Source organism: Vibrio clamense, from assembly GCF_050337905.1.
Lineage (GTDB): Bacteria > Pseudomonadota > Gammaproteobacteria > Enterobacterales > Vibrionaceae > Vibrio > Vibrio cortegadensis.
On the sequence record NZ_JAKJTJ010000032.1, the window covers coordinates 1 to 57,671 of the forward strand.

Below are 57,671 nucleotides of genomic sequence, written 5' to 3' on the forward strand. Positions count from 1 at the left end.
ATATCTCTGGCTGTGTACCGTCGGAGGTGTGCACCATGAAATGCTCGGTCACGGTGTCTGCACTGGTCAGCTTTTGCGAGGTAAGCAGGTAATCCCATGATCCATCGGGTGATAAATTAAAGGTGCCGTATTGCCCCTGAGCACTTTGTTGTGCAACAAAGTGGGTGTGGTCTTGTGCATCCACATCATGGGCAACGAGTTTACCATTGGCCTGTACATATTGGTCTTCAGTGACGGTGCCGGTAGACGTTCCGGTTATCGTCGACTGGTCATCTGCTCCATTAATGGTCACGGTTACTTGTTTTTGTGTGCCGTCTGCTGATGTAACGTTGATGACTTCGGTTGTTTGTTGTCCCGCTGAAAGTGCTTGTACTTTTGGATTGGTATTATCTAGGTCGTAAGTCCAAGAGCCCGATTCAGTTAGATGTAGGGTGCCTAAGTTACCCGCAATATCCGTATTTGAGAAATGCGCTTCGCCTGTGTCGACATCCGTAACGGTCAGAGTTCCCGAGACTTTTAATTGAGATTCTTCAGTCACCGTGCCTGAGTTTGTGCCACCAATAATAGCGGCATCATTAGTGCCATTTACTGTGATAGTCACTTGATGCGGCGTGCCATCAGCAGAATGAACGGTGATGGTATCAGTAGCTGTCGAGCCTTTACCTAATGCTTGAACGGTCGGGTTAGTGTTATCAAGATCGTACGTCCAAGAACCAGTATCGGTCAGATGAAGCGTACCAAACGAGCCTGCAATATCGGTACTTCCTGTGGATGAAGTAGCGAAGTGCGCTTCACCGGTATCCACATCCGTAACAGTCAGTATGCCCGAGGTCTGAAGTTGGGACTCTTCGGTTACCACGCCGGCACTGGTTCCGCTTATCACGGCTTTATCATTGGTGCCGTTAACGGTAATTGCAATTTGATGAGGAGTGCCGTCGGCGGAGTGGATGGTTATGATGTCTGTTGTCGCAGAGCCTTGACCAAGAGCCTGAACTTGTGGATTTTTATTATCTAGATCGTAGGTCCAATCGCCATTGTCTTTAAGGTGTAAAGTACCCAGTGTCCCCTTGAGGTCGGAATTAGAAAAATGCGCCTCTTTCGAGTCGATATCGGTGATGTTGAGTTGGCCTGAAACCGTTAGGTCTTTATCTTCAGTAACTTGGCTTGAGCCATTACTTGTCCCGATAGCGAAAAACGAACTTGGTGAATTTGCTGTACTACTCGTGATTACTGCATGGTCGTTGGTGCCATTGATCGTAACCATAACTTGATGCGCTGTACCATCAGCTGAGTGAACAGTGACGATGTCTGTCGCAGTTGAACCTTGGCCAAGTCTTTGAACTACTGGGTTATTGTTGTCTAAACTGTATGTCCACGCACCGTCTTTGGTGATGCTTAGCGTACCGAAATTGCTAGTTACTTGTGATGCCTGAAAATGATCTTCTCCAAGATCTGAATCTGTTACCGAAAGCTGCCCTTGAACTTGTGTCGTTAAATCTTCAGTTAACGTGCCAGCATCCACACCTGTGATAACGGCGTTGTCGTCGTTCCCACCAATCGTCATATCGATGGTTTGCGGTGTGCCGTCTTTGGTGTGAATAGTGAAGCTTTCGTGCAATGAAGTGGCTGCGGTTAAAGCTTGAACATTAGAGAGCGAGTTATCAACTTGATACTGCCAATGCCCATCTGCGTCGATGGTTAATGAACCATATTTACCTGAGATAACTTCCGGCTTCACCGAACTTTCATTTTGGTCAGGGTCTATGACATCGATTTTGCCGTTCGCATGCAACAAGCCTTGTGAATCAATATTGTGATCTTCTGTTACGACACCTGTTAAGTCTCCAGAAATACTTGGCGTGTCTTGCTTACCTGTTACCGGTATCTGGACAATGATGCTCGAGCCATTAGATAGATGTAACGCAAAATGGTCAGTACCTGGTTGGTGCTGATTTAACAGGATGTATTGAGGAGAATTTGGATTCAATACAAATGTGTATTGACCATTTGCATCAACATGAAGCTCTCCGTACGTACCTTTTATGATTTCTGGTATGAAGGTTACGGGTAAAGCGGGTGCCGTAGGCGCATTTGAATGAGTCGGCTGGCCGTTACTTCCTGAGGAGATAGTCGGAATCGATACCGAAGGAATGTAATGGACTTGCGGGTGAGAAAGCGTCGACAAATGATGAGAAGGAACCAAGTGAAAACTCGAACCATGGGGGGCATGACTTGCATGGTTCGAGTTTACGTCACTTTTACTAGTTTGAGCCTCTTGATGAGTAACCGCTGATGAGTCCGTTTGTGTATGGTCATCGGTGACGTCTTTTTTTGTAACGCTATTTGCGGTTACTTGATCTGCAGCACCGCTGGAATTGTCTATACTCTCGGCAGCAGCGTGTTTAGCCAGTGATGGCAAGATCATCATGAGTGATTGAAAAAGTGGGATATTAACCTTTAGGTGCGAATGTAGTCTGAGCTTCTTTTTTTGTGTCGTTTTCTTTTGTTCTAACTCGTTATTTTTCTTATTTTTGGTTTCTGTATCTTTTTTGTTTGTTTCGACGTTTTTTTTGTTAGCCATTTTTCTCATCCGTGAGTCTTGGTTGCACTCTTTTAAGTAAAATACATAGAACGATGTTTTGCTAGCTAATTTTATAATTTATAAAGAAAAATTCAGGAAATCTGTTAGTGAATCCACATTATGCACATAGTTGGTTACTAAGGCTTGGAAAGTAAACGGTGAACGAAACTGACATACCGATAGAATCAAATGCCACTATTCTCATTGTAACTCTAAAAAATAAGCCTTAACGTAGATGAATAATGTACACAGAACATTCTCTATTCATGTCCATATTGCCACGGTCATTATTTTGCTCGTTGTTATGGTTTCTGGCGTTCAAATTTGGCTAGGAAATAGATGACTAACAGACGCATTTTTTGAAACTAATAAGAATGTTTTTCAAAGGATCGCAGATCAAACGCGCAGCCAAATGACCGTACACTATGGTGCGACTTTTATCGCGATTGGCACCTTCCAAAAGGGAAAAATGGTTCAATCGAAAACGATAGAAAAAGAAATAGTTAGTAGAGCTTTTGCCAACGCCATGAAAATAAGATAATGCTTTTGTTATTCATCGTGAGCACTTCGGTACCAGCCATGGTCATTTTTAACCCAACTCTTTACGTAGGTATGTTTAATTTGCGTGCAATTTTATTACATAACTTCTATGTCACATGTGACATAGAAGTTTATTGTTGTGAGTATTAGCGTAAGTGCTTCCATAGAGTGCTACGAGAGCTTTGTCTCTAGCTATAAAGCTTCAAGCTAGCATGTAACGTTTCAACTATTTTGTTACGCAATGATATTGGGGAGACCACAGCCACGATATTGGCATTTTTCATCAACCACCATTCAAAGGTCAAACTATCCCGCACTTCAGCCTCAATCGTGGTGTATTGTTTATCTTGAGTGAGTATTTTCTGGTTTGGTGACAAACGCGTTTCTTCAATCAGATGTAATCCGCTGAGATTTTCAATCTTCAATATTACTTTCTGCATCTCACCTCCAGAAAAATGACGTGCATTCTGCTCTACATACTCTTTGACGTTGAATTTGTTTAAGGTTTGGATGCTAGTAAAACCAATCTTTAATGTATGTACTCGGTGAAGAGCGTATGTACGGATGCTATCGGTGTCATTCGGCACCATGCCTACTAGGTAAAAACTATTGCCGTGAAGGAAAAGACCAAGAGGGGTTAACACATAGCACTTTGGTTTAGTTGCACCACGCTTCTGGTAGGTAAATTCAATGTCTTTTTTCTCGAGTAATGCTTGTTCAATCTGTTTAAAAAATGCGTTGCCTACCTCAGGTGCTTCCAATGGCAATTCTCTTTGAAAATAACAAAAGCGTTCACTCCATAATTTTGTCTGTTTAGTGTCTTCTTGTTTGAGTGAAGAAAAAATATTGTCCACACCAGAGCGCAATGTCGGTGGCAACATAGACTTAATTTCTTTCTCAATGACTTGCAATGAAACCACAGAAGACATGCCATCTGGCTTGATAGGGTGACGGTGTCCTTGAGCAATGCGATAGCGATACGGTCGTCGTTCATTATCAATCTCAATGCTGTTGTTATCTTCAATCACATTATTAATGCAGCGTTGAACAGTGCGTAGTTGGCTTTTCTCATCCGCATTGGTGCTGAGTAGTTCAGCCGAGAGTAATTTGTCTCGTAACTCTAATGTAGAGATTGAATCTGGATGGCAGGGGATGGACTCCAACACTTTCTGATATCGCTGTATTTGCTTGCTCATTGAATTCTACCGATAAATAAAACTTTAAAGCGACATAAAATGTCGCCAGTGAGATTAGTATAGCGTTCATAGACATGAATTAGGAGCGTTGAAATGCAACTTCAGGCAGACTTTGAGAATAACAACCACGATAATTTTGCTTTTCTGAAAGAGGGCTTGGGGGAGCTATATAAACAAGCCACTTTAGCTGAGCGCTACTATTTCACCGACCCTCAATCGAGCATGGCGAAGGTACGTCTATTTGTTGATCTCACTTGTCATGAATTAGGTAAGCATTTCAAACTTCGCCCTCCCGTTCATGGTGAATTATCTAATAAGATTAAGATGCTGCAAACATCAGGCTGTATTGAAGAATGGGTTATTGACGAGATGAATGCCTTGCGCCATGACGGTAATCGCTCCGTTCATATGACAGAAGTCAATGGTGCCTATGTCGCTGAAATGAAAGTGTCTCGCGCTCGTATGCAGAAGCACATGAACAGCCTTTATGAAATCGCTCAATATGTAGGTGAAACCATTCTTGGTATCGAAAACCTGTGCACTAACACGTGGCAGGAGCCTGCCTCATGTGAACTGTCATTATTCGTGACTGATGCCCTGAAAGGTTCTAAAGACGCGACTTATTACCTTGCGAACAAGTTTTACAACGAGTTGCTTGAAATGAGTGAACAAACGGGTAAATCTCGTTGGTGGGAGAAGGAACAATACCTAGATAAGCAGGCAGACCTGAGTTATTGGCTTGAGAAAACTCACCGTCAAGGGCACCCTCAAAGTTGGTTGTTATATGCTAAATGCTACTCAAACAAGCTACTGCAAGAGAGCGTTGCTCGTGATGCGAAACTGTGCTTTAAGCAGGCATTAACAATAGATGAGGAAGGTGATGCTGCCTTTGAATTTGGTTCTCATCTTCTCCGTTGTGGAGAACACAAACTTGGTGGAAGTTATATTCGCCAAGCGGCGGAGAAGGGCAACCATGATGCGCTTTTATTCCAACTTAATATCGCTTATAAAGCAGGCTCGGATACCGAGCATTGGTTACAGTGTGCTATTGAGCATCGTTTGCCTGAAGCGTTCACAGTCGATGCTTATAACAAACTTGAAAAGCATGAAACTGAGCAAACCGATGAGTCACTAAAAGCACTGCGTTCAGCCTTGGTGTCGGGGCAGGCTCGCCGAGCGCCTGGTATTGCTTTCTTTAAATCTTATGTTGATGCCACTGTGTATGAAACCGAGCAAATTAAACAAACTGTGGCGACGATGGTCGATAGCTATAAATGTTTACCTGAATACTTAGCGGTAGAGTTTCGCTTATTTAAGCAGATTGCAGATGATGCAGAGCACTATGACTTAATGATTGATATTTATCACGAGGCTTTAAAACAATCGAGCAATGAATTGGAAGAAGCGGATATTAAATATTCTATCGTCACACAAGCCCTTACGAAGGCGGCAACGAAATTTAAAATGCGTGATGGTGTTAAAACGCCAAAACCTATCCCTGCATTACTTCAAGAAGCAGCAGATGCAGGCCATCCTGAAGCCCGAACTTTTGTAAACAGTGCCGAAGGTAAGGCAGTACTTAAGAAAGAGGGCTTTACAAGCCAAGGCAAGATGCAGAAAAACGCAGCTGAAAAGAAGAAGAGCAAGCAGAAACGTAAGTTGGTTAAGAAAGCGAAGCGTAAGTGATTTCGCTTTCAGTGAAGCAGATAAGTTGACAATACCTTTCCTTCCTCCCTTTTTTTACTAAGATGCCTCTCATCACTGAATCGATGAGAGGCCTTTTGTACTTTTAGTCTTTAACCAAAGTTAAGTTTTAATGATTCTCCATACTTAACTCAGCGTCCAAAACTATTGGTACGGATCAGTACTCTCGTTAGCTGTCCTCCTTAACAATTCCAATGCTTGACCCTACTGAGTATTCTGTTTATATTATCGCCGCCCAACGGGCACATCCTAAAATACACATTCGCTATCCTGCCATCATTCGTGTATTTATATTGGTGTTTAATACTTCCATGCAAACTAAACTTCCCTCATTTACTCGAGAATCGGGTGCTTTAATGCATCTCTCGATCCCTATCATTTTTACTCAAATTGCAACCCAAGCTATGGGGTTTGTTGATACAACCATGGCAGGTCAAGTTAGCCCTGCCGATCTTGCGGCCATTGCTCTAGGTACAAGTCTTTGGCTTCCAGTATTGCTGTTGCTTCGCGGTATTATCATGGCTTTAACACCCGTCGTGGCATATCATCGTGGTTCACGAAATTTTGAACGTGCCTCTGTAGAATTTTTCCAAATGATATGGTTGGCATTATTGGCGAGCGTGCTATTGATCGCCTACTTGAGCAATGCAAAGCCAATTTTGGAATGGATTGGTGTCGCCTCAGAAATTACCCCAATTGCGAGCGATTATACATTTGCGCTGGCGTTTGGTGTGCCGGGTATTGCGCTGTTTTACACATTAAATGGCTTTTGTGAAGGTATGAACAACACCAAAGCACCGATGATCATTTCCGTTATTGGTTTACTTGTGAATATCCCAGTGAACTACATTCTTATTTACGGTAAATTTGGATTTCCTGAAATGGGAGCGGTTGGCTGTGGTTGGGCGACAAGCTTAGTTTATTGGGTCATGTCTATAATCTTGTATTCCTATATCAAAAGTCACCACCACTATAAAACCATTATTCGTTTTTCAGATGCAAAGCCAAAAGCAAAAGAGATGTTGCACCTGTTGAAGTTGGGTTTCCCCATCGGCATGAATATCGCGGTGTGCGGCAGCATTTTTGCAGTCATCGCGCTGATGATCGCTCGTATCGGTGCTGAAAACGTCGCAGCAGCGCAAATCGCGTTAAACATTTCGAGCATGACTTACGTGATCCCAATGAGCATCTCATTTGGCATTACTATTCGAGTTGGTCATGCATTAGGTGAGAAAGATGAGTTGGGCGCTATCGTGCGAAGCAAAATTGGGATTATTGTGGCAGGCTTAGTGTCTCTCATTTCTGTCGTGATTTTTCTACTGTTCCCTGAATGGATCATTCGTCTTTACACCGCAGATCCAGAGATCAGCGCCAAAGCCGCAACATTGATCGTCTTTACTGCAATGTATCAATTCAGCGATGCGATACAAACCTCTGCAAATGGTGCACTGCGTGGCTATAAAGATACTAAGATTCCGATGCTTCTTGCCATTGTATCTTACTGGGGGTTAGCTCTACCACTTGGTGTTATATTAGGGTTAACGGATTACATTATTCCTGCGATGGGTGAAGCGGGTTTTTGGGTTGGGATCCTTACAGGATTAACCATCGCAGCCATTCTTATGTTATTTAGGCTGCAACATGTAATTAAGAGTCGCGATACACAGGTAACAAGTACCGCACCCGCAAACTAATTAATACGTAATGACATTCCCCTCACACCTTTAGATGTAGGGGAATGCATAAATATTAAAATGGAACAAGCTTATGGTTTAGATAGGCTTACTTAACTTGCGCTGCAGCTGCTTCTAGTTGCTTAAGCTTGCCTTGAAGATTGTAAGTGTTTTGGTTGAAGTTACCAGGGTTCAATACTTGGCTGCTCTGCATTGGGTAGTCAGGTAGCGTGTTCATGAACTCTTGTACTTTGCCGCCTACTGGTACGAATAGCCACATGTTGTCTGCCATCCAACGTAGGTACATGCCAGATTCGTGAGGTGCTTTTTCGAATGGGTCAGCACGTAGGTGAACAACTTGAGGCCAGTTCGGTTGGAAACGAACAGCATCAACAATGTTACCTTCCATTACAGCGAATGAAATCTTGAAGTCATTCCAACGTACAGCGTTTAACTCAGCGTTTGCAGAGAAGTAAAGCATGCTATCACGAGGGCCTTTCTCTTCTTTACCTTCGAAATAAGGTAGGAAGTTGTAACCATCTAAGTGTACACGCCAGTTCTTACCGTTGTAAGTTGCACCTTTATCTGAAGCCAGTTTCTCAACAACTTTATCATCACCAGCAGCAGCTAGTAGTGTTGGGATCCAGTCTTGGTGACCCATAATGTCGTTGATCTTAGTTCCCGGCTTAATAGTACCAGGCCAGCGAACTAGCTGAGGAACACGCATACCACCTTCGTAAGTTGTACCTTTCTCACCGTGGAAGTAAGTTGCGCCACCATCAGGCCAAGATACTGTTTCTGCACCGTTATCGGTAGAGTAGATTACGATTGTGTTGTCTGCGATTTTCAACTCATCAAGCTTGTCTAGAAGGATACCTACCTGGTCATCGTGCTCCAGCATGCCATCTGCGTAGATGCTGATACCTGATTTGCCTTGGTACTTCTCTTGCAAACGAGTCCACACGTGCATACGAGTAGTGTTGTGCCAGATGAAGAAAGGTTTGTCCTCTTTTACTGCTTTTTCCATGAATGCTAGAGATTCTTCTAGGAACTCTTCATCCGCATGTTCCATACGCTTACGCGTCATAGGTCCTGTATCTTCAATCTTACCGTCAGCAGTAGACTTGATTACACCACGAGGACCAAAGTTCTTATGGAATTCAGGATCTTTAGGGTAGTAGTAAGTCTCCGGCTCTTCTTCTGCGTTCAAGTGGTATAGGTTACCGAAGAACTGGTCAAAACCGTGGTTCGTTGGAAGGTGTTTGTCTTGGTCACCCATGTGGTTTTTACCGAACTGAGCTGTCATGTAGCCCTGTTCTTTTAAAAGGTCAGCAATCGTTGGAGCCCAGTCAGGGATACCGTGGTCTGAACCTGGCATACCGATCGTTAGCAGACCAGTACGGAAAGGTTCTTGACCTGTTAGGAATGCAGCACGACCAGCTGTACACGACTGTTGGCCATAGTGGTCAGTAAATAGTGCGCCTTCATTAGCAATACGGTCGATGTTAGGTGTTTCGTAACCCATCATACCGTTGTTGTATGCACTGATGTTGAATACACCAATGTCATCACCCCAGATAGCAAGAATGTTTGGCTTTTCTGCTGCTGTCGCCGCTGAAGAAGCTGCTAATAAGCCAACACCTAATGCTAGTTTATTAATTTTAGTACCCATAAAGGACTCCAATTTGCTTTTAAGATTAATGTGTTAAAACAACACATCGATGAGCAAACATTAATCTCAAAAACCGGTTGTGTCTTTTTATAGTGGTTATAACTAATTGTTATGGAGGTTGGTTAAGTTGTTGATTGTATTTCGTTATATCTATTTCTTGGAAGTGCCTATTAACTGTTATGTGTGATCCGAATCATGTTTGTATACGTAATCTCTATCGTCCACGGCGCATCTTGTTGAAAATAAAAATGACAAAAAGATTAATAGGTTAGCGAATGTCGCGATAGTTTAAAAAATGAACTATACGTTGTAGTGCAGGATGCAAATAACTAACGAAGAGGTTTCTATGACAGTGAAATATGGCGTCAAACGACGATTAGCGATTTTGGGTACTGCGATGATGGCGGCTTCCACCGCCACATTCGCAGCAGAAAAACCGAATATTCTCGTCATTTGGGGGGATGACATTGGTCAATCTAATGTCAGTGCATACACCTTTGGCTTAATGGGGTATCAAACTCCGAATATTGATAGCATCGCCAAAGAAGGCATGATGTTTACCGATTATTACGCTGAGCAGTCTTGTACCGCAGGCCGCTCTACGTTCATCACGGGCCAAAGTGTACTGAGAACAGGTTTGAGTAAAGTTGGCTTACCGGGGGCAGATATTGGTCTTCAAGCAGAAGATGCAACGATTGCTGAAATGCTTAAACCAATGGGGTATATGACTGGTCAATTTGGTAAAAACCACCTTGGCGATAAAGATGAATTCCTTCCAACAGCGCACGGGTTTGACGAATTTTTTGGCAACCTTTATCACCTGAATGCTGAGGAAGAACCAGAAAATGAAGATTACCCAACCGACCCAGAGTTTCGTAAGAAATTTGGCCCGCGTGGTGTAATCAAATCATTTGCTGATGGCAAGATTGAAGATACTGGCCCACTAACGCGTAAGCGTATGGAAACTGTTGATGAAGAAACACTCGATGCGGCACTCGATTTCATGGATCGAGCAGTGAAAGCCGACAAGCCATTTTTTGTTTGGTGGAACGCAACACGTATGCACTTTAGAACGCACGTGAAAGCCGATAGCAAAGGTGTGACAGGCGTGGGTAACTATGCTGATGGTATGGTTGAGCACGATCGACACGTTGGCCAATTGTTGAAACAAGTGGATGAGCTGGGTATCAAAGACAACACCATCGTTTTCTACTCAACGGATAACGGCCCTCATATGAACTCTTGGCCTGATGCGGGTACAACACCGTTCCGTGGTGAGAAAAACACCAACTGGGAAGGCGCATACCGTGTACCAGCAATGGTTCGTTGGCCTGGTAAAATTGCCCCGGGAACTGTATCTAACGAAATTATGCACCATATGGACTGGATGCCAACCTTCGTTGCGGCTGCTGGTGATGATCAAATTAAAGAGAAACTGCTGAAAGGTCATACTGCCGGAGATAAAACATTTAAGGTTCATCTAGATGGTTATAACTTCCTTCCTTACCTCACTGGTGGAGAAGAGAAAGGCCGTCGTGCTGAAATTTTTTATTTTACCGATGATGGTGATTTAGCAGCGCTTCGCTACAACCAATGGAAAGCGGTGTTCATGGAACAGCGTGCAACAGGCACCATGCAAATTTGGGCTGAACCGTTCGTTACGTTACGTCTTCCTAAGCTGTTTAACCTGCGTATGGACCCATATGAAAATGCTGATATCACATCGAACACATACTACGACTGGTTGTTAGACCATGCTTATATGTTCGTTCCTGCACAAGCGTATGTAGGCAAATTCTTAGAAACATTTGCCGAATACCCACCACGCCAAAAAGCAGCAAGCTTTAGTTTGGAACAGGTTATGGAGAAACTTCAGGAGAACCATAACAAGTAAGCTTTGGTTTATTGAAACTGATAGATTGATGAAACTGATAACACCAAAGAGCTCCTAGGAGCTCTTTTTTATGCGCATATCGATGAGTTAATGCCAGTCGTGAATATGAATCACAACTATCGAGCTAGCTGCCACTGAATAATTGTAAATTCGTCGTTTTTACGTCTACCTTATTAAGCATAAGGATGTATAAACACAAGGAATGTTATGTCTGCATGGTTGTGCTCGCAAGTGAACGGATTGAAACACCAGCGAGTTGCAGTATTATCCGCAATGTTGGCTTTACTTATGCTGTCGATATTCAGTTTCAAGGGCTATGCTGATGAACAAGCGTCGCCAGCGACATATGTCGGATCTGAAGCTTGTATTGACTGTCACAGCGAAGAAGTCGAAGCGTGGCAAGGCTCTCATCATGATATGGCGATGAAACACGCGACTGATGAGTCCGTTTTGGGTGATTTCAACGATCAAACCGTGACTCATAAAGGAAAGCCCAACCGTTTTTTTCGCAAGGGAGGAGAGTTTTGGGTCAACATCGAAGGGCCGGATGGCCAATTAAAAGATTACAAAATCAGCTATACCTTCGCCTTTGAACCTCTGCAACAGTACATGGTTGAGTTTGAAGACGGACGCGTACAGTTGATTCCTTTCGCTTGGGATTCTCGCACCGAGGACGAAGGCGGCCAACGCTGGTTTCACCTATATCCTGATACCACCAACACCGATGAATTCTACTGGACCAACAGCGGTCAAAACTGGAACTTCATGTGTGCAGATTGCCATTCAACGAACCTAGAAAAAAACTACGACAGCGCAAGCAATACTTACAACACTACTTGGTCTGAGATTAATGTTGGTTGTGAGGCGTGTCATGGCCCTGCAAGTGCGCACGTTGAAGAAGCCCAGCTAGCAAACAACAAGTTAGCTGAAACGAAGTCAGCAAAAGCAAATGGTGGGAAGGATGCCCAAGTCTCGGCACATTATGGTTTCGATCGCGACTTGTCGAAGTCGGTGAAAGAGTGGGTCTATCAAGAGGGCAACTCAACCTTTCAACCAAAAGACATCATTCATACCAATCAAGTTCAAACCTGTGCTCAATGCCACAGTCGTCGAACTCAGTTGAATGAAACGGGTGGCCACGTTAACGGTTCATTCTTTGATAAATATCGTCTGAGTCTGATCACCTCTGAGCTTTACCACAACGATGGCCAGATTTACGACGAAGATTACGTTTACGGATCTTTCTTGCAATCAGTGATGGCAGAGAAAGGCGTCACTTGTACTAACTGTCACGATCCCCATACTGCAGAACTGAAAATTGCCGAAGAAGCTGTGTGCAGCCAATGTCACATTGCCTCTGAATACACGCCTGAAAAGCACACGTTCCATGAAGCGAATACCGAAGCTTCACAATGTACCACTTGTCACATGCCTGAAACGACGTACATGGAAGTTGACCCAAGGCGTGACCACAGTTGGCATATCCCGCGTCCTGATATTAGCCAACACATTAAAACGCCGAATGTGTGTACTAGCTGTCATGAAGATCAAACCGACCAGTGGGCAGATAAACAAATTGGCGAATGGTTCCCAGATTCTAAGTATCGTAACCAACAACATTTTGCCGTTGCCTTTTATGCGGACTCAATAGGGCACAGAGGAGCAGAAGATGCATTGGCGTATTCAGCTCAGGATTCAAGCTTAAGCAATATCATTCGTGCTTCGAGCTTAGAACGTTTAGGTGGCAACACGGGTAAGAATACGCTTATCTCATTGGCGAGAGCTGTGAAACACGACGATGAGATGATTCGGTTAGGCGTCGTGCAAGGTTCGTCTGGTTTTCCGTTTACTGATCGTTGGCAGATTCTAGAGCCATTATTGAAAGACTCTGTATTGTCGATTCGTTCAGAAACTGCAGGCGCGCTTGTGCGTTATTGGGGAGAGATGAACCCTCTGCAGAAAGATCAAATCAAGCCTGCATTGGAAGAATACATTGAGATACAGCAATTCAATGCCGATAGAGGGTTTGGCCGCACTAACTTAGGTAACGTTTATCGAGATTTAGGTCAGCACGACAAAGCGATTGAGTTTTATCTAGGCGCTATTGAGATTGAGCCTTATTTCGAGAACAGTTATGCCAACCTTGCGGACTTGTATCGTGCAATGGGCGACGAGCCAAAAGCATTAGCGACACTGAAACAAGGCATTCAAGCTCAACCTAAATCGAGTGTGTTGCCATACAGCGCAGGGTTATCCATGCTGCGAGTGAAAGATTACAAACAAGCAACCGACTACCTAAAACAAGCCGCTGAAACGGCGCAAACTGACCCACAATATTGGTATGTGTACGGCTTAGCTTTAGAGAAGTCGGATGTACTTGCGTCAAGTAAGTCATTGCACAAGGCTTACCAATTCAGCCGCAATCCACAACACCTGTATGCACAGTGTGAAATCTTAGCGCGGAATTACCAACAACCCGGTGTACCTAAAGCGTTTGAACAATGTGTTTCATCATTGGGCAAAGTAGCGCCACCGGAGGCAATTAACCAATTGAAAGCTATGCTGAAATAAAGCATCAGAATTGACGTGGCTATGGTGCTTATAACTAATAGTTATGGGGCTTGTGAGTAGGATGTACGCAGCCAGATTGAATTAAGGGAAGACCTATGAACCATGCGCAACAAGCAATAAACCAACTGATTGAACAGACAGAGAAAAGTGTTATCGGTCAGAGCCACGTCGTTCGGGCTCTGGTAATCGGATTATTGACCAATGGCCATGTGCTTCTAGAAGGGCTTCCCGGTACAGCGAAAACACGCTCGGTCAAGTCACTAGCGAATTTATTGAACACAAGCTTTGGGCGAATTCAGTTCACGCCTGACTTATTGCCATCAGATGTGACGGGTACTGAGGTGTATCAAGAACTGGATGGCAAGCCGCAACTGCATTTCCAACCGGGTCCTATTTTCAATAGCATTGTTCTGGCCGATGAAGTGAACCGTGCCCCTGCGAAGGTGCAAGCGGCATTACTTGAAGCGATGGCAGAAGGAACGATAACCGTGGGCGGTCAAACTCACATCCTTCCCGACTTGTTCATGGTGCTAGCGACTCAAAACCCTGTTGAGCAAGAAGGTACGTATCCGCTACCTGAGGCGCAAATGGACCGTTTCATCATGAAAGTAACGGTCGACTACCCAGAAGACGAAGCAGAGCGTGACATCATTCGATTGGTGCGCAGTGAAGAGCTAGGTAGTGAAACAAGTTCAGAATTAGTCACACCACAGCATATTGAACCTGAATTGGTACTTGAAGCTCGTCGCCAACTTCCTGATATTGCTGTTTCTGATTTAGTCGAAAACTACATTGTGGCCTTGGTGATGGCGACTCGTAAGCCAGAGCGTTACCCTGAATCAAACTTGTCTAAATGGATTGAGATTGGTTCAAGCCCACGAGCGTCAATCTCATTGGATAAATGTGCTCGCGCTTATGCTTGGCTACAAGGGCGTGACCACGTCACGTTAGATGATGTGCGTGCAATGCTACCCACCGTATTAGGTCATCGATTCTCATTGTCTTATGACGCATTAGCCGATGGCGTTGATCATCAAAGAGTGGTTGAAGAACTGCTTGATAATGTTGAGATCGGATAACTAGGGGGCGTCATGGCGAAGCCAACACAAGCTCCCAAACCACAAGGCCTTGATCCACGATTATATTGTGATTACTCAAGGTTAGTGCGAATACAGGCTCAAGCTGAGTCGTTTTCTCTATTGCCTCACCTAAAGGCGGGCAGTGTACTGTCGGGTCGACATAATTCTCTGTTCCGTGGCCGTGGTTTGAACTTCGAAGAATTACGTCATTACCAATTGGGTGATGATATCCGTAATCTTGATTGGAAAGTTACGATGCGAACGGGGAAGCCTCATGTTCGCAGCTATACCGAAGAGAAAGACCGTAATGTGATGATCTGTGTCGATCAGCGCAGTTCGATGTTCTTTGCCTCTCAAAACACCATGAAATCCGTTGTGGCGGCGGAAGTCGCGGCATTGTGTGGATGGCGAGTGCTTAAAGATGGTGACCGTGTCGGCTTTGTTTTAGCCTCACACCAAAAGCTCTTTCATACCAAAGCGCAGCGTTCTCAATCTGATTTATTAGCTCAGTTAAAGCATCTTACCAAGGCTAATCAAAGCTTAGACGTGAGTGTGAGTGACAGCGAGGGTGTTGGGTTTAATCAGTGGATTGAACTGATAAAACGAATGAGACTCAAGCAGTCGACCTTAATTTTTATTAGCGATTGGCGTGACTGCCAAGAGCAACATCTTGACCGTCTCAAGCAACTGCAACAACACAATGACATCCTAGCCATTATGGTGACCGACCCCTTAGAACAATCACTGCCTCAAGATCTTGCAAACGCAAACTGGGTGGTGGGTGATGGTCGCTTTCAGCTCAATCTTGATAGCCAATCTAAGGTCGACCTTGCGAGCGAGAGCCTTGCTCAAAAAGCGGCACTCCAAAAACAATCTCTTGCTAAATTGATGGCGATGAAAAACCTCCCTTATATCGAATTAGACACGTCTGGTCATCATATTTCACAGCTTCAAAAACTAGTAGGAGGGCGCTAAATGACTGCTGAACATACGCCTCCTAGTACTTATATCCTTCGCGAACTGCATGATGTCACGATTCCCGACAGCGTGAGCTGGGTTCCCCAAACGATCGGTTGGAAGATCCTCGGCGTTGCCTTGTTATTGGCCGCGTTCTATCTGGCTTATCGCTTGGCGCTAAAGTGGTGGAATAATCGTTATCGCAAAGAAGCGCTCAAAGAGCTTATGGTATTAGATGCGCGAGACAAAAATTCAACCGAGCGAACCTTCAAGATACTCAAAGTAGTACTTCGTTACCTAGACAGCAGCAATGCAAAGTTGTTTGGCCAATCTTATGTAAACCACTTGAATGCTTATTTGCCTGTTAGTGCTGGCACGAATGCAAACAGCAATGCTTTCTTTACCGATGAAGTCTCGGGGCTATGGATGCAGAGCCTAATTGACCCCAAGGTACGTTTAACCTTTGAACAGCGTTTAGAGGTGATTCAAACCGCGATGATGTGGCTAAAACTTCATAAACCCGATGTACAAACAAAACTAGAGGTACAAGCGAAACCAGAGGGGCAAGATAATGTTTGATAGTTTATCTGCCAGTTTTGAATTCGCGCACCCACTGTGGTTTATCGCACTACCTTTGCCTTTACTCGTGTACTTCGTTGTGCCTGCTTATCGCACCAAACAAATGGCGATCAAGGTGCCATTTTTCAGTGAGCTGGTTGAAGCGATTGGTGAGGCACCATCAGAAGGTGCAAGCCAATTAACACCGAGCTGGTGGCAACGTACCACGCTGATTATCACTTGGGTGCTCGTGGTTTGCGCGTTAGCTAAACCAACTATCTTAGGTGAGCCACAAGTTCGCGAACAATTAGGTCGCGATGTGATGGTTGTTGTTGATTTGTCTGGCTCAATGGCTGAACAAGATTTTACTTCTCAACAAGGGGATAAAATCTCTCGTTTAGATGCAACCAAAGAGGTGTTAGCTGATTTTGCAAAAACTCGAAAAGGTGACCGACTCGGTTTGATCCTGTTTGGTGACGCTGCGTTTGTGCAGACGCCATTTACAGCCGACCAAGAGGTGTGGCTTGAGCTACTCAATCAAACCGATGTGGCGATGGCAGGGCAAAGTACGCACTTAGGCGATGCCATTGGCCTTGCGATCAAGGTGTTTGAACAGAGTGAGAAGCAGAGTGCGAAAGTTCAAGATTCAAGTATTGATGCGAACGAGAAAGAGAAAGTAGTGATTGTGCTGACCGATGGTAATGACACTGGCAGCTTTGTTGAACCTATCGATGCGGCCAAAGTGGCTAAGGCGAAAGGCGTTCGTATTCACGTTATCGCCATGGGGGATCCGCAAACCGTGGGTGAGGTGGCCTTGGATATGGAAACCATCAAGCGGGTGGCGCAAGAGTCTGGTGGTGAAGCTTTTGAAGCTCTCAACCGCGATGAACTGACTAAAGCCTACGCTCAAATCGGTGAGCTAGAGCCTCAGCTGTATGAGAGTACGACTTATCGTCCTAAACAGGGGTTACACCATTACTTGATGGCGATTGTCGTTGTGATGTATTTGACTGCGTTTAGCTTGGCGACAATCCGTAGAAGATCGCTTTTGGTTTCTTCAAAGAAAAATTTGAAAGGAGAGAACAATGCCTGATTCTCTCATGTTGCAACAGTTCTTTACCCAGTTTCACTTTATTCGACCATTGTGGTTGTTGGCCTTTATTCCGATGTTCTTCCTGTTATGGGTTCGTTGGAGAGAAGAGACTAAGCCAACATGGAAAGACATTCTGCCTGCACATTTACGCGATGCATTGACCATTGGGGAAACTGGTTGGCGCAAGCAATTACCACTGAAGTTACTGATGGTTATAGTGACCATCGCCATCATTATCTGTTCGGGACCGACATGGCAACGTGAAGCTTCGCCTTTTGGTGAAGACAAAGCGTCGATGTTAGTGGTGCTTGATAATAGTGAGTCGATGCTGGCTAAAGATTTACCACCGAGTCGCTTAGAACGCTCTAAACAGAAAATTAGAGACTTACTCGCAGCGCGCAAAGGCGGTAACACGGGTTTGGTTGTGTATGCGGGCAGTGCACACGTTGCTATGCCTGTGACTCAAGACAGCAAGGTATTCGAACCGTTTCTGGCGGCTATCACCCCTGACATTATGCCGGTATCAGGTAAGTCTGCGGAGGAGGCATTGCCACTCATCAATCAACAATTGTCTGGTGAGCTAGGTTCGTCAGTGTTGTTGGTATCAGACGGTGTTAACCCAAGTACCATCAGAGCGTTCGAAAGCTTCTTTAACGACAATCCGTATCAGTTGCTCATTCTAGCTGCAGGAAATAGCAATGTGGTGAGCGATAATCCAGTCGATCTCGATTCATTGCGTAGCCTAGCGAGCAAGACGGGTGGACGACTGATCGAAGTGACCGTCGATAATTCCGATATCCAACAACTGAATAAAGCGGTTGAAAGAAACATGCAACTGAACGGTGAATCTTCAATGCCTTGGAAAGACATGGGATACGGCCTACTTATCCCAATGGCGATCATCATGTTGTTGTGGTTTAGAAAAGGGTGGTTGGTTCAATGGTGTGTGGTTGGCGTTTTGATTACAAGCAGCGTGTATTCTCCGAACACTTTGGCGAAAACGGTCAGTTTAACTGCTGACAAGCCAGTGGTTGAAGAGTCCGTGACTGTTTGGGATAAAACAGCTCAATGGTGGTGGGATTTATGGCTGACGCCTGATCAACAAGGGCAACGTTTATTGAATCAAAAGGAATACCTTGAAGCCGCCAAACATTTTAAGGATCCAATGCGAAAGGGCGCGGCTTATTACTATGCTCGTGATTTTAAGTTAGCTCATAGCGCCTTTTTACAAACCAAGACCGATTATGGTTCGTATAACGCCGCCAGTGCTTTAGCTCGACAGCGAGAGTACCTTGCTGCTCGCGATCTACTGAAATCACTGAGTGAGAAGCCCGATCTGTCTCCAGAATTAAAAGCCGATATAGCAAATAACTTAGCAGTTCTGAGTGGCATTGTCGAAGAGGTTAATCGGACCAGTGAAAGTCAATCAGGAACCACCGATGGCCCTGAAGAGTCTTTCGAACTACAAGACGATCAGCCGCGCACAGGCGATGGTGCGGAAGAAGAAACGGTCGCAGAATTAATGCGAAAGGAAACACTTAACGCCAATGAGATTTTGGGTAGCCAAGAGCTTGCCGACAAGTGGTTGAAGCGCGTAGAAGCTGATCCTAAGTTTTTCTTGAAGTCGAAATTTCAGATTCAGTTAAGAGATCCTGCGCCTTCGCTCGAACAGACATCGCAACAGGAACAGTCGCCAAAACAGGAGCAAACACAATGAGTCGAACTGATTTAGCTCTTGAAGCGGTTCAAGTAAAGGTAGGGCGCTCAGAGTCCGTTAAACTAACCAAGACCTTGTTTGTGTCGCTAGTTCTGCTGTTTAGCACTGCTTTTTCTACACTTGCTTCTGCGGCTGATATTTATGACCTGCAGAGGAGTGGCGATGTCGAAGTGATCGCTTGGGTTGGAGAAAAACCAAAGTCAGGCGATAAAATGACACCAGCCAAAGTCAGCGTTAATGAACAAGTGATTCTCACTATTGAGGTGGCGAGTCCTCGTTGGTTAACGGGTGGGACGCGAATTGGCAGCATCGAAATCCCTAATGTGATTGCTAAGCAGCGTAACCAACTGGCAACGAACTACACTGAACGAGTGGGCGGCACGACATGGTCACGTCAACGTTGGGAAGTGACGCTTTATCCGATGACTTCGGGCAAATTTGTAATTCCGACGGTACCTGTTCGTGTTCAAGTGTCCGCTCCTGATGGATCAAACGTTGGCGGCACGCTTTACACGCAGCCGATTAAGTTTGAAGCCTCACTGCCTTCTGGTTTATTAAGCGATGAGTCGCCTTGGTTTTCTGCGACAGACGTGGATGTTGAGCAGCAATGGCAGCGTTCAAGCGAAGACTTAAAAGTGGGTGATGCGGTTACACGAACAGTGAAGATCAAAGCGAAAGACAGCTTGTCTGTGTTACTGCCTAATGTGTTGACCAATGAATCGACTCAGCAATATCAAGCTTACCCTCAGCCTAATCGTTTGGATGACACACAAGAACGTGGTGACTACCGTTCGAGTCGCGTTGAAGAGACGGTTTATGTGATTCAGCAAGGTGGCGAATTCACCTTGCCGGAGTTTACGTTCCAATGGTGGGACAGCAAAAATCAGCGTCTTGAAAGTGTGGTGATAAAAGGCGAAGTGTTTGAAGCAAAACACACACTCCAATCCTTTATCAAAGCTTACATGTCTGCCTTTATCAGCGTTGCACTGGCACTGGTGCTATGTATTACATTCGTTGTTTCCTTGAAGCGTTATTATAAAAACCGACCGACACCAAGATGGCTGGTATTACGTCGTTTGCTTAAGCAAGGTAATTGGTCAGCATTGAGAACCTTTATCTATCGTGAGTTGCGAACTCAGACGACTCAGCTAGAACTGGGTAAAGCGCAACTTGGTAAATTGAATGGAGAGAAACGTTGGATAGAAGACAGTAAATCCCTCCAGCAAGGGCGTGAAGATAAAAGCGTATTTACTCGTTTGTGGAGAGGGTTACGTAACTTACCGAGTGACAAATCAAACTCAAGCAATTATCGTTCAATTTTTGACCGCTTGAAAATGCCTAAAGCCCTGCCAGACTTAAAAGATAGAACTAAGTAGCAAACTTAAGTCATTTGCATCGAACATAATCGGCAGGTTCTCTAGTATAGGGAATCTGCTTCTTTAATATGGAACTGTATGAAAAGTACCGAGCTAAATTTAATTCCTATCTTTGTTGCTATTTATGAAGAGCAGAACTTATCTAGGGCTGCGAATCGTATGGATATTAGCCAACCAGCCGTGAGTAAAGCACTTGCTAGGCTTCGTGATATATATAACGAGCCACTGTTCCACAGAACCACATCCGGCGTAGAGCCGACTACCTTTGCTATTGATATTTACCCAGCTATGTCTGCGGCATTGAAAAACTTCACGTCAACACTGTCTGCATCAAGAGACTTTGAGCCTAAAACATCAAATCGTATCTTCTCTATCGCTTGCGTTTCCGCAGCAAGTTATGAAATGGTGCCAAGAGTTATGCAGTTGATTAGCCAAGCAGCGCCTAATATCGCGTTAGAAGTTCACCCCCTGTTTACCGAAGATTATGAATCGGATTTGAGGCTTCAAAGACACGATGTGATCATTGATATGACGCCCAGACGAAGAAGCACGCTCAAGCACGAGGTGGTTTCTAGAGAGGAACTGGTGGTGGTATGCCGTTCAGATCACCCTGTGATTGGCGATACTATCGATATGGAGCAATTCCTTACTCTTGATCACGTCGTGGTATCACGTTGGCATGCACGTAAAAGCTTATTAAGTTCTGAACACTTTAGTGACTTGGAAAAGCGAAAAATTGTGTATCGAGCAGCTGGCGTCGTCGAGATGCTTCCCGTGATCGAGGGCTCCGACGCTATCGGTATGCTTCCTATGTCATCGGTGCGATGTTTTTCTGAGAAATATAATGTAAGAACACTGCCTTTACCATTCGAATTGGAAGATCTTGATATGTGTATGATTTGGCACCCAAGTCGCACTAACGAATCAAGCCATAAGTGGCTGCGCGCAAAGATCAAAGCGGCAGCAAAAGACATATCAAGTTAGCCCTAAAGGACATCGCTATGGAAAGCATTCGCGCAATTTTAAATGGAAAGAAAGCCAATATCCCAGAACTGAGACAAGAGGTCTTTGCTGCAAGAGCCAGGAATATAGACCTACAAGTGAGGGTAACTTGGGAGTCTGCAGATATGTTTCGTTTGGTCAGCGAAGCGATATGCGACGGCGTAAAAAGATTGGTTGTTGCTGGTGGCGATGGAACGGTGAATGAAGCCGTTAACGCACTCAATCAGTTTCACTCCAGTGAACGACCTCAACTAGCCATTATTCCAATGGGAACCGCGAACGATTTTGCGACCGCAACGGGTATACCTAGCGATATTACGGATGCTTTCAAACTGGCGTTAGAAGGGAATGCGTTTGCGGTGGACAGTGTTTGTGCCAATGACCGCTATTTTATGAATGTCGCTGCGGCAGGTTTTGGCGCAGAAGTGACGGCTGAAACCCCCGTTGAACTCAAAGATTTTCTTGGCGGCGGCGCATACACGCTAACTGGTGTGGTCAAAGCGCTAGGCTTTAAGCCTTATAGCGGTACTTTGACTATAGATAAAGGCACTTTTACTGGCGAAATCCTAGTTGGCGCTTTTTGTAATGGTCGTCTAGCCGGGGGTGGACAAGAGCTAGCACCCAACGCGTTCATTGATGATGGTTTGATGGATCTTACTTTGGTTAAAGCATTCGTGGCTTCTGATTTGCCAAAAGTCATCGAAGAGCTTAAGCATCCAGCAGACGACGGGAAGTATGTTGTTCATACTCAAGCTCGTTGGTTGGAGATCGATTTTCCTCAATCGCTGCCGATTAACTTAGATGGCGAACCTTATCATTCTAATCAAATTCGTTTTGAAGTTATACCTTCAAGTATCAGTTTGGTGCTGCCCGAAGATAGCCCTTGTTTAAGCAAACAAAGCACGGAAAAGAATGCTCGTTTTAGTAACGGTATTGATTAAGCAGATAAGATTTAAGATCAGAAACTGAGATAAGAAAGAGCCGTTTATCTATTTTGACTGCATCAGTCTGAATATGACAAACGGCTCTTCTATTTTGTTAGTGATGGATTCGAAGTCTAGATGATCAAACCTCAGAGATTTATCTCACTCGGTAATTTCTTTCAGCACTTCTCCAATCGAACCACTTGGTTGAGTTATGCCCAGTTTGTTCGAAAGTGTAGGTGCAATGTCGTATGGCGTGATTGGACGGGAAACCTTCTTAGCATCCACATCATAGCCCGCGAAGATAACCGGAACATGTGTGTCGTATTTCCAAGGTGAGCCATGAGTCGAGGCAATCTGTAGGCCTTCCATGTCGTTAATGTAGCTGCGGGGTGCAAAGACCACATACACATCGCCAGAACGAGCAGGGTGATAGTTGTTCTTGATTAGCTGCATCACATGAGTATCCGGCACTCGGTTCGCCGCAATATCACTGCTCGATACGGCAAACGCTACACCTTTCACTTTAGTAATCTCGTCAGCAATCGCTTCTTGCACCTTTGCTAGCTCCAGCTTTTTCTCTGCGATTAAGTCGTGATTAAGATAGATATAAGGTTGAGCATACAGTCGAATCGCATCTTTGGATAAACCAAACTCATCTTTTAACCGTTTCTCAACGCCACTCGATAGTAGTGTGTCTTTGTTGAAATACTGAGCTTGATTGAAACCAAGCGCATTTGCCGCAGGCGAAGATTCAGGCACACCATGGTCGGCAGACAACACAATTAATGTGTTCTTTAGACCGACTTGGTTATCGATGGTTTTAAGAAGCTTGGCGATCGTCTTATCAAGTCGAATGAGATTGTCTTCTGTCTCTAAACTTTCAGGACCGTACAAGTGCACCACATAGTCGTTTGATGAGAAACTCACAGACAGGTAATCGGTCACGTCGCCTTGGCCTAACTTCTCTTGCATCAACAGTGTGCTTGCGAAGTTCTCGGTGATTTCATCGCCAGCCGGGCTCACGGTTAGCGTTGTGCTGTAGTATTTATAGCTTGCAGGGCCGTATGGGTGAGGGAAGGTGCGTTGGAAATCACCGAGCTTCACCTTGTGGTCCGTGTTGTGCTCTTGCAGTGTGTACTCTTCACGTGGTAACGAAAGTTCCCATTTCTGTTTAGAGTATTGGGCTGCAATTTCTTTTTCATTCCAACGAGATACCCAAGCTGGGTACTCGTCGTAGTAATAGTTACTAGTGACAAATTCAGACTGTGCCTTCGAGAACCAGAAGGCTTTACCGCTGTGTCCTGCGAATGAGATTGCGCCGCGGTCTTTAACAGACACACCGAACACTTTCGATTTGCCACTATTGGAAATCGTCAGCTCGTCACCAAAGGTGGTGGCCAGTATTGGCTCTGGAGAGCGACCATCACCTTGTGCTGTTTTTTGTGTTGGGTCGATCTCAGTTGCTTTGTCGACACCCGCGCCTGAAGTCAGCATCTTGTAATTGCCGTCTTCTACGTTATACACCAAACGTTCTTCACTGCGGTCATACCAAACATTACCTACCATGCCGTGAACACTCGGCGGAGCGCCGGTTGCAAGCGATACATGACCGACAATGGTTTCTGTGTTGCCGTGCTGGTAGTTTGCATTGGTGTAGTAAGTACCATCATCCATTAGGTAACGAAATCCACCCTCACCGAAGTTGTGCTTGTAGCGTTCGATAAGGTCTGCACGCAGGCCATCTACCGTGATTTGGAGGACTAGACTGGGTTTGTCCGCAGCTGATGCTGGGAAGGCACAGAGTAACGCGAGTGTAAGTCCTGAAAGCTTGGTGTATTGCATAGAGTGTCCTTATTCGATGTAATTTCGCTATTCAAAATGACATGGATTGGTCACTGAACAGAGGCTGTCCTTTGTTCAGCGACCATGGGGTGTTTTGCTAGTTTACGTCCTTCACTAGGCGTAGGCCCATATCAGACATGGTGATCGATTGACTGGCAAAGTCACGGCGGTAACTTTCTGATTCATCTTCATCGTATGCAAAACTGCCACCGCGTACCGATTTGTGTGATAAACCGACATCACTGTGTTTCGCGTTGTTAGGATTGTCTGTTGGACCGTATCGGTAGAAAGTGTCATCGAAGGCATCAATAACAAACTCTCCAACGTTGCCTGTCATATCATATAAGCCTAGCTCATTTGGTTTCTTTAGCCCGACAGGATGTGCGCTATTTTTGGAATTTGCTGAGTACCACGCAACATCATCTAAGTTGTTGGAACCACTGTAAGTATAACCTTTGCTTTTATTGCCACCTTTCGCAGCAAATTCCCATTCAGCTTCTGTCGGAAGGCGGTACTCTTCGCCCGTTAATTCATTCAACTGCTCAACGAAATAGTTCGCTTGCTGCCAACTTAGGTTATTGACCGGAACTTGTGGGTTTTGGAAATAACTGAGAGATGAACCCATCACCGATTCGAACAATTCTTGAGTCACCTCAAACTTCGCAATATAGAAACTATCTACAGTTATATCTCGTGCTGGTTGTTCTGCTTTGGTTGCTTCAGGGTTGTTTGAACCCATGGTGAACGTACCGCCTTCAACTAACACCATCTCTTGGTCAATTTGTTGGGCGATAGGGTGTGTAGGCACGCTCGCACAACCGCTCAGGAAAATAGTCATGGTGACGCTGCTGATCGCCGCTAATTGTTTGTAATTGAAAAATTTCATCACGTGCCTCGAATGTTCGAAATAGGAGGCGATTTTAACGTTTAAGGTCATTCCTATTGGTTATAAAGGGTATAACATGCCACAAGCTGAAATAGGAATTATGATGGGAACAAGACACTAAGATAGGTAGGTAAATCATGCACATTACTCAAGGTCCACAATACAACGGTAAAGCCTCTAAGCGCTTACATGTGATGGCTAAGCCGATTGGCGCGGCGTGCAACATTGACTGTAAATATTGTTATTACCTAAGTAAGCAAGATTTGTTGGAGTACAAGAAAGGCAGTTCTCCAAGAATGGATGATGAGACGTTAGAGACTTACATCCGACAATACATCGAAGGTCAAAATACCCCTGAAATCATATTCTCATGGCAGGGTGGTGAACCTACCATGCTGGGTTTAGCGTATTTCGAACGTGTGGTTGAGCTACAGAAAAAGTACCAGCCTGAAGGTGTTTTGATTTCAAATGACCTACAAACTAATGGCACACTACTGAATGATGATTGGGGTCGATTCTTAGCAAAGAATAACTTCCTGATCGGTTTGAGTATTGATGGTCCTGAAATGCTACACAACGCCTATCGTGTCAACAGAGCAGGCCGGGGCACATTTAAACAAGTGATGGCAGCCGTCGAGCTGCTACATAAACACCAAGTAAAATTCGCAACGCTAACCTGCGTGAATAACCTTACCAGTCAAAATGCATTAGACGTGTATCGCTTCCTACGTGATGTGGTGAAGTCTCCACAAATGCAGTTTATTCCTATCGTTGAGCAAAAAACCTTTAGAACGGTTGCGCCACAAACGTCTCAAGTGAGTGAGCAACTTAAGCAAGGCGACAAACGTCTGATCCCAGGCCATAAAGACTCGATCATGGAATCGTGGTGTGTGTCGGACTTGGCTTGGGGTAACTTCCTTATTTCTGTATTTGATGAGTGGGCGAAGAACGACATCGGTAAAGTGTTCGTTCAGTATTTTGAAGCAAGTTTAGAAACATGGATAGGGCGTCCTAACCCGCTTTGTACTCTGAATGAAATCTGCGGTAAAGGCCTCGCGATGGAGCCTAATGGCGACGTATTCTCATGCGACCACTATGTTTACCCTGAATACAAGATTGGCAATATTCATCACGAGAAGCTTGATGACTTGGCGTACAGCGCACCACAGCAAAAGTTTGGTTTCGCTAAATCACGTACAATGACCAGTCAATGTCAGCAGTGTGATTACAAGTTTGCTTGTCATGGCGAATGTCCTAAAAACCGCTTTATCAAAACTCGTGCAGGCGAACCGGGCTTGAACTACTTATGTGCAGGTTGGCACAAGTTCTTTTCTCATGTCGACAAGTCGATGGCTTATATCGCTCGTGCGATGGGGCATCCGGTTGCTCATGGCAAATTCAGTGATTCAGTATTGATGGCACATCGTGCAAAACAAGCGCAACAAACTACGTTCGAGACCAAGTTTTAACTCGTTTTTTGGGTCAACAGATCCAAGACAAATTTAATCAGATACGAGTCTAAGGACAGGCTAAGTTCTCCAGTTTAAGGTAATACTATGATGAAGAAGAGTTTAGCGACGGCTGTTGCTCTATTAGTTTCAACGTCCGCATTGGTTTCAACGTCTGCGATGGCAGCGAATAGCGTTCAGCAAACTGTTGACGCACCGGCAAAAAATATCAATCAAGTGCTTGAAATGACGGACACTCAATCCCGTATTCAACAATTGTCTTACATGGCACAAGATCAGAATCAATCTATAGAAAATCGTACTGGTGCACTGCAAGAGCTTGCTTCATACCCAAGCCAGAATGCGCTGGTGGCGGTGGCAAGAGGTTTGAAAGATCAAAACCCTGAAGTTCGTGAGGCTTCGATTATCGGTTCTTCGCCATATCAACTTGAGCATCGTTGGGCGTTAGTTTCACCTTTGCTGAGCGATACAGATTCTATGGTTCGTCACTCGGCAACATCGAACTTAGTACGTGATTACAATACGTTAGATAAAGAACAGAAAGCACAAATTGAACAACCCGTCGCTGAGTTAATCACATTCTTGGAATCACAAGAATCTGAAAAGTTTCAATTGTTGTTCGCTGACGTGCTCCGTTGGCACAATGAATGGGATAAAGCGGAAACGATTTATCTTGAGTTGATTAATACTCACCAGAAAGACCCTCAAGTTTGGCTGAGCTACGCGGATAACTTCCGAGCTCAGAATAAAGATCAACAAGCGGTCGAGGTGTTGGATCGTGGTTTGAAGAACGTGCCGGACAATGCAGCGATGCACTATTCTAAATCATTAACTTTGGTTCGCCTTGAAGACAAGGCAGCAGCAGCCAAAGAGATTGAAGTAGCAGCAGAACTTGCAAAAGATAACAGCTACTACTGGTACTTGAATGGGGTACTACAAGAAGAGCTGGATATCGACAAATCGACTAAATCGTTCGAGAAGGCGTATTTGATCTCTGGTTCTCCGGAGCAGTTATACGCGGTCTGTGATATCTACGTACGCTACGGTAATGAGAAGACGGATGACTGTTTAGAAGAGCTAGGAAAAGTCGCTCCGGACTATGTTATTGAACAGTTGAAAGAAAAACGTATAAACTCAAGTTCGTAAAGTCTATCTATGGAGTATTTCCTTATGAGCATATATAAACGACATCGTTTTCCCCCAGATATTATCCAATATACCATCTGGTTGCATTAACGCTTTAGCCTAAGGCTTAGGGATGTAGAAGAGCTTCTAGCAGAACGAGGATTTGTCGCCACGATAAATATTTTTATCCATACTATGAAAATATCGAATAGACACTTAACAAGAACAGGCTTATCATTCGCCGTGTTTGGGGAGTAGTTAGCGCAAGCTTATTTATCGTCATCTCGTTAAGTGAAAGCTTATCCGGTAAATAAGAGTGAAGACCATCAACTAAGTTTCAAATAAGTTGCTTCATTCCAACGAGACCAACGCATTCAATGCCGATCACTATGATTCGGTGGTTTTTGTATGCGGAAGGTCACCTATTCTTATGATCTTCCGTTTTTGGAGGATTCATGAATCCAGTAGAACTCACATCATCAATCAGCACTACGTCTGGTTCACTATCTCAACACCCTAGCTTTATGATCTATTGCGGCTTTGCTGTAATGACGCTTATTTTGATCTCGCTCGATATATGGCAAACCAAGGGCGGCAAGATCACCATTAAAAAAGCGGCATTATGGAGTGTTGTATGGTTTGCTCTTGCGCTCGTATTTGCCGGAAGTATCTATTTTTTCTGGGACTACTATGCACCTCACAGTAGCTACTCATCAGAAAAAGCGACTATCTCATTCCTGACAGGCTATTTGTTAGAGAAATCGTTGAGTGTCGATAACCTATTTGTATTCGCGATTATTTTTGCTCAATACAAGGTACCTCAGCATTTGCGCCCGAGAGCGTTGCTGTGGGGTGTGGTAGGGGCATTGATACTAAGAGCGGTAATGATCGCGGTTGGGGCTCAGCTGTTAGCTCAGTACCATTGGTTACTCTATGTCTTCGCAGTGTTTTTGATTGGCACTGGGATACAACTTGCGCGAGATAAAGGTGAAAGTGAAGTAAACCCATATCCAGAAAAATTGATCAGAAAATTTGCCAAAGTGACGGATGACTTTAAAGGAAATGCACTGTTCATGAAACAACAAGGGCAGTGGTTTGTTACCCCAATGCTGATTGTTATTGGCGTTATTGCTGTAATGGATGTGATGTTTGCACTGGACTCTATACCAGCAATCTTTGCTGTCACAAGAGAACCTTTCTTGGTACTTGCTGCGAATGTTTTTGCTCTACTAGGATTACGATCTCTGTATTTCGTACTGCAGGGGATGATGGATAAATTTGTTTATCTAAAGCCAGCGTTGTCGATCATCATGGTTTTTATCGGTATTAAAATGATGTTGGTAGGATCGGCGTGGGAAATACCGACCTACATCTCGCTGTTGGTACTCTTACTGGTCATGACAACGGCAGTTATAGCTTCAATGTTTCGACGGGAATCACACCACGAAGATTGCTGTGAGTTATCAGACAGAATAACTAATCAAAAACTCTAATATTAAATTAATAAAGAGTGAGTCGAGAAAAAACAATATGTGATCTAAATGTTAACTTGAATTGTGCTTTGGTTGCTAACTGAACGAAATATGCAGCTAATACTACAATTTACGATTAACTATGCACGGTTTAGTCATGGTTAACAATTGAACATGTTAAAATAATGTTTGATTAGTAAAACTAATCTGAAAAGTCAAATTTTGTCATTTTTTACACATCAAAAAATGGCTTAATATTCTTCTCAACGAAACGAAACCATTTCAACAAAATTTAAATAGAGAGGCAATCATGGCACACGCAATGAACATCGAAACAATCGCGACACCTATCTCTATGGATAAGAAAACCTACTCGGTTAACTTCAAAGGATTGATTGCGCACATTGTCGATATTATGTTTGGTAAAGAACAAGTAGAAAGCACTTACTATGCAAGTAACCTATCTGGTCACATGCAAAAAGATATCGGTATCTACCGTTAATTGCTTTAAAGCTTCTAGTTTTACCGTTTCATAGATAAACGAATTAAAAAGAAACGCCGACTACTTAGTAGTCGGCGTTTTTGTATTGAGTGAAATAAAAAAGAATCAACTCAGGTCTGTGTAGATAGGTTTTCACTTAAGGTATCGTTTAGATGAAGAGATTTCTGTTATTAACTCTTACCTCTCTTGTTACTTTTCCTAGCGCAGCTCAAACATGGCAACATTCTGGGCCTCCGGCTCAATTGATTGAGCTATTTACATCGGAAGGGTGTTCAAGTTGTCCTCCTGCCGATCGTTACATTGGTGAATTTCGTCATTCTTCTAAATTATGGAATTCAGTGATCCCAGTCGCCTATCACGTCGATTACTGGGACTACCTGGGGTGGAAAGATAAATTTGCTAATCCGGCCTTTAGTCAAAAACAACGGTTGTATAAAGCTTATGGCGTCGTTGACAGTGTCTATACCCCAGGTTTTGTTGTCGATGGCAACGAGTGGCGCGGTTTCTTTCATTGGGGAAAGAAAACCTTGCCTTCTCCCTCGACAAACAACAGAGGTCTATTGACTTTGAATAGGGAAGGGAATCGTTTTAAATTGGTTTATAGCGGCACTGATGCCTACACTGCTAATTTGGTGGTTCTTGCGCTTGATGAAGTAACGCAAGTTAAAGCGGGTGAGAATAGAGGAAAGTTACTCGATCATCACTTTGTTGTTCTGGATAAGTTGCAGCAGTATGGTCAAAAGGAGTGGCAATTTGAGCTTCAGACAATACCAGAAAGCGCAGATGCGGTTGCAGTATGGCTAACCAAAGAGGGGTCATACCTTCCTGTGCAAACCGTCGCCGGGGAATTTAATAGTAAATAATAAAAAAGGCGCTAATCAGCGCCTTTTTTATCGAGAAGCGTTAAAAATTACTTCTTACGACAGAACTCAGCGATAACATACATAGATTGACCGCCGTTCGCTTTACCAGAAACAAGCTTAGGATCGTCACCAATGCTGATGCCACGGATAACCGTACCTTGCTTGATTACTTGGTTGGTACCTTTCACTGGAAGATCTTTGGTTACTGTTACGTCGTCACCTTTTTTAAGCTCAACGCCGTTAATATCGAATGGTTTGTCATCAGCTGACATGCCGATCTGTGCCCAAACTGAAGTCTCTTCTTCAAGATACATCATGTCTAGTAAATCTTGAGCCCAACCTTCAGCATTTAGACGAGTCAGTTGACGCCAAGCGGTTACTTGAACCGGTGCTTCTTGGCTCCACATACTGTCGTTTAGACAACGCCAGTGGTTGATATCTTGTGGGTCGTCGATCTCGCTAAGACACTTTTCACAAACCATGATGCCGTGATCAACTGTTACGTAGCTGTGTGGTGGTACAGCGTATGCAGTAAGTTGAGTTTCAGCAGAACATAGTTCACATTTAGATTGGCAGCGTTCAAGCATGGTTGCTTCAGAAGACATAGTAGACTCACAATTAGTATGAATTAATAACCGCGCTATTATCCACGTTATAGGAAATAAAGATAGGGTCCGTACGGTATTCTATCTGGATTAATTTTGAGGAAGTAAACCATTTGTATTCTGATTGGTAAATAAGTCGTTACGAGGCAAGTAAAAAGATAGAAATATGAAGAGTGATGAATAAAAATGCCAGCGGTTAAGCTGGCATTATTAACAATACAGATAACTATTTGAGGTAGTTCGTCTCAGGTAGAGCTGTTAGAGAGTCCTGCACTAAGAAATTCGCATTTTTTTCTTGCATATCTGCGTGATAGGGCGTGTCGATAGGATGGTTTTGCGGAGCAACAAACGTAGAGTGAGAGGCAACCGAGGTTGTTACCTTTCCATCACCGCCTAATGTATTACCTTGATATTTGTAGAAACTCGCAGCAGCATTCGATGCAGAACTGGTTGAATCGATCGTAACTAAATCGAGTTTTAAGGCTAGGGGTTCTGTTCCCGCGAAAGGAGCCAGTGGTACTGAGTTTGGTACAGTTTGATCGTTATCTACTTGAGACATGAAAATAGGCAATCCTTTACCTTTTAAATCAGCGGCATTGGTGTATGGATCAACTGTATCTAAGACCGTTTGGGTCGCAAATCCAAATTGTGTAATTTTCCCATCTAACTCTGCTTTTTGTTCACTAGTCATCCCTCCATAAAGAGTTTCAAAACAACTTGCCGCTTCCAGGTTCATACTCGTACATATTGTGTCAGCACTATTTTTGTACGCAGGCGAACCGCTGTATGCCACATTGTGTTTAATCAGACTGCCATAATTTGCAGAGCCAAGCAGCAAGTTAGATATTTGACCACCTGTGTTTTGAATCGACATTGAGCTAAAGCTGTATAACGCAGCAATCTTAGCTTCTTCTAAAGGATCTGTGAGTCCAATTGGTTTATTCGCAGCTGCTACTGCCGTGGTAGCAACGATGCCACCAAGTGAATGACCAAGCGCTTTTACTTTTGATATTGAAGGGTTAAATGAACTGAGTGGCTTATTAGTAAATAAACCAGCTTGCGCAGAAATTGCCAAGCCTGCTCGTACGCTCATCATATCCATTTCACTTTGACGGACATTATCACGCGCAACAGGTAGGTAGGGTAAATTGATATAAGCTAAAATATCAGCATTAGCAGAGCGTTGGTCATCTAAACTACGTTGGCCATGCAAAGGTAAGTCGATTGCGATTACAGCAACACCTGATTGCGCGAGGTTTTGCGCGAATGCATACGCATTTTCTTTTGCTGATGTAATTCCGTGTTGATAAATCACAATGTCAGTAGGTTTTACTCCTTTTTGAGTGAATAATAACAAGTTAACCGCTTCCACTGACTTAGGTTGTGGTACAGGGTTGTAGCGAGTTATGATTCTTTCAGGATCAAGCTGTGTTCCATTGGAAAGGGTTAGTTGTGAGCCAACTAATTTCAATTGTTCTTTTGGGTCAGTCTCTAGATTTGCTGAATTAATACCAAGCACATTGAGTTGTTCTTCTATATGTACTTTTTCTGCATCGTTACCCAAAGCATTCACGATTTTAGCCAAGCTAGGCATTGCCGCAACCATAGGCTGGCTGTTCCAGTTTGCACCTTTTTCCAAATAGTAAGGTAGGTTTACAACCCCAGCTGTTACTTCAACTTCCGGCTTTCCTCCCGCTACACCCGCTTGATATGCTCCGATGATAGCCGCTTTTTTATCCGCATCGTCACTGATATATTTTGTAAATTGATCGTCTGCGGTTAGTGCATCATCAAAATCTTGGGTAGTACCTAGGAGCATTGCATAGGCACTTGAAAGGTCTACAGACCCTGCTGCTAATGGGTCAATTTTGTATAGAGTATTTAATTTGTTGCTGCCATCTGCGAAAGCCAAACCCGTTAGGCCTTTGATTGCTGCTAGAGAGTCTCCAATAGACTGAGTACTAAACCAAGAAGAGTAGATAATATCGGCAGGATCAACTCCTGTTAAACCTTGGGCTGCAGAAAAAATATTTTCGACTGCATGTGTTGCAGTTTGTACTGAAGCTAAATCGCCTTCCTTGAAAATAGTTTCTTTACTTTTTGCGGTAACATAACTCCCTGATGAACCAATTCCGTCGCCATTTTTGTCTGTAATATTATTAGTAATGGCAAAAATATACTCACTTGATTCATCTAATGAATCTCTAAATTCAATGTATAAATTAGCGCCATTTGACTTTACAGTGAATGCATAATCAGGCGTCGCCATGTCATTAATTTTTAAGACACTCAGGATTGGATTGTCACCAGGAACAATGTCAGTCAGGCGTTTACTTAATTTGATAACGCTTACCCCTGATGTCACAAGGCCGGGATTAAAACCAACACCTTCAAATTCAACCACAATAGGCATTGAGGTAGACCAACCATCGGCAGTATTCATTGCTGCAAGCGGATTGGTTAGTGACTCATTCCCATCTGTAGGTAGTTTTAAGGTGCCATCTGTTGTATCCATAAGTAAGTAACTTGGCAGGGGAACTGCTTTTCCAGAGCCCTGTAGGGTAAATTTCACTGAGGTAGGCTGGTTTAAAAGTGCCTGCTCACTCGGTGTTAAATTACTATTATTTGATGTGCCACTGCTTTCTGAATTATCACCACAACCTGATAGAAGAATTGCCGAGCATAATAGTGATAAGTTAAATGTTTTGTTCATCATGTATCTCCGTCAACACAGATTATTTAAAGGTGTAGTTCATTTGAATTGCACTGATATAAGCAGCGCCTTCTGCGTCGAATGTTAGCTCTTGATCTGCAGCGTTCTTTTCTGTGAATTTACCTGATTTACTTATTACAAGAGCAAAGCCCGCATCTAGAGTCATATTTTTACTCATTACATAGGTAAGACCTGCGCTGTACCAAAAACGGTCGCTATCTGGAATGCTGAGTGTTGCTTTGCCTGCTTGTTCGTCGTAAGCGATACCAGCACGCAAGGTCCATGTTTGATTAACAGAATAGGTTGCGCCAAAAGAGTAACGGTTATTATCATCGTAATGTTCAGGTTTGTAGAAACATACGCCGTTTGCACAATCTGAACTGGTCGCTTTTAGCTCTTTAAATGAACTCCAATCTGTTTGTTGCCAACCGTAATGCACAGCCCATTGGTCATTTAATTGATGGAAAGCGGAAAGTTCTATTATTGCGGGTAAGCTGATTTGTAGGCGTCCGTCCACTTTGGGTGACGACGCTATACCTGAATCATAACTGCTAAATTCACCATCATCGAAATCTAGGTCTACTTTAGAACGATAAGAAAAACCAAAGCGATTGTGCTGGTCTAATTCATACAAACCACCTACATTCCAACCGTAAGCGATTGTTTCACCTGTCATGCCAATTAATTTGTCTGACTTTTGACTACCTGGGCCGAATAATGGGGCTAACGATCCCTTATGACGAGTCAGTTCTGCTTCTGCATACACGATGTTGATACCAGCCCCAAGGCTGACTTGGTCATTCAATCGATAGGCAATGTTTGGGTTTATATTCACAGATAATAATGATGTGTCACCCGCCATATCACCCGCAGAAATATCATCAGGATAATCAGTTGCAACCCCGTAAGTAGTAAATAATCCGATACCCCACGCCCAAGATTCGTTAATTGGGCTGATGTAATAAGTAGCAGGGACAATTTGCATTGGAGCAACATCATTAGATTGCTCACTATTCGTTACGTCATATACATCAACCTCAGGGTCAACGATGGAAAGAGCGCCAGAAAATTGTGCTGTTTCAAAAAGTGTCATGGCTGCCGGGTTACGAGCGAGTACGCTTGCGTTGTCTGCAACCGCGCCTTCACCAGAAAATGCACGACCTAGACCAGAAGCTGAATGTTCGGCAACTTGGAAACCAGCGGCATTCGCATTACACGCTAACAATATTGAAACTGTCAGCAGAGAGCAGTGCTTCATGTTCATCCTTGACCCTCCTAGGGTATGAATTAGTAAGTTTATAGTTTTTATAATTTCATCCATTTAGTGCAAATACTGCACTTATGTAAATCAAATGTTAATTCTTTGTTTGCTGTTTTGTCAAAGTTTTAAGTCTAATTTTATGAAATTCATTATCGATATTTGTGATTTTCGATAGATTAATCTTTTTAATTCAATTGTATAGAGGGGAAGCTAAAGGTTAGACCAGCCGTGTTTCATTCATCTTCGTTATAATTAGTGATGAATGTTGCATTTTGAATTCATTGCACACATCCAAAAGGCTCAAAATGAGAAGCCCCAATGACCAAAGTCATGGCTAAACCTTTACCCGCTAAAGGTAAGTCGGCATAATCGCGCCACTTCTGTTTGAAAACATGCTGGGTATAAATTTGGAATTACTTGCAATCGAATTTCTTGGAAAACCATTGCGCTTAGAGGGCTCAATGGCTGGGTGGCAACAACTTTTTTGGGATGATCATTTGGTCTCACAGTTGGATGCAACAGCAGATCAAGAAGAGAACCGTACTCATCAATTTAGCTTAAGTCGTGGTGAAGATTTATTGCAGTGCGAGCTTAATGTTGATCTCGTATGGCAGCCGTTTGTTATCGAATATACGGCGCTTGTGAATGAGCAAGTCGTCACTCAAGGAAGCCGAAATGCGAAAGATATAGAATCACAAGTGCCTCAAGTGAAACCCAAAGCAGAAAAACGTTTTAGTTTGATTGGCTTGGCTTCTTTGGCGATGAAAGGGCTAAAGAGTGCGAAATTGATTAAGGTTGTTTTAGCATCTGCAAGTTTAGCCGCGTATTCATGGTTGTTTTCTATACAGTTTGCTTTATCACTCATTGCTTGCTTGATGTTTCATGAGTATGGGCATATTCGAGCAATGAAATACTTCGGTATGAAAACGAAAGGGATCTATTTGATCCCATTTTTAGGTGGTCTCGCTCTGAGTGACGAAAAAATCAATACTCGCTGGCAAGACGTTGTTATCTCAATAATGGGGCCATTTTTTGGTCTGATCCTTTCGTTTATTTTTGTGGTGATCTACTGGGTAACCGGAGAGATGTTTTTTGCAGGTTTGGCAGTATTTAACGCGTTGCTTAACTTATTCAATCTCTTACCGATCTTGCCATTAGACGGAGGACACATCCTCAAAAGCATCAGTTTTTCAATGAACAGCAAGTTGGGTATTGGGCTATGTGCGTTAGCGGCTGTAGCCGGGATTATTTTAAGCTACCAGCTTGGTTTAACTCTGTTTGGTTTTCTTCTGATTATGGGAAGTGTCGAGATATTATTTGAATGGAAACAACGTCATCGTAGCCATTTGTTGCCACTTGATCGATACGCTCAAATCGTTTCTTTTGTATGGTACACGGGTTTAGTTGCTGGGTTAATTGGAATTATTTGGTACTTTGCTTCTACTGGTGATGCCTTATTGCAACTGCCAATGCAAATACTTGGAACATAAACAATCATTTTTTAAAACGTATAAAAAATGCCATTCACTGAAAAGCGAATGGCATTTTTATTAATAGATTGTTTGTCTCTAATTTTTAACGATTAAGCAAACATAGGTACTAGAACTACAGTGCCGATAACAACCGTTACAAGACCTGCAATCACAGGAACAGAAGTACGTTTAACTACTTCGAATGGGCTGATTTTAGCCATACCAGACGTTGCAACGATAACACCAGATACTGGTGAAATTGTACGACCAAGGTTAGACGCTTGTAGCATAGGGATGATTAAGAACGCAGGGTTCAGTCCCATTTTAGCTGCAAGTGAAGGTGCAAGTTCTACGAATGCGTAGAATGGCGCGTTACCAGAACCTGTAGCGATAGCGGCTGCAACAGTTAGACCTGTTAGTAGTAGCATTAGAGCGAAACCACCAGCACCAGCTGCTTCAGCAAGGCCGATAAGGTTATCAATTGCACCGATAGACATCAGACCTTGTGCAAATACACCAGCCGCAACTAAAAGCATTACAACGCCTTTGAAAGCGTCAGCCATGCCTTCGTAGCAAGAATCTAGATCTTCTAGTGTTTTCTTGCCATCGAAACGGTTAACAACGAAATCAACTAGTGCGCCAATAAAGATTGAACCAACAACGATAGTGTAGATGTCTAAAGATAGACCAGGGATGGTACGACCGTTAAACAAGAAAACACCGAAGATTGGAAGGAAAGGCAGTGCTGCGTAGAAAGCAGGTGCATTCGCTTCAATTTCAGATACATCAATTTTTTCCATTGGTGTATTTTCTTTCTTATCTAGGTATTTATTCCAGAAGAAAGCGGCAGCAGCCATTACAGCAATTGCTGCGAATGAAACTGGTAGTACCGTTTGAACTGCGAATACGTCTAGTGCCATTCCTGATTTTTCTGCTGCAATAACAACATCACCAGAAGTTGGTGAAAGAATGATTGCAGCTGGAGAAGCACAAACCGCAACCGCAGCAGGGCGAGAGATACCCATTGCAACCATCATTGGGAATAGCGTTGCCATTAACAATACACCTAGACCAGTCGCTGAACTTACTGCAAGAGACATTAGACATGCCACAATGTAAGCTGCTACTAGTAATACGTAAGGTGACTTGATGAAAGACAGAGGCTTAGAAAATTGTTTAACTACAACATTGTTTGCGCCCATGTGAGTCATGTATGAAGCAAAACCACAAAGAAGCATGATTTGCATACCTAAGCCGCCGCCACGGTATTTAAGCATGTATTTTACGAACTCTAGAGAGTCAGTGATCACATTGCCTGTTGATGCAACTTTTGCAGGTAAAACATTATGCCCAAGCAGGCCAGTGATAAGTAAAAGAGAAATACCAGCAGTAAGTAAGACACCTGCTGCTTTGTAACCTTTTACAATGAAATATCCCACTGCAATGGTTATTACCAAACCGATTAAGAGTTCTAACATAGAAATCCCCGTTAAATGAATAAAAGTATAAGAAAGTGTTTCAGTTTATGACTGAGAATGTACAGAAAATAGAGCTGTAGCACGACATCAACTTGATGCTGGTATGATCTAAAACAAATAATAATTTACATATTAATTAGAAAGGCTATTTATGTAGCAAATGTGTTAATTGTTAGTTGATTGAAGTTGATTCTGTAGTGGCTAATATCGTGCATAGATCGCTTTGATGTGCAGATAAACTATGTTATAGCCCTAAAGGGTTATAAGTGTCGACGGCAACACCATTAAAATAAGGACGATATAAAGGTTATGCTTTGGTAGGAATGTGAGACTTTTCAGGAAATATGGTGAGTGTATTATGTTTCGTTTTTAAAATAAGGTGAATTTTTAATCGTTTGACGTGAATAAGTTTCAGATGTACTCAAAAACAATATTCTATTTAAAAAATCATCGGATACATTCCCCCAACATGAGCAGCTTAGATCTCTATGCAAAAGGATCTGTATGAAAAAGTATAGCTATAATGGTTTTTGTATTATGTTTTGTTCAGTTCGCAAGTAAGAATAATTTTAGGGCGCTGTCTTGTTGCATTTACCATTTTAATCACAGTATCCCTTAGCCCAAATACCACCGAATTATAGAGACTCCAAATGAAAATAGTAATTGCTCCTGACTCATTTAAAGAATCACTTGATGCTATGTCGGTTGCGGATGCGATTCAGCGTGGATTTTGTCAGGTATTGCCGAATGCTGAATATGTAAAAGTTCCTCTTGCCGATGGAGGGGAAGGGACGGTAGAAGCACTTCTTCAAGCATTAACAGGAGATAAGCAGTACAGCAAAGCAACGGATGCACTTGGCAATGAAGTCACTGCGATGTGGGCAATACTCAAAGATAAAATGGGTAAGACTGCATTAATTGAAGTCGCTGCTGCTTCTGGTATCGATATCATTGCTCCTGAAAAGCGCAATATCAGAGATGCGAGCACATATGGTACTGGCATAGTGATTAAAGAAGCTCTAGATCAAGGGGTCGATAAGATCATTCTAGGCTTAGGTGGCAGTGCGACGAACGATGGCGGCGCTGGCATTTTACAAGCTCTAGGAGGTCGTTTACTTGATGATTCAGGTAATGATTTACCTGTCGGTGGGATTGCACTTAAGGATCTCAAAGCCATTGATCTATCCAACTTACATCATCGCTGCTCAGAGGTAGAGCTTATTCTTGCCTGCGATGTTGATAACCCGCTGTGTGGTAAAAATGGCGCAAGTTACATTTTTGGCCCGCAAAAAGGAGCGAATAAAGATGATCTGCAAGCTCTTGATTTAGCATTAAAGCAATTTGCAAAGTGTGGAGAATCTGTCAATGGGATAAATGCACTCACGGTAAGCGGCTTCGGCGCTGCTGGAGGCACTCCGATGGGGCTGAGCTTAGCGTTTGATATTCAAATAAAGGCAGGGATTGAAATGGTGTTAGACACATTAGATTTTGACCTGATATTGGATAATGCCGATTTGGTGATTACTGGTGAAGGTCAGATGGATGATCAGACGCTACAAGGCAAAGCGCCTTATGGTGTGGCTAAACGAGCGCAAGATAAGGGGATTCCAGTGATTGGTATTGCTGGCTCATTAGGTAAAGATGTTAAAGCACTTTACAGTAGCATTGACTGTGTATTCGGTACCGTTCGTTCTCCCCAGCCTTTACCACAGGTACTTGAAGAAGCAGAATTAAATCTAGTCCGTACGGCACGAAACATTGCAGCAACCTTGAAATTGGGCAAGCAAGTACTCTAATCCAGTACGGCATCTACTTTAAGGTATTTGCTTTAAAATAGATGGCGTTAAGAGATTTGCTTTAAGGCATTTGCTTTAAGACATAGTGCAAAAAAACGATGCCACATAAAGCATCGTTTTAGTTTTTTAGTTAACAATGAACTGCCTAGTACACTAAGCGTATTGTGCCACCATTTGTGACCAATTTAGTTTCTGTTGTTCGAACTTTTTCTGGATCAATTCATAGCGAACTTTTAGAAGAGAGTGTTCGTACTTCTTCACCACACTGTCTTTTCTATTCTCGATCAACTGTTTTTTTACCGCGTAATACTCATTCATCTGCTCTACCAGCAAGTCAAATTCATGTTGCAATTTTTCAGAAATCTGTTGTCTGTTTGGAAGGTTAGCGATTTTGTCTTGTGCTAATTTTAATGACATCTGAGCGCGGGCTTTTTCAATTCTCGCTTGCGGTGTTTTACGTAGTTTTCCCGCAAGGCCAAGCCATGAACATGACTTGATAAGCCACTTCGTTGGATCATATTGCCACCAGTAAATGCCATTACGATAATCATTCTCAAAGATATGATGGTAATTATGGTAACCCTCACCAAATGTCAGAAAAGCCAGAAAGCCATTATCTCGGGCTGTGTTTTTGTCTGTGTAAGGCTGACTACCCCATATATGAGCAAGAGAGTTGATGAAGAACGTGGTGTGATGATTTAGCACCAAGCGCACGGCGCCAACCATTAATAACATGCCCCACACGTCGCCATAGAAAAGGCCAAGCGCAATGGGAATGCCAAAGTTCATGATAACAGCAAGAAGAATATAGTGTTTGTGTTGCCACATGAGTACTTTATCTTTTTTCAAATCTCGACAGTTTTCATAGTCAAAATAGCTTGCTTCAGTGTAGTTACGGATCATCCAACCAATATGTGAGTACCAGAACCCAAGTTTTGCAGAGTAGGGATCTTTATCATTATTATCAACGTGTTTGTGATGGACACGATGATCAGAAGACCAGTGTAAGGCACTATTTTGCAAGGCAAATGCGCCGCCAAGAGCAAACAGTACTCGTAGGATTGCGTGAGATTCAAACGCTTTGTGCGACCAAAGACGGTGATACCCTGTGGTGATGGATAAGTTACAGAAACAAAAACAGATGAGCAGCCAAACCCAATGCTCCACACCATAGCCGAAAGTCATGCCATACCAAGGGGCGACAACAGCAGCAAGAAGCATACTAAAAGAGAAAATGAAGACATTAAGCCACATAATTGGCGGCTTTTTACTTGATTCCATGTGTCAGTTTCCGTGAGTAACAGTATATAGGTAAGAATAACTTAGTGGTTAAGTCATTCAGTAATGATCATTTTGTTAGACAACTATTATCGTCGTCACGACAAAAAATAAAGTTGTGCTCTTTTACAGCTTACTACCATTCAATATGGTTTGAGCTTACGAGCGTACGCTAGAATATCAGCGTACACGTGTAAGTCAAATGGGATTGTTATAAATGTGATTAGAATGTTTTGCTTTTAATTGATGGGTGAATAGTATTAAATGTGAATAGAACGCTGTATCTGAGGTAATAAGGACTATTAAATGGAATTAAAAGTAGCGGAATATAAGGATTATGAGCGCATTGCTCAGCTTCACGCTCAGAGTTGGAAGCAGTATTACAAAGGGATTCTTGGTGATGAGTATCTTGAGCATGATGTACTCGATGACCGTTTAGTTATCTGGCAAACGCGGTTGATTAACCCACCTTTTAACCAGCATGTTTTGCTAATAGAAGAAGGCGGTTTGTTGTGTGGCTTCATCTGTGCCTTCGGTAATCATGACTTTGAACGCGGAACCATCATTGATGCACTGCATATCGATGAGAATTATCATGGGCGTGGGTTAGGTTCAAAACTGTTGGATGAGATGTCAGCGTGGATCGAGCAGTACTTTTCAGATTCAGGTGTTTATTTAGAGGTGATGGCTGAAAACCACCCAGCAGTTGAATTTTATGAATCTCTCGGTGGGCAGAAGTCGGTAGACCGCCTGTGGAATGCGCCTTGCGGTAACAAAGTCAATGAGTTGGTTTATACGTGGCCAAGTGCCAAAGATCTTCGTAAAGCAGTGACCCATGGAGAGACGGTTTAACATTACTCTACATCCGTCACAGGCCCTGTTTTATTTTCAGTGAATTTGATTTCTGAAATGGCGGGGCTTTTTTCTGCCTGTTAAAAACTCCCCACAAAGAAACATATTAGTAACAATTTATGTCGACATCTAATGATAACTCCGTCAGCATGGTACTTATGGCTTTTAAAGGCGAATTATTGAAGGTAAGGATACGGCATAAATGAATCGAAACGTGTGGCTATTGTCACTTTGCCAAGCTCTATTAATGACAGGCAATATTTTATTGATCTCGGTGATTGGTCTTATTGGGCAGCAAATCGCACCCTCGCCAAGCATGATTACTCTACCTGTTGCGTTGCAATTTCTTGGCTTGATGTCTGCAACGATTCCAGCATCAATGATTATGGGTAAGTTGGGAAGAAAGCGTGGTTTTAGTATCGGTAATCTCGTTGGTATTTTAGGAGCGTCTCTGGCGACATTCTCTTTGTACCACCATTTATTTTGGATTTTTTGTGTCGGAACATTTTTGCTCGGCGTTGGCATCGGTTTTGGCACGTTGTACCGTTTTGCTGCGATAGAAGTGTGTGATGCGCATGCTCGGCATCGGGCCATCTCAATTTCTATGGCTGGTGGTGTATTGGCAGCAGTGTTAGGTCCTAACCTCGCGATCTATTCCCAACAATGGTCGTCTGATGGATTATATGTTGGCGCATTTGCGTCATTGATCGTTTTGAATTTTTTAGCATTACTCTTACTCCAAACCATTCAATTTCCCAAGCCAGCAGAGAGAAGCCAATCGATTCGGTCAGAACCCTTAAAAGATATCATCACTCAGCCGAATTTTATGGTGGCCGTTTTTGCTGCAATGGTCGCGTATGCTGTGATGAATATTTTGATGACAGCAACACCTTTAGCGATGATCGGTTGTGGGTTTAATTTCACCAAGGCTGCAGGAGTAATTGAATGGCATGTGCTTGGTATGTTTGTTCCGGCCTTTTTTACAGGGAAGTTAGTTGAGCGATATGGTCCACGACTTATGATCCTGATAGGCGGTATGCTCTTTATAGGCTGTATCGCGATCAATCTACATGGACAATCTATTTGGCACTTTAGATTAGCGCTGGTATTACTTGGTGTTGGCTGGAATTTTATGTTTATCTCCGCAACAGGGTTATTTAGCCAATCCTATAAAGAGCAAAATAAGGCAAAAGCTCAAGCGTTCAATGAATTCTTTGTATTCAGCTGCGTAACGGTTACGGCACTATTAAGTGGTTGGTTGGAATCGACAGTCGGTTGGCAAAACTTAAACTTATACGTATTGCCCTTTGTATTTGCCGTGATTGCCATTTTTGTTGTTAATACAAAGCACCACATTAAAAAGAAGATTGCGGGATAGCACAAAGAGAATGTTTCAAACACATAAACCAAAAGAGCCGTGGTATGACTCTTTTGGTTTCGAGAATTATCAGAAATCAAATGATAAGGTCTGTAAGCGTTTAGTGCTAAGTGCTAAGTGCTAAGTGTTAGGTACAACACTTTTGTAAAAATATCGTTCACAGAAACCGCTATTGAGTCTGCGCACAATGGCGGCAACTACAGCGATAATACTGATTGCGAAAACGATTCGTCCCCAGAAAATTGTATTGAAATCGGCGCCGATCAATAGAACGACCAGCGTATCTTCGATCAAGCTGTGTAAAAGGTTCAACAGCATGATTGAAGTAAATACATCTCTCGCTTTTATATGACCTTTCTGAGCTTCATTAATCAACAAGCCACCACCGAATGAAAGCCCTAACGTGATGCCAATAATGGTTAAGTTTGTCGCTTCTTTGCTGATACCTAAAATACGTAAAAATGGTTTTAATAGAAGTGCCATGACTTTTTCAATGCCAAGCAACTTGAGAATTTTCAAACTGAAAAGAAGTGCGGCTATTACGACATAAACCATCAATAAGTTCTTGGCTTGATCAATACTCCATGCGAGATAACTGGTATCGGGGTTAATGTCAGGCTTCCATAATATTTGAGCGGGTTGAGATAACGCGCCAGTTGCATCATAAGTGAGGTGAAGTAGCCAAGCTAAAAATAAGCTACCACCAATTCGAATGGTTAGCGTTACCCATAAATTGACCCCCGCTTTTTTAGCAATAGCCCCCTCAATGGGAAGGGAGTGGGAGAGAAGAAGCATGCTTCCAAGAATTGAACTTTGTGCCACAGTCAGTGGAATATCAAGGTTCACTAGAATAATAAGACCTGCATAAATATTCGTAAGCAGTGTTGTCGCCCAAACGAGGCCCATCTCGCTTGGCAGCCCAACGTTATTCATCAGAGGACCCAGTAAGTCGCTCAATATGATGATGCCACCACACTCTTCGATGATCTTAATAATTATTATAATTGGGATCATTATTTTAGAAAGAGTATAAATTACATCACGTATTTCTTTCGCTAGCTCATAGAAAAACCGTTTAAGAGTGTGCATTCCGTGTCCTACACCTAAATTATATTTATTAATAAAATGATAACATCATAAGATCTAATGTCATGCTTATCATGTGCCTATAGACCCTGAAATAAGGAGAAAATGCTGTGCTCTCGATATAAAAAATCCCCACATTTTTCAATGTAGGGATTTGATGATGCTTATTCAGCTTTGCTAATTAAGCCACAATTAGAGTTAAGCTAGTAGCTCTTTTGCTGTGTTTACTACGTTTTCAGTAGTGAAACCAAACATTTTGAACAGCTGGTCAGCAGGTGCAGATTCGCCGAACGTTGTCATGCCGATGATCTTGCCACCGAAACCAACGTATTTGTACCAGAAATCAGCAATGCCCGCTTCGATAGCGATACGAGCAGTTACGTCTGAAGGAAGTACTGATTCACGGTAAGCTTCATCTTGCTTGTCAAATGCATCAGTTGCTGGCATTGAAACAACGCGTACATTTTTGCCTTCAGCAGTTAACTGAGCGTAAGCTTCAGTTGCAAGTTCAACTTCAGAACCTGTTGCGATAAGAATAAGTTCTGGTTTACCTGCACAATCTTTCAGGATGTAACCACCCTTAGCGATGTTTGCTAGTTGTTCTGCGTCACGATCTTGTTGTGCAAGGTTTTGACGAGAGAAGATAAGTGCTGTTGGACCATCTTTACGTTCGATTGCTAGTTTCCAAGCTACCGCTGACTCAACTTGGTCACATGGGCGCCATGTGCTCATGTTTGGAGTTAGACGTAGAGAAGCAACTTGCTCAACAGGTTGGTGAGTTGGACCATCTTCACCTAGGCCGATTGAATCGTGTGTGTATACTTGGATGTTCTGAATTTTCATCAGAGCAGCCATACGCATTGCGTTACGAGCGTATTCCATGAACATTAGGAATGTTGCGCCGTATGGTACGAAACCACCGTGCAGAGCAATACCGTTCATGATTGCTGTCATACCGAATTCACGTACACCGTAATGGATGTAGTTACCTGCGAAATCTTCAGTTGTTAGCGACTTAGAACCAGACCACATAGTCAAGTTAGAAGGCGCAAGGTCAGCAGAACCGCCCATGAATTCAGGTAGCATTGCACCAAACGCTTCTAGAGCATTTTGAGATGCTTTACGTGAAGCGATGTTTGCTGGATTAGCTTGAAGATCAGCAATGATTGCAGATGCTTTCTCTTCCCATTCAGCAGGAAGGTCACCGTTTACGCGGCGTTTGAATTCAGCTGCCAGCTCAGGGTGTGCTGCTTCATAAGCTGCAAATTTCTCGTTCCACGCTGCTTCCTTAGTTGCGCCTGCTTCTTTCGCATCCCACTCTGCGTAAATTTCCGACGGAATTTCAAAAGAATCGTGCTCCCAACCAAGTTGTGCTTTTGCTGCTTTAATTTCGTCGTGGCCAAGTGGTGCGCCGTGACAGTCGTGTGTGCCTGCTTTATTTGGAGAACCAAAACCGATGATAGTTTTAGTACAAATTAGAGTAGGACGACCTGTTTCTGCTTTTGCTGCTTCGATAGCGGCATTGATTGCGTCTGAATCGTGGCCATCTACTGCTGGGATTACATGCCAGCCGTATGCTTCAAAACGTTTAGGTGTATCGTCAGAGAACCAACCTTCAACTTCACCATCGATAGAGATACCGTTGTCATCCCAGAAAGCAACAAGCTTACCAAGACCAAGCGTGCCTGCTAGAGAACATGCTTCGTGTGAGATACCTTCCATCAGACAGCCATCACCCATGAATGCATAAGTGAAGTGATCAACGATGTCGTGACCTTCTTTGTTGAACTGTGCAGCAAGTGCTTTTTCAGCCATTGCCATACCAACAGCATTAGTAATGCCTTGGCCTAGAGGGCCCGTTGTTGTTTCGATACCTGGAGCGTAACCGTACTCTGGGTGACCTGGCGTTTTAGAGTGTAGTTGACGGAAGTTTTTAAGATCTTCAATCGATAACTCGTAACCAGCAAGGTGAAGTAGAGAGTAAATAAGCATTGAACCGTGGCCGTTAGAAAGAATAAAACGGTCGCGATCTGCCCACTCTGGGTTTGCTGGGTTGTGGTTTAGGTGAGAGCGCCAAAGAACTTCAGCGATATCAGCCATACCCATAGGAGCGCCTGGGTGGCCAGAGTTTGCTTGTTGTACACCGTCCATGCTTAGAGCACGAATAGCGTTAGCTAGAGGTTTACGGTTCATAGTACATCCGAAAATTTAAGTTTGTAAAAGAAAGAGGAACAAAACTGCTCCTCTCATTTGAATTCTTTAAGATTAAAGCTTAGCTTCAATCATTACTTCCAGTTTACCTTGGTCTACTGCGAAGTTGCGGATACCTTCAGCTAGTTTCTCAACAGCCATTGGGTCTTGGTTGTGATCCCATAGGAATTCAGCGTGAGTCATTGCTGCTGGACGCTCTTTATTACCGTTAGAGTCAATTAGTTTCTCTACAACTTCGCCTTCAGCAGCTTCTAGGTCAGCAAGAAGTTGAGGAGCGATTGTTAGGCGGTCACAACCAGCAAGTTCAAGGATTTCGCCGATGTTACGGAAGCTTGCGCCCATAACAACAGTTTTGTAACCATGTTCTTTGTAGTAGTTGTAGATACCAGCAACAGAAACAACACCTGGATCTTCTTGAGCTTTAAAGTCACGACCTTCTTTCGCTTTGTACCAGTCCATGATGCGGCCAACGAAAGGAGAGATTAGGAATACGCCAGCTTCTGCACAAGCACGAGCTTGAGCGAAAGAGAAAAGTAGCGTTAGGTTACAGTTGATGCCTTCTTTCTCTAGGATTTCAGCAGCACGGATGCCTTCCCAAGTAGAAGCCAGTTTGATAAGAATGCGATCGTTAGTGATACCAGCGTCGTTGTACATTTTGATAAGCTGACGAGCTTTAGCAACACTGCCTTCCATATCGTAAGAAAGACGTGCGTCAACTTCTGTTGAGATACGACCTGGAACAACTTTAAGAATTTCTTTACCGATGTTTACAGCAAGCATGTCACAAGTATCTTGAACTTGTTGTGCTTTGTCTGAGCTTTGAGCTTTAGCGTATTCAATAGAAGCGTCGATTAGAGGTGCATACTCTTCGATTTGAGCCGCTTTAAGAATTAGAGAAGGGTTAGTTGTTGCATCTTCTGGAGTGTATTTGCTAATTGCTTCGATATCACCAGTGTCAGCTACAACAGTGGTTAGTTTACGAAGTTGCTCTAATTTATTGCTCATGTTGATCATCCTATTTCTCTGGGCTTAGTCACTTTACTGTAAAGTGAACAGGGCATTTGAAAGCGAGTTAATTGTTGATTTATAAAGCTCAAGTTTCGTTAAGCTTAATAGAGAATCATCAATAAACTTGAAAATTTTTCGGTTTAAACAATTGCGCTGAGCATTTGTTCGAACACTGAGTAAATGATGAGTCCATATTTATCTTATCTGGAGATAAAGTCAATTACTGAATCTAACATATGATGACTTAAATCAAGTATTTTTAATCGCTCTCACATGGCTCAACTCAGATAAACGTTTGCCCAGTATTTGTAAGGGCTGCATGGCAACCAAGTACCTGTAGAATTTGTATGAGTATTTGTAATGGCTATGGGCAAATGTTGCATTCCCATAATGTGTTGACATATGATTACCCCCTGAGCATATGAACACCTTTAAGCCATACCCAAATGCTATTTTTTATAAATTACACACTAAAAAGATAGTGATTGGGTATGTCATTTTTAATATTTATGAGAATTGGATATGAGTAATAATAGCCAAGATGTTTCTTTAGATAATACCGATCTCCTTACTGAGATCTCCGTAGCTTACTATCAAGACGGTGCCACTCAAGAAGAGATTTCAAAAAAATTCTCGATTTCAAGAGCTAAAGTTGGCCGTATGCTTAAACAAGCTAGGGATGAAGGGATCGTTGAAATTACGGTAAAATATCACCCTGTATTTAGTGCCAAAATCGAGCAAAGGCTAGTTGAGCGATTTGGTGTTAAAAGAGCGCTTATCGCATTAGACCAACCTAATGAAGAGCAGCAGCGTCTCCAAGTGTCAGGTTTGGTGTCAAACTACCTGACTAGCACGTTAAAAAACGGAATGGTGGTAACAGTAGGGCAAGGCAGAAATGTTTCATCGGTTGCTCACCATATAGGGGTTATAACACCGCGGGATTGTAAATTCGTATGTGGTATCGGAGGTATTCACCCGCGGGGCGGAATGTTCAACGCTGATCATATCTGCCGACAACTAGCGAAAAAATATGGGGGTACATCTGAAACACTTTATGCACCTGCTTATGCGGAGAATAAAGATCAGAAAATGGCCTTCATGCAAAATGGAACGGTTAAGCAGACTTTAGATTTAGCTCGTAAAGCGGATGTTGCATTAGTTGGTATTGGTGACATGAGTGAAAATAGCTACATGGTTGATCTCGGCTGGTTTACACCAGATGAAGTGGTGCAGTCGCGCTTGCAACAAGGAGTTGTAGGTGATTTTGCAGGGCACGATTTCTTCAATATTGATGGCAATGCTGCGAATACGGTCATGAGTGATCGTGTTATTGGGTTGAGTATTGAAGAGTTTCGACCAATCTCGGAAGTGATTGCGATTGTGGCAGAAAATAGTAAACCATTAGCGCTACTTGGTGCGTTGAGAAGTGGGGTTATTGATGTGATAGCAACTAGCGTAAGCAATGCTTTGACCGTATTGAATTTAGATGAGCAGATGAAAGAGAGCAAAAGATCTGAATCGTAACGTGCTGAAATGCTCAGGAGCCTAGATATGTTTCTTAAATCCAAAACTATGAAGTATATAAGAGCATGATCATTTAAGCGTTAGGAAAGCAGCTCAATAGAATGAATCAAACCACCATTTAAGAGAGAAGGGAATGATATCATTCCCTTTATTTTATAGCGTAGTTTGTTTCATTTTTTCTAGGGTAAATGCTTTAAGTTCTTCAGGTGAAATTGGCTTTGAGTAGAGATAACCTTGTAGTAAATCGCATTGACACTCTCTTAGTACGTTCTTTTGGTCATTTGTTTCAACGCCTTCAGCGAGAACGACCATTTCAAATATTTTCCCAATTGCGATGATGTTTTTTACCATCGTCAAAGATTGGTGATCACTATGGATATTATCAATGAAACTCTTATCGACTTTCAATTCATCAATCGGTAGTGCTTTCAGCATACTTAATGAAGAGTAGCCAGTCCCAAAATCATCGAGAGAAATCTTAATGCCTAATTGATGCAGTTGCTCGCAAATCGGTTTTACATAATCGAGATCTTCAATAAATAGGTTTTCTGTAATTTCAATGGTCAAATTATTCGCATTGAACTTTGAGTAGCTCAAAGATTTCATGAGATGAGGAACAAAATCAACTTGCATGAATTGTCGCTCTGAAATGTTGAGTGACAACCTTAAATCATTGGACATGGCTTGTGGTAACTGGCTGATATCGCTCAGGCTTCTTTCAATAATAAACTTGCCTAATTTAGGCATTAACCCAGATTTTTCAGCAATTGGAATGAAAACGTTCGGTGGAACGAATCCGAGTTTTGTGTCAATCCAACGAACGAGAGCTTCAACACCGTATAGGTTGCCTTCCATATCAAATTGAGGCTGATAAACCATGAATAGCTCTTGGTTTTCAATGGCCAGTCTTAGTTTTTGTTCAATTGCCATCGTTTGAAGGTGTTGCGCTTGCATTTCCGAGTTGAACATTATCGATGCGTTACGTTCTTTTTTAGCCTGAAACATAGAAATGTCTGCGGCTCTTAGCAGTTCATCTAAATTCCCACCGTGTTCAGGGTAAGTTGCTATCCCAATACTGCTGCCTAATAGAAATTGGTTACCATCTATGGTGTAAGGCTTAGAAAGTTTGTCTTGTATATTGTCGGCAAATTTTCGTAGGTCTTGAACATTATGCTTTTTAACCATGACGATGAATTCATCACTGACTTTTCTGATTAAAATATCCGAAGGGGTAACACATGTTTTCAAACGCTCAGAGATGTCGATAAGAATCTTATCACCAAAAGTATGGCCGTGAGCTTCGTTAACACTTTTGAAATTATCGATATCGATGTAGAGCAGATAGAAGGTTTCACTTGGTAAATCTAGCCATTGACTAAGAGAGTCAGAAAGGTAAGGACGGTTTGGCAATCCTGTCAAATGATCGTGAGTTGCCTGATACAGAAGCTTTTCACGTGTTTTTCTGTCATTTTTTGCGATAGATCGAACGAGAGTGTAGAAACAAATTTGTATCATTAAAAATACAGAAGATAAGAATACAAACTCAGAATAAAATTGTTGCTCTAGAAATTTGCGGTCGGTTTGAGACATCGCCCAAATGTTAAATTCAGGAATAAAGCAGACGGAAGTAAGAAAACTCTGCCCTGGGTAATCGATATTGATGGTGTAAGACCGAGCTGATTTCTTGATTTCAGCCTCTGAAAGTCCGTACTTTTCGCTTATTTTGGCAATACCAGACTGGTAATTTTCTATAGGCATGGGGCTTTTGTACCAATCTTCTGGATAATTATCCGCAGAGATATAAAGAGGGTACAAATCTTCACGTACTAATTGCAATGAGTTGGATGAGTTTAGGTGGCTTGTATTATTGAGCACCATTGTGCTTTGGATTTTAAGCCCTGCGGTCATCAACGCTTTAACTTCACCTGATGCCTCTCGTAACGCTTTTCGGATGGGGATGACAGGCTTTTCTAATGACGGTACGACATAAGTTTTCCCTACGACAACTGAGTTACTATTGAGAGCATTGAGAAAATCGTCATGACTGGGTTTATGCTCTAATAGATTAGGCATCGCAGATAACTCAAGGTTTGAACTGACTGCGATGAAAGTGCCTTCAGGGTTGGTAAGGCCAAAAGCTTCTATTGCTGGGTGCAACTCCAGCAACTTATTAAGGAGGGGACGAATTTGTAATGAGGCGGTTCGAGTATAATCATCTTGAGAGATTATTTGTTGTCCCATTATCTCTAGCAGTGTTTCTTGACCCTTTAAAAGCGAGTTTGTTGAATTAACAAAAAGCTCTAACTGTAATATTTGATCATTTGTCGCTTGCTGTTCTATTACTTGGTAACGAGAGTGGCAAAATATTCCGAATAACAACATGGTCGCAATTAAAACAACGGTATACATAGTCCAGATGTTTTTCTTTAATTCTGCCATTTAACCTCATGAAGCTTTTCAGTACGCTGTTTGTGATACCATGGTAGCTATTCAAAATAGTGAAGCAAGTATTGATTTGGTAGTAAGTGACATTTTTTGCTTAGATGTGAGAAACATAACTTATTTACTGGGGGGAATGGGAAGAAAAACTAGGGAAGCGGCAATATTGTCCAACTTCCCATGAAATTGATTACCAAATTAATTGGCGGTTCGTGGTAGAAAAAATCTGCTGTTTAGCAGGAGACCCATCATAAAACCATATTTCGACAAGCAACTCTTTTTTTGCATTTGGTACTGTAAAGTTGATGGTGCTTTTACCTTCTTGCAATGAAGCTGATGCGATACGACTTGAATAATTCGCTTGTATGGCTGCGCTATTATCGGTGCTAAATTGATGGTAGACAGATACGTATGCACGTTGTGTGGTCTCACTGCTTAAATCAAGCTTGAGCTGAAAATCGTCTATTGGGTTGTAGTCAAACCCATTAGGAACAATTAGCTCAGAGGTCGTTAAGGTACTTTCTGCCGGAGTGGCGGTGCTATTACCGCCTTCAGAGCTTCCACCCCCACCTCCTCCTCCGCCCCCACATCCCATAAGAATAAGAGTTAGCGTCGTTACAGTCAGTAAGTTTTTCATAATCGATACCCTTATGGTTGATAGTATTTATTTTGTATAGCATTTGATGACTCAAACCAATCAGTGTTTTTACTGCCACCAGATTGCGCATATTCGGCAAAACTCGGATAGGCCGTTACAAGGTCGGTACGTTCTGTCGGCCATTCCCATTCATCGGTAATGAGTAGCGCCCAAGGTAAATTTGTCGCTGTCTTAAAGTAAACACCTGAACTTTCATCACTGACATCGACACCAAGGCCGGCAAGGTTATCGGTATCAAATTTCTCTGTTGGGGCCTGGTCAGCTAAATGTATCTCATAGCTACGACCGGGGTGATTGGGTAAGCCCTGCCCATGATAGGTTCCTGGTGAGGCAAAGATGAATGGGTCATATGGCATTCCCATAAGAGAAGAGACATCAGCATCTTCTTTCAATGTAATGCTTAAGTTGAAAGCAAAAGCTTCGGAGTCTTTACAGCTATTAATGGTTCGATAGTAACTGCAATTTGTTGAAAATTTAGACGTTAAATCGTTCGATATAATAAATATTGCTTCGTTGGCATCCAGCTCCAATCCGCTATCTTCATTGATTGCACCGTTATGCTGTTGGAAGGTACGAGCCGTATCAATCTCAGAGCGAGACAATCCAGCTAATCTAACAGCAAATCCATTTTTATAGTCTGCGCCATAAGCTGCAAATCGGCCTTTAATGGTTGATTTAACCACCTTATTCTCTTTAACAATTTCGGTGATGTGGTAGAACATGACGACGTCGTTCATATCGTAATCTGCGGTATAGGGCCAGTTATCTTCATAAGCGAGGGTTGCGTAGCCAAATTCGCTTGGGAAGTGTCGAGCAGTGGCCCCATCATTGAGAACGTTGATTTGATAGTCTTCCACTTCTCCAGAGGTAGAGCCTCCGTTGTAATTAAGTCCTGTTTGTTGACTGAAACGAAATCGAGCCCATGTGTTACCGTTTAGGGCATTGATATCGACATTCAGCAGCAGTTGATTCGTGCCAGCAGTGAGCTCCTTGTCTGAAAATACCTTCTCGTTTTCATCGTCGAAATCACCATCTTGGTTCCAGTCTATCCATGCAGACAAGTAACCAGAGATTGAAGCATTGGCAATAATAATGGAGTCAAAACCAGTTTCTAGAGCGGTAACAAATCCGATTCCATCTTCATCATTACTGCCAGAAGTGTTATCACTTAAAGGGGACACAAAACCATCCTGTTCTCCGTCTGGTACTGAGTTGCCTAACCAAGTCATGCCATCGATTTGGTGTCGCGGGCCATTACTGGCAAGCGTAGTTTGATAGCTATCAGGAGCGTCACCAAAATCGATGGTCGAGTCTTCATCAATCACAGGAGCATTTGCACAACGTGCACCATCGTTTTGACTAGATGAAGGACCATCTGCAAATTTAACCGCAGGGACATTTCCGGCGGCTATTTGAGCATCGTCGGATAAATCAATACGGTAGACTTGTCCATCTTGATTTCGAGATACGTAGTAGTAACCGTTGACATCAAAGTAACCCGCTCCAAATGTTCCTAGCTCGCCAGTATCTCCGATGTAAGTTTCAGCGCCTGTTGACGTATTAAAGCGATATAAACCGCCGCTGTTATTATCGATACCATATAGAGAACCATCACCGGGGTGGAAAGCGAAATCCGTTAATTTTGGGCTAGCGGAAGAGGAGATCTGCTCTACTAATAAAATGGCCGTTGGATCACTCTCAAGTGGGCGCAAGTCAATTCTAAAAAGCCCTTTTCCAGTGCGGTATAGGTAATAATATTGGTCGTGAACATCACCCACATAAAAAGTGTGGCCAGTGGGTAAATTAGCTGTGTTAACGATCTCTGCTTGGAAGTCGTGGCCTAACCTTACGATTTGTTTATTCGTTGTGTCGTAACCATAGATATAGCGGTTTTCAAAATCGAACCCTACACCGTTAATGTTCACATCCATGCCTGTGTCGCTTTGTATCAGCGTCGATTGACCAGTAACTAAGTTTAAGCCATACACTTGAACTGGGTTTGATTGGAATAAATAGGCTTTGCTTGGACAAGTATCGAATGGGGCTGCCAATGCCGCCCCTCCATAGGTAGCCAATGATAAAGCAACAATAGGTAGTATTCTCATGTCATCTTCCTTTCCTTCTAACGTATACTCCTTATTACAAGTTGCGTGCCATTTTTAACCTTTTGATTTCAATGTCTTTTATTTTTATATTTTCTATATTCTCAATTTGATTATCAATATTGGAGATATGAAAAAAGCCTTAGCGATTAGACTAAGGCTTAATGATGAGTGACGGAGTAATGCTACCAGCCATGAAACTGGATGGATCGATGACGTTATTTGCTACATACCGGACATGATGGCTGCTTGAATAATTTCATTTCACGCCATGTCAGTGACATCGCATCTAAGATCAATAGCTTTCCTTGCTTCGACTGGCCAAAGTTCGCTAATACCTTAATGGCTTCTAGCGCTTGAGTCGCCCCGATAATTCCGACAACAGGAGCCATTACTCCCGCCTCAACACAACTTAATGCAGCGGTTCCAAATAGGCTACTGAGGCATTGATAGCATGGCTGATTCTCATCATCATAAGTGAATACACTAATTTGACCTTCCATACGAATAGCGGCACCAGAAACTAATGGTGTTTTAGTCGCAAAGCAGAGTCTGTTCAGTTGATTTCGAGTTGCTACGTTGTCACTTGCGTCGAGCACTAAAGAGTGCGATTCCACAAGTTGTCTAAGCTGCTCATCGTTTAAGCGTTCAGAAACCGTATCAACCATGATATGAGGGTTAAGGGTTAAAAGTGTCTCCTTAGCGGAATCGACTTTCAAACGACCAATGTCTGCGTCACTGTGTAGAACTTGACGTTGTAAATTCGACAGTTCAACGACATCGTCATCAATCAAGGTGATTTTTCCAACCCCCGCAGTGGCAAGGTATTGAGAAGAGGCACAACCTAAGCCACCAGCACCAAGGATCAAAATTGAGCTCTGCTTTAGGGCTTCTTGTCCATCAAAATCAAACTGTTTGAGGATGATTTGACGATTGTAGCGAAGCATCTCTTGGTCAGATAATATTTCCAACTCTCAATTCCTTAATAAAGCGTAGAGTTAAACTGCTGGATCTGAACGGTTTCACCCACTTGAACATTGCCTCTGTCACGTTCAATAACGACGAAGCAGTTAGCAAGACTCATTGAACGAAATGCACCAGAGCTTTGGTTGCCTGTTGATTCAACTTCAAATTGGCCATCTTTGATGGTGTAGATCCCGCGTTGGTAATCAGTTCGGCCCGGGCCTTTTTTGAATGCCGTTTTTGTAATGGCAGGGATGGATTCAGGTGCTTGCCAATGAGTATGGCCTGCAAGTTTCGCTAGCATAGGTTGAACTAAAACATACATGGTCAAAATGGCTGAAACCGGGTTTCCTGGCAACCCACAGAACCATGCATCATCTAGAGCGCCAAAAGCAAAAGGCTTGCCCGGTTTAATCGCAAGTTTCCAAAAACCGATCTCCCCAAGTTCTTCGAGTATGTCTTTGGTGTAATCCGCTTCGCCGACACTTACACCGCCGGAAGTGACAACCACATCAGCCATTTTTTGTGCTTTTTCAAATGTTGCTCGTAACGTGTCTTGGCAGTCTGGAATGATTCCAAGGTCAATCGCTTCGCAGCCAAAACCTTCGATGAGCGGCTTAATACCGTAGCGATTGCTATCGTATATTTGACCATCTTCCAACGTCTCACCCAATGATTTTAACTCGTCACCAGTAGAGAAAAAAGCCACTTTAGGTTTGGCAATGACGTTTAGATGACTAAAACCAAGAGAGGCGATCATTGGGATATCGCGCGGGGTAAGTCTTACCCCTTTTTCTAGAACAATGTCACCTTGTTTGATGTCGTCACCGGTAGGGCGAATATTGTTTTGTGGTTTGATGTTCTTTTGTTTAATTTCAATGCCAAGATCTGTCACTGCGGTATTTTCTTGCATGATAACAGCATCACAGCCCTCAGGGATTTTGGCGCCTGTCATGATACGGATGCAGGTTCCAGCAGGCCATTCACCTTCAAATGGAAGTCCGGCGAAAGATTTACCAGCAAGCGGTAATATATTGGAACGCTCAAGATCAGCGAGTTTTATCGCATAACCATCCATTGCAGAATTATCAAAAGGTGGAACAAAAATTGGAGATAAAACGTCTTCAGCTAGGACATAGCCTAAAGCATCAGCAAGAGGTAGTTGTAGGGTCGTTTGAATAGGAGAGATACGCGAAAGCATTTTGTCTAGCGCGTCTTCAATAGGCATTAAGCCCGGAGCGTCACAGCAGCCCATATAAGAATCCTTTGGTACTTGTCATTATTAGAGTGTTATCGCCGAGTACTTTAGCATAAATTTAGCCCTGGCAATATACTCCACAGGTGTTGGTATTCATCACTTCAGTGCAATGCCCCTCACCAAAATAGGGGTGTAATTATTCAAGATTGCGAGTATGCTTGTCTGCCATCCAAAAGGGGTAAATCAAGAGGAATGCGAATGTCAGGTCTTAGCGAATCAGCTCTGTTGGTTAAAGATGCGCTATCAAGCCGTGGATTAGAGACGCCGATGCGTCCTAATGATGTAAGCCGAGAAGAGAAAAAAGAAAAGATTGAACACCATATGCGTGAAATCTTATCTCTACTCGAGCTAGACCTTACTGACGATAGTTTAGAAGAGACACCTCAACGCATCGCCAAGATGTATGTTGATGAAGTGTTTTCAGGTTTAGACTACACAAACTTTCCAAAAATCACCGTCATCGAGAACAAGATGAACGTTAGTGAAATGGTTAGAGTAAAGGACATTACGGTAACCAGCACGTGTGAGCACCACTTAGTCACAATAGATGGCAAAGCAGCGGTGGCTTATATACCACGTGGAAAAATCATCGGATTATCAAAAATTAATCGTATCGTACGTTTCTTCGCTCAGCGCCCTCAGGTGCAAGAACGGATGACACAACAGATTCTAGTCGCATTGCAAACCTTGCTTGAGACAGAAGATGTTGCAGTAACGATGGATGCGGTGCATTACTGCGTTAAATCACGCGGAGTAATGGATGCAACAAGTGAAACCACTACTACTGCATTAGGTGGGATCTTTAAGTCCAATCCAGCGACAAGGCATGAGTTTCTCAGCGGCTTACGCTAGGTTTATGGTTAATAGCTCAATAGATTAATCGTGAAAGGC

At 43.0% G+C, this 57,671-nt stretch carries 41 protein-coding genes; 23 read left to right on the forward strand and 18 right to left on the reverse strand.

What is annotated here, in order from left to right; genetic code table 11:
- Both L4C39_RS17545 and L4C39_RS17550 read right to left on the reverse strand, forming a co-directional pair.
- A partial coding sequence (locus tag L4C39_RS17545) for a VCBS domain-containing protein (protein WP_429747176.1) occupies positions 1-2,581 on the reverse strand: 2,581 nt, incomplete at its 3' end.
- A gap of 728 nt (positions 2,582-3,309) precedes the next feature.
- Entirely contained in the window at positions 3,310-4,317 is a 1,008-nt protein-coding gene (locus tag L4C39_RS17550; protein WP_429747178.1) for a helix-turn-helix transcriptional regulator, read from the reverse strand.
- 93 nt (positions 4,318-4,410) lie between these two features.
- Between L4C39_RS17550 and L4C39_RS17555 the strand changes: the two genes are divergently transcribed.
- Complete coding sequence (locus tag L4C39_RS17555; RefSeq protein ID WP_429747180.1) at positions 4,411-6,003, forward strand: DUF4145 domain-containing protein; 1,593 nt, start codon at positions 4,411-4,413, stop codon at positions 6,001-6,003.
- 329 nt (positions 6,004-6,332) lie between these two features.
- Positions 6,333-7,715, forward strand: a complete 1,383-nt coding sequence (locus tag L4C39_RS17560) for an MATE family efflux transporter (protein WP_429747182.1) — start codon at positions 6,333-6,335, stop codon at positions 7,713-7,715.
- 88 nt (positions 7,716-7,803) lie between these two features.
- Here the strand turns inward: L4C39_RS17560 and L4C39_RS17565 are convergent, their stop codons facing one another.
- Positions 7,804-9,366 carry an arylsulfatase gene (locus L4C39_RS17565; protein ID WP_429747184.1) on the reverse strand — a complete coding sequence of 521 codons (1,563 nt, stop codon included), beginning with the start codon at positions 9,364-9,366 and terminating at the stop codon, positions 7,804-7,806.
- Positions 9,367-9,712: 346 nt separating this feature from the next.
- Between L4C39_RS17565 and L4C39_RS17570 the strand changes: the two genes are divergently transcribed.
- From L4C39_RS17570 to yegS, 10 genes are all read left to right on the forward strand, one after another.
- Complete coding sequence (locus L4C39_RS17570; RefSeq protein ID WP_429747186.1) at positions 9,713-11,260, forward strand: arylsulfatase; 1,548 nt, start codon at positions 9,713-9,715, stop codon at positions 11,258-11,260.
- 207 nt (positions 11,261-11,467) lie between these two features.
- Positions 11,468-13,831: a multiheme c-type cytochrome gene (locus L4C39_RS17575; RefSeq protein WP_429747188.1), complete on the forward strand. Its 2,364-nt coding sequence runs from the start codon at positions 11,468-11,470 to the stop codon at positions 13,829-13,831.
- A 95-nt stretch (positions 13,832-13,926) separates the two neighbouring features.
- On the forward strand, positions 13,927-14,910 hold the full coding sequence (locus L4C39_RS17580; RefSeq protein WP_017094550.1) for an AAA family ATPase: 984 nt from the start codon (positions 13,927-13,929) through the stop codon (positions 14,908-14,910).
- 12 nt (positions 14,911-14,922) lie between these two features.
- Positions 14,923-15,885: a DUF58 domain-containing protein gene (locus tag L4C39_RS17585; RefSeq protein ID WP_429747190.1), complete on the forward strand. Its 963-nt coding sequence runs from the start codon at positions 14,923-14,925 to the stop codon at positions 15,883-15,885.
- Complete coding sequence (locus tag L4C39_RS17590; RefSeq protein WP_429747192.1) at positions 15,886-16,446, forward strand: DUF4381 domain-containing protein; 561 nt, start codon at positions 15,886-15,888, stop codon at positions 16,444-16,446.
- Positions 16,439-17,518, forward strand: coding sequence for a vWA domain-containing protein (locus tag L4C39_RS17595; RefSeq protein WP_429747194.1), 1,080 nt, complete (start codon positions 16,439-16,441; stop codon positions 17,516-17,518). The genes L4C39_RS17590 and L4C39_RS17595 overlap by 8 nt, the downstream gene beginning before the upstream one ends.
- A complete protein-coding gene (locus tag L4C39_RS17600) occupies positions 17,511-19,235 on the forward strand; it encodes a vWA domain-containing protein (RefSeq protein ID WP_429747196.1) in 1,725 nt (574 codons plus the stop codon). The genes L4C39_RS17595 and L4C39_RS17600 overlap by 8 nt, the downstream gene beginning before the upstream one ends.
- Complete coding sequence (locus L4C39_RS17605; RefSeq protein ID WP_429747198.1) at positions 19,232-20,611, forward strand: BatD family protein; 1,380 nt, start codon at positions 19,232-19,234, stop codon at positions 20,609-20,611. Before L4C39_RS17600 ends, L4C39_RS17605 begins: the two co-directional genes overlap by 4 nt.
- 78 nt (positions 20,612-20,689) lie before the next feature.
- The gene (locus L4C39_RS17610) at positions 20,690-21,595 is read left to right on the forward strand and encodes a LysR family transcriptional regulator (RefSeq protein WP_429747200.1); all 906 of its coding nucleotides are present in this window, start codon (positions 20,690-20,692) and stop codon (positions 21,593-21,595) included.
- A gap of 17 nt (positions 21,596-21,612) precedes the next feature.
- Positions 21,613-22,554 carry a lipid kinase YegS gene (gene yegS, locus L4C39_RS17615; protein ID WP_261889734.1) on the forward strand — a complete coding sequence of 314 codons (942 nt, stop codon included), beginning with the start codon at positions 21,613-21,615 and terminating at the stop codon, positions 22,552-22,554.
- Positions 22,555-22,698: 144 nt separating this feature from the next.
- Here yegS and L4C39_RS17620 read toward each other — a convergent pair whose 3' ends face one another.
- Positions 22,699-24,381 carry an alkaline phosphatase family protein gene (locus L4C39_RS17620; RefSeq protein WP_429747202.1) on the reverse strand — a complete coding sequence of 561 codons (1,683 nt, stop codon included), beginning with the start codon at positions 24,379-24,381 and terminating at the stop codon, positions 22,699-22,701.
- Positions 24,382-24,478: 97 nt separating this feature from the next.
- Positions 24,479-25,267, reverse strand: coding sequence for a formylglycine-generating enzyme family protein (locus tag L4C39_RS17625; protein WP_429747204.1), 789 nt, complete (start codon positions 25,265-25,267; stop codon positions 24,479-24,481).
- A 137-nt stretch (positions 25,268-25,404) separates the two neighbouring features.
- Here L4C39_RS17625 and L4C39_RS17630 point away from each other — a divergent pair, with 137 nt between their 5' ends.
- The 5 genes from L4C39_RS17630 to L4C39_RS17650 all read left to right on the forward strand — a co-directional run bounded on the left by L4C39_RS17630 (position 25,405) and on the right by L4C39_RS17650 (position 30,698).
- Positions 25,405-26,736: an anaerobic sulfatase maturase gene (locus tag L4C39_RS17630; protein ID WP_429747206.1), complete on the forward strand. Its 1,332-nt coding sequence runs from the start codon at positions 25,405-25,407 to the stop codon at positions 26,734-26,736.
- 87 nt (positions 26,737-26,823) lie between these two features.
- A complete protein-coding gene (locus L4C39_RS17635; protein WP_429747208.1) occupies positions 26,824-27,882 on the forward strand; it encodes a HEAT repeat domain-containing protein in 1,059 nt (352 codons plus the stop codon).
- Positions 27,883-28,316: 434 nt separating this feature from the next.
- On the forward strand, positions 28,317-29,354 hold the full coding sequence (locus tag L4C39_RS17640; protein ID WP_429747210.1) for a TerC/Alx family metal homeostasis membrane protein: 1,038 nt from the start codon (positions 28,317-28,319) through the stop codon (positions 29,352-29,354).
- A gap of 289 nt (positions 29,355-29,643) precedes the next feature.
- Positions 29,644-29,835, forward strand: coding sequence for a hypothetical protein (locus tag L4C39_RS17645; protein ID WP_017054483.1), 192 nt, complete (start codon positions 29,644-29,646; stop codon positions 29,833-29,835).
- A gap of 152 nt (positions 29,836-29,987) precedes the next feature.
- On the forward strand, positions 29,988-30,698 hold the full coding sequence (locus L4C39_RS17650; RefSeq protein ID WP_136995401.1) for a DUF1223 domain-containing protein: 711 nt from the start codon (positions 29,988-29,990) through the stop codon (positions 30,696-30,698).
- A 47-nt stretch (positions 30,699-30,745) separates the two neighbouring features.
- Here L4C39_RS17650 and L4C39_RS17655 read toward each other — a convergent pair whose 3' ends face one another.
- The 3 genes from L4C39_RS17655 to L4C39_RS17665 all read right to left on the reverse strand — a co-directional run bounded on the left by L4C39_RS17655 (position 30,746) and on the right by L4C39_RS17665 (position 35,280).
- Positions 30,746-31,303, reverse strand: coding sequence for a PhnA domain-containing protein (locus L4C39_RS17655; protein ID WP_429747212.1), 558 nt, complete (start codon positions 31,301-31,303; stop codon positions 30,746-30,748).
- A gap of 226 nt (positions 31,304-31,529) precedes the next feature.
- The gene (locus L4C39_RS17660) at positions 31,530-34,016 is read right to left on the reverse strand and encodes a VolA/Pla-1 family phospholipase (RefSeq protein WP_429747245.1); all 2,487 of its coding nucleotides are present in this window, start codon (positions 34,014-34,016) and stop codon (positions 31,530-31,532) included.
- 22 nt (positions 34,017-34,038) lie between these two features.
- Complete coding sequence (locus tag L4C39_RS17665) at positions 34,039-35,280, reverse strand: outer membrane protein transport protein (protein ID WP_429747214.1); 1,242 nt, start codon at positions 35,278-35,280, stop codon at positions 34,039-34,041.
- A 404-nt stretch (positions 35,281-35,684) separates the two neighbouring features.
- On the opposite strand from L4C39_RS17665, the gene L4C39_RS17670 reads away from it, so the two are divergent.
- On the forward strand, positions 35,685-36,767 hold the full coding sequence (locus tag L4C39_RS17670; protein ID WP_113798983.1) for a site-2 protease family protein: 1,083 nt from the start codon (positions 35,685-35,687) through the stop codon (positions 36,765-36,767).
- Positions 36,768-36,859: 92 nt separating this feature from the next.
- Here the strand turns inward: L4C39_RS17670 and dcuC are convergent, their stop codons facing one another.
- On the reverse strand, positions 36,860-38,227 hold the full coding sequence (gene dcuC, locus L4C39_RS17675; RefSeq protein WP_017054672.1) for an anaerobic C4-dicarboxylate transporter DcuC: 1,368 nt from the start codon (positions 38,225-38,227) through the stop codon (positions 36,860-36,862).
- 650 nt (positions 38,228-38,877) lie between these two features.
- Here dcuC and L4C39_RS17680 point away from each other — a divergent pair.
- The gene (locus L4C39_RS17680) at positions 38,878-40,023 is read left to right on the forward strand and encodes a glycerate kinase (RefSeq protein WP_171756289.1); all 1,146 of its coding nucleotides are present in this window, start codon (positions 38,878-38,880) and stop codon (positions 40,021-40,023) included.
- A 153-nt stretch (positions 40,024-40,176) separates the two neighbouring features.
- Here L4C39_RS17680 and L4C39_RS17685 read toward each other — a convergent pair whose 3' ends face one another.
- Positions 40,177-41,304 carry an acyl-CoA desaturase gene (locus L4C39_RS17685; protein WP_017054674.1) on the reverse strand — a complete coding sequence of 376 codons (1,128 nt, stop codon included), beginning with the start codon at positions 41,302-41,304 and terminating at the stop codon, positions 40,177-40,179.
- A 303-nt stretch (positions 41,305-41,607) separates the two neighbouring features.
- Here L4C39_RS17685 and L4C39_RS17690 point away from each other — a divergent pair, with 303 nt between their 5' ends.
- Entirely contained in the window at positions 41,608-42,153 is a 546-nt protein-coding gene (locus L4C39_RS17690; protein ID WP_371730951.1) for a GNAT family N-acetyltransferase, read from the forward strand.
- Between the two features lie 202 nt (positions 42,154-42,355).
- Positions 42,356-43,531: an MFS transporter gene (locus L4C39_RS17695; RefSeq protein WP_371712185.1), complete on the forward strand. Its 1,176-nt coding sequence runs from the start codon at positions 42,356-42,358 to the stop codon at positions 43,529-43,531.
- Positions 43,532-43,651: 120 nt separating this feature from the next.
- Here L4C39_RS17695 and L4C39_RS17700 read toward each other — a convergent pair whose 3' ends face one another.
- The 3 genes from L4C39_RS17700 to tal form a co-directional block, all read right to left on the reverse strand.
- Complete coding sequence (locus L4C39_RS17700) at positions 43,652-44,620, reverse strand: hypothetical protein (RefSeq protein ID WP_113798934.1); 969 nt, start codon at positions 44,618-44,620, stop codon at positions 43,652-43,654.
- 195 nt (positions 44,621-44,815) lie between these two features.
- Entirely contained in the window at positions 44,816-46,810 is a 1,995-nt protein-coding gene (gene tkt, locus L4C39_RS17705; protein ID WP_113798932.1) for a transketolase, read from the reverse strand.
- 72 nt (positions 46,811-46,882) lie between these two features.
- On the reverse strand, positions 46,883-47,833 hold the full coding sequence (gene tal / locus L4C39_RS17710) for a transaldolase (protein WP_429747219.1): 951 nt from the start codon (positions 47,831-47,833) through the stop codon (positions 46,883-46,885).
- Between the two features lie 525 nt (positions 47,834-48,358).
- On the opposite strand from tal, the gene L4C39_RS17715 reads away from it, so the two are divergent.
- Positions 48,359-49,360: a sugar-binding transcriptional regulator gene (locus tag L4C39_RS17715; protein WP_017053248.1), complete on the forward strand. Its 1,002-nt coding sequence runs from the start codon at positions 48,359-48,361 to the stop codon at positions 49,358-49,360.
- A 153-nt stretch (positions 49,361-49,513) separates the two neighbouring features.
- Here the strand turns inward: L4C39_RS17715 and L4C39_RS17720 are convergent, their stop codons facing one another.
- From L4C39_RS17720 to moeA, 5 genes are all read right to left on the reverse strand, one after another.
- On the reverse strand, positions 49,514-51,799 hold the full coding sequence (locus L4C39_RS17720; RefSeq protein ID WP_429747221.1) for a bifunctional diguanylate cyclase/phosphodiesterase: 2,286 nt from the start codon (positions 51,797-51,799) through the stop codon (positions 49,514-49,516).
- Between the two features lie 190 nt (positions 51,800-51,989).
- Positions 51,990-52,436, reverse strand: a complete 447-nt coding sequence (locus L4C39_RS17725) for a hypothetical protein (RefSeq protein ID WP_429747223.1) — start codon at positions 52,434-52,436, stop codon at positions 51,990-51,992.
- An 11-nt stretch (positions 52,437-52,447) separates the two neighbouring features.
- On the reverse strand, positions 52,448-54,562 hold the full coding sequence (locus tag L4C39_RS17730; protein WP_429747225.1) for an LruC domain-containing protein: 2,115 nt from the start codon (positions 54,560-54,562) through the stop codon (positions 52,448-52,450).
- A 215-nt stretch (positions 54,563-54,777) separates the two neighbouring features.
- Complete coding sequence (gene moeB / locus L4C39_RS17735) at positions 54,778-55,530, reverse strand: molybdopterin-synthase adenylyltransferase MoeB (RefSeq protein WP_136995389.1); 753 nt, start codon at positions 55,528-55,530, stop codon at positions 54,778-54,780.
- An 11-nt stretch (positions 55,531-55,541) separates the two neighbouring features.
- Positions 55,542-56,777 (reverse strand): molybdopterin molybdotransferase MoeA, encoded by a 1,236-nt coding sequence (moeA, locus tag L4C39_RS17740; protein ID WP_429747227.1) that lies wholly within the window; start codon positions 56,775-56,777, stop codon positions 55,542-55,544.
- Positions 56,778-56,978: 201 nt separating this feature from the next.
- Here moeA and folE point away from each other — a divergent pair, with 201 nt between their 5' ends.
- Positions 56,979-57,632 (forward strand): GTP cyclohydrolase I FolE, encoded by a 654-nt coding sequence (gene folE / locus L4C39_RS17745; protein WP_017053242.1) that lies wholly within the window; start codon positions 56,979-56,981, stop codon positions 57,630-57,632.
- The last annotated feature ends 39 nt before the right edge of the window (positions 57,633-57,671 follow it).

What these genes read in the sequence shown, in the direction of transcription:
- L4C39_RS17555 (WP_429747180.1), top strand. Translation starts at nt 4,411, where the DNA reads ATGCAACTTCAGGCAGACTTTGAGAATAACAACCACGATAATTTTGCT.
- L4C39_RS17550 (WP_429747178.1), bottom strand. Translation starts at nt 4,317, where the DNA reads ATGAGCAAGCAAATACAGCGATATCAGAAAGTGTTGGAGTCCATCCCC.
- L4C39_RS17645 (WP_017054483.1), top strand. Translation starts at nt 29,644, where the DNA reads ATGGCACACGCAATGAACATCGAAACAATCGCGACACCTATCTCTATG.
- L4C39_RS17730 (WP_429747225.1), bottom strand. Translation starts at nt 54,562, where the DNA reads ATGAGAATACTACCTATTGTTGCTTTATCATTGGCTACCTATGGAGGG.
- L4C39_RS17575 (WP_429747188.1), top strand. Translation starts at nt 11,468, where the DNA reads ATGTCTGCATGGTTGTGCTCGCAAGTGAACGGATTGAAACACCAGCGA.
- L4C39_RS17640 (WP_429747210.1), top strand. Translation starts at nt 28,317, where the DNA reads ATGAATCCAGTAGAACTCACATCATCAATCAGCACTACGTCTGGTTCA.
- L4C39_RS17620 (WP_429747202.1), bottom strand. Translation starts at nt 24,381, where the DNA reads ATGCAATACACCAAGCTTTCAGGACTTACACTCGCGTTACTCTGTGCC.
- L4C39_RS17725 (WP_429747223.1), bottom strand. Translation starts at nt 52,436, where the DNA reads ATGAAAAACTTACTGACTGTAACGACGCTAACTCTTATTCTTATGGGA.
- L4C39_RS17700 (WP_113798934.1), bottom strand. Translation starts at nt 44,620, where the DNA reads ATGCACACTCTTAAACGGTTTTTCTATGAGCTAGCGAAAGAAATACGT.
- L4C39_RS17605 (WP_429747198.1), top strand. Translation starts at nt 19,232, where the DNA reads ATGAGTCGAACTGATTTAGCTCTTGAAGCGGTTCAAGTAAAGGTAGGG.
- moeA (WP_429747227.1), bottom strand. Translation starts at nt 56,777, where the DNA reads ATGGGCTGCTGTGACGCTCCGGGCTTAATGCCTATTGAAGACGCGCTA.
- L4C39_RS17720 (WP_429747221.1), bottom strand. Translation starts at nt 51,799, where the DNA reads ATGGCAGAATTAAAGAAAAACATCTGGACTATGTATACCGTTGTTTTA.
- L4C39_RS17610 (WP_429747200.1), top strand. Translation starts at nt 20,690, where the DNA reads ATGAAAAGTACCGAGCTAAATTTAATTCCTATCTTTGTTGCTATTTAT.
- L4C39_RS17655 (WP_429747212.1), bottom strand. Translation starts at nt 31,303, where the DNA reads ATGTCTTCTGAAGCAACCATGCTTGAACGCTGCCAATCTAAATGTGAA.
- yegS (WP_261889734.1), top strand. Translation starts at nt 21,613, where the DNA reads ATGGAAAGCATTCGCGCAATTTTAAATGGAAAGAAAGCCAATATCCCA.
- L4C39_RS17650 (WP_136995401.1), top strand. Translation starts at nt 29,988, where the DNA reads ATGAAGAGATTTCTGTTATTAACTCTTACCTCTCTTGTTACTTTTCCT.
- folE (WP_017053242.1), top strand. Translation starts at nt 56,979, where the DNA reads ATGTCAGGTCTTAGCGAATCAGCTCTGTTGGTTAAAGATGCGCTATCA.
- L4C39_RS17680 (WP_171756289.1), top strand. Translation starts at nt 38,878, where the DNA reads ATGAAAATAGTAATTGCTCCTGACTCATTTAAAGAATCACTTGATGCT.
- L4C39_RS17570 (WP_429747186.1), top strand. Translation starts at nt 9,713, where the DNA reads ATGACAGTGAAATATGGCGTCAAACGACGATTAGCGATTTTGGGTACT.
- L4C39_RS17690 (WP_371730951.1), top strand. Translation starts at nt 41,608, where the DNA reads ATGGAATTAAAAGTAGCGGAATATAAGGATTATGAGCGCATTGCTCAG.
- tal (WP_429747219.1), bottom strand. Translation starts at nt 47,833, where the DNA reads ATGAGCAATAAATTAGAGCAACTTCGTAAACTAACCACTGTTGTAGCT.
- L4C39_RS17635 (WP_429747208.1), top strand. Translation starts at nt 26,824, where the DNA reads ATGATGAAGAAGAGTTTAGCGACGGCTGTTGCTCTATTAGTTTCAACG.
- L4C39_RS17695 (WP_371712185.1), top strand. Translation starts at nt 42,356, where the DNA reads ATGAATCGAAACGTGTGGCTATTGTCACTTTGCCAAGCTCTATTAATG.
- L4C39_RS17580 (WP_017094550.1), top strand. Translation starts at nt 13,927, where the DNA reads ATGAACCATGCGCAACAAGCAATAAACCAACTGATTGAACAGACAGAG.
- L4C39_RS17715 (WP_017053248.1), top strand. Translation starts at nt 48,359, where the DNA reads ATGAGTAATAATAGCCAAGATGTTTCTTTAGATAATACCGATCTCCTT.
- L4C39_RS17630 (WP_429747206.1), top strand. Translation starts at nt 25,405, where the DNA reads ATGCACATTACTCAAGGTCCACAATACAACGGTAAAGCCTCTAAGCGC.
- L4C39_RS17590 (WP_429747192.1), top strand. Translation starts at nt 15,886, where the DNA reads ATGACTGCTGAACATACGCCTCCTAGTACTTATATCCTTCGCGAACTG.
- L4C39_RS17625 (WP_429747204.1), bottom strand. Translation starts at nt 25,267, where the DNA reads ATGAAATTTTTCAATTACAAACAATTAGCGGCGATCAGCAGCGTCACC.
- L4C39_RS17585 (WP_429747190.1), top strand. Translation starts at nt 14,923, where the DNA reads ATGGCGAAGCCAACACAAGCTCCCAAACCACAAGGCCTTGATCCACGA.
- L4C39_RS17660 (WP_429747245.1), bottom strand. Translation starts at nt 34,016, where the DNA reads ATGAACAAAACATTTAACTTATCACTATTATGCTCGGCAATTCTTCTA.
- L4C39_RS17560 (WP_429747182.1), top strand. Translation starts at nt 6,333, where the DNA reads ATGCAAACTAAACTTCCCTCATTTACTCGAGAATCGGGTGCTTTAATG.
- L4C39_RS17685 (WP_017054674.1), bottom strand. Translation starts at nt 41,304, where the DNA reads ATGGAATCAAGTAAAAAGCCGCCAATTATGTGGCTTAATGTCTTCATT.
- tkt (WP_113798932.1), bottom strand. Translation starts at nt 46,810, where the DNA reads ATGAACCGTAAACCTCTAGCTAACGCTATTCGTGCTCTAAGCATGGAC.
- dcuC (WP_017054672.1), bottom strand. Translation starts at nt 38,227, where the DNA reads ATGTTAGAACTCTTAATCGGTTTGGTAATAACCATTGCAGTGGGATAT.
- L4C39_RS17565 (WP_429747184.1), bottom strand. Translation starts at nt 9,366, where the DNA reads ATGGGTACTAAAATTAATAAACTAGCATTAGGTGTTGGCTTATTAGCA.
- L4C39_RS17595 (WP_429747194.1), top strand. Translation starts at nt 16,439, where the DNA reads ATGTTTGATAGTTTATCTGCCAGTTTTGAATTCGCGCACCCACTGTGG.
- L4C39_RS17665 (WP_429747214.1), bottom strand. Translation starts at nt 35,280, where the DNA reads ATGAACATGAAGCACTGCTCTCTGCTGACAGTTTCAATATTGTTAGCG.
- L4C39_RS17600 (WP_429747196.1), top strand. Translation starts at nt 17,511, where the DNA reads ATGCCTGATTCTCTCATGTTGCAACAGTTCTTTACCCAGTTTCACTTT.